The 56,230-nt window shown below is 58.4% G+C and carries 57 protein-coding genes and 1 riboswitch (2 of these 58 only partly in view); of the genes, 25 read left to right on the top strand and 32 right to left on the bottom strand.

What is annotated here, in order from left to right; translation table 11 throughout:
• The 6 genes from ACR0NF_RS09715 to dnaK form a co-directional block, all read right to left on the bottom strand.
• A protein-coding gene (locus ACR0NF_RS09715) for a thiazole synthase (protein ID WP_480471372.1) crosses the window boundary here: on the bottom strand, positions 1–215 show its 5' end (the start). Its footprint begins 550 nt before the window's first position; 215 of the gene's 765 nt are visible here — the first part of the coding sequence; its start codon is at positions 213–215; its stop codon lies beyond the left edge, outside the window.
• Positions 216–217: 2 nt separating this feature from the next.
• Entirely contained in the window at positions 218–412 is a 195-nt protein-coding gene (gene thiS / locus ACR0NF_RS09710) for a sulfur carrier protein ThiS (protein ID WP_480471371.1), read from the bottom strand.
• Entirely contained in the window at positions 396–1,373 is a 978-nt protein-coding gene (locus ACR0NF_RS09705; RefSeq protein ID WP_480471370.1) for an FAD-dependent oxidoreductase, read from the bottom strand. Before ACR0NF_RS09705 ends, thiS begins: the two co-directional genes overlap by 17 nt.
• The gene (gene thiD, locus ACR0NF_RS09700; protein WP_480471938.1) at positions 1,370–2,173 is read right to left on the bottom strand and encodes a bifunctional hydroxymethylpyrimidine kinase/phosphomethylpyrimidine kinase; all 804 of its coding nucleotides are present in this window, start codon (positions 2,171–2,173) and stop codon (positions 1,370–1,372) included. The genes ACR0NF_RS09705 and thiD overlap by 4 nt, the downstream gene beginning before the upstream one ends.
• A 47-nt stretch (positions 2,174–2,220) precedes the next feature.
• Positions 2,221–2,326, bottom strand: a riboswitch (TPP riboswitch).
• A gap of 174 nt (positions 2,327–2,500) precedes the next feature.
• The gene (gene dnaJ / locus ACR0NF_RS09695; protein ID WP_480778165.1) at positions 2,501–3,649 is read right to left on the bottom strand and encodes a molecular chaperone DnaJ; all 1,149 of its coding nucleotides are present in this window, start codon (positions 3,647–3,649) and stop codon (positions 2,501–2,503) included.
• A 74-nt stretch (positions 3,650–3,723) separates the two neighbouring features.
• On the bottom strand, positions 3,724–5,631 hold the full coding sequence (dnaK, locus tag ACR0NF_RS09690; RefSeq protein WP_480778164.1) for a molecular chaperone DnaK: 1,908 nt from the start codon (positions 5,629–5,631) through the stop codon (positions 3,724–3,726).
• A gap of 213 nt (positions 5,632–5,844) precedes the next feature.
• On the opposite strand from dnaK, the gene ACR0NF_RS09685 reads away from it, so the two are divergent.
• Positions 5,845–6,447 carry an alpha-ketoglutarate-dependent dioxygenase AlkB family protein gene (locus ACR0NF_RS09685; protein ID WP_480660157.1) on the top strand — a complete coding sequence of 201 codons (603 nt, stop codon included), beginning with the start codon at positions 5,845–5,847 and terminating at the stop codon, positions 6,445–6,447.
• 57 nt (positions 6,448–6,504) lie between these two features.
• Here the strand turns inward: ACR0NF_RS09685 and ACR0NF_RS09680 are convergent, their stop codons facing one another.
• Positions 6,505–7,326: an ABC transporter permease gene (locus ACR0NF_RS09680; RefSeq protein WP_480471366.1), complete on the bottom strand. Its 822-nt coding sequence runs from the start codon at positions 7,324–7,326 to the stop codon at positions 6,505–6,507.
• A gap of 123 nt (positions 7,327–7,449) precedes the next feature.
• Here ACR0NF_RS09680 and cysQ point away from each other — a divergent pair, with 123 nt between their 5' ends.
• From cysQ to ACR0NF_RS09645, 7 genes are all read left to right on the top strand, one after another.
• Positions 7,450–8,247, top strand: a complete 798-nt coding sequence (gene cysQ, locus ACR0NF_RS09675) for a 3'(2'),5'-bisphosphate nucleotidase CysQ (RefSeq protein ID WP_480778163.1) — start codon at positions 7,450–7,452, stop codon at positions 8,245–8,247.
• On the top strand, positions 8,247–9,047 hold the full coding sequence (locus ACR0NF_RS09670) for a 3-deoxy-manno-octulosonate cytidylyltransferase family protein (protein WP_480471364.1): 801 nt from the start codon (positions 8,247–8,249) through the stop codon (positions 9,045–9,047). Before cysQ ends, ACR0NF_RS09670 begins: the two co-directional genes overlap by 1 nt.
• Entirely contained in the window at positions 9,044–10,027 is a 984-nt protein-coding gene (gene galE, locus ACR0NF_RS09665; protein WP_480778162.1) for a UDP-glucose 4-epimerase GalE, read from the top strand. Before ACR0NF_RS09670 ends, galE begins: the two co-directional genes overlap by 4 nt.
• Positions 10,024–11,070, top strand: coding sequence for a glycosyltransferase family 2 protein (locus tag ACR0NF_RS09660; protein WP_480778161.1), 1,047 nt, complete (start codon positions 10,024–10,026; stop codon positions 11,068–11,070). The genes galE and ACR0NF_RS09660 overlap by 4 nt, the downstream gene beginning before the upstream one ends.
• A 147-nt stretch (positions 11,071–11,217) precedes the next feature.
• Positions 11,218–12,204, top strand: a complete 987-nt coding sequence (locus tag ACR0NF_RS09655) for a glycosyltransferase family 2 protein (RefSeq protein ID WP_480667805.1) — start codon at positions 11,218–11,220, stop codon at positions 12,202–12,204.
• A complete protein-coding gene (locus ACR0NF_RS09650; RefSeq protein ID WP_480778160.1) occupies positions 12,201–13,898 on the top strand; it encodes a DUF5927 domain-containing protein in 1,698 nt (565 codons plus the stop codon). Before ACR0NF_RS09655 ends, ACR0NF_RS09650 begins: the two co-directional genes overlap by 4 nt.
• 6 nt (positions 13,899–13,904) lie before the next feature.
• Positions 13,905–15,356 carry a nodulation protein NodH gene (locus ACR0NF_RS09645; protein ID WP_480778159.1) on the top strand — a complete coding sequence of 484 codons (1,452 nt, stop codon included), beginning with the start codon at positions 13,905–13,907 and terminating at the stop codon, positions 15,354–15,356.
• Here ACR0NF_RS09645 and ACR0NF_RS09640 read toward each other — a convergent pair.
• From ACR0NF_RS09640 to hslO, 8 genes are all read right to left on the bottom strand, one after another.
• Positions 15,340–15,858 (bottom strand): L,D-transpeptidase family protein, encoded by a 519-nt coding sequence (locus ACR0NF_RS09640; protein WP_480778158.1) that lies wholly within the window; start codon positions 15,856–15,858, stop codon positions 15,340–15,342. The genes ACR0NF_RS09645 and ACR0NF_RS09640 overlap by 17 nt on opposite strands.
• A 62-nt stretch (positions 15,859–15,920) precedes the next feature.
• Entirely contained in the window at positions 15,921–16,706 is a 786-nt protein-coding gene (locus ACR0NF_RS09635) for an ion transporter (RefSeq protein ID WP_480778157.1), read from the bottom strand.
• 22 nt (positions 16,707–16,728) lie between these two features.
• Positions 16,729–17,952 (bottom strand): class I SAM-dependent RNA methyltransferase, encoded by a 1,224-nt coding sequence (locus ACR0NF_RS09630; protein WP_480778156.1) that lies wholly within the window; start codon positions 17,950–17,952, stop codon positions 16,729–16,731.
• A 39-nt stretch (positions 17,953–17,991) separates the two neighbouring features.
• Positions 17,992–19,824 carry an ABC transporter ATP-binding protein gene (locus ACR0NF_RS09625; RefSeq protein WP_480667734.1) on the bottom strand — a complete coding sequence of 611 codons (1,833 nt, stop codon included), beginning with the start codon at positions 19,822–19,824 and terminating at the stop codon, positions 17,992–17,994.
• Entirely contained in the window at positions 19,821–21,659 is a 1,839-nt protein-coding gene (locus ACR0NF_RS09620) for an ABC transporter ATP-binding protein (RefSeq protein WP_480778155.1), read from the bottom strand. Before ACR0NF_RS09620 ends, ACR0NF_RS09625 begins: the two co-directional genes overlap by 4 nt.
• Positions 21,660–21,853: 194 nt before the next feature.
• A complete protein-coding gene (locus tag ACR0NF_RS09615; RefSeq protein WP_480778154.1) occupies positions 21,854–23,008 on the bottom strand; it encodes a CCA tRNA nucleotidyltransferase in 1,155 nt (384 codons plus the stop codon).
• Positions 23,005–23,604, bottom strand: coding sequence for a CoA pyrophosphatase (locus ACR0NF_RS09610; protein ID WP_480660145.1), 600 nt, complete (start codon positions 23,602–23,604; stop codon positions 23,005–23,007). Before ACR0NF_RS09610 ends, ACR0NF_RS09615 begins: the two co-directional genes overlap by 4 nt.
• Positions 23,594–24,580: an Hsp33 family molecular chaperone HslO gene (hslO, locus tag ACR0NF_RS09605; RefSeq protein ID WP_480778153.1), complete on the bottom strand. Its 987-nt coding sequence runs from the start codon at positions 24,578–24,580 to the stop codon at positions 23,594–23,596. The genes ACR0NF_RS09610 and hslO overlap by 11 nt, the downstream gene beginning before the upstream one ends.
• A 77-nt stretch (positions 24,581–24,657) precedes the next feature.
• Here hslO and ACR0NF_RS09600 point away from each other — a divergent pair, with 77 nt between their 5' ends.
• Complete coding sequence (locus ACR0NF_RS09600) at positions 24,658–25,104, top strand: NUDIX hydrolase (RefSeq protein WP_480471350.1); 447 nt, start codon at positions 24,658–24,660, stop codon at positions 25,102–25,104.
• Here the strand turns inward: ACR0NF_RS09600 and ACR0NF_RS09595 are convergent.
• Entirely contained in the window at positions 25,101–26,375 is a 1,275-nt protein-coding gene (locus ACR0NF_RS09595; RefSeq protein WP_480471349.1) for a PP2C family protein-serine/threonine phosphatase, read from the bottom strand. The two genes, ACR0NF_RS09600 and ACR0NF_RS09595, sit on opposite strands and share 4 nt — an antisense overlap.
• A gap of 143 nt (positions 26,376–26,518) precedes the next feature.
• Here ACR0NF_RS09595 and ACR0NF_RS09590 point away from each other — a divergent pair, with 143 nt between their 5' ends.
• A complete protein-coding gene (locus tag ACR0NF_RS09590) occupies positions 26,519–26,848 on the top strand; it encodes an Hpt domain-containing protein (RefSeq protein ID WP_480778152.1) in 330 nt (109 codons plus the stop codon).
• Here ACR0NF_RS09590 and ilvA read toward each other — a convergent pair.
• On the bottom strand, positions 26,845–28,071 hold the full coding sequence (gene ilvA, locus ACR0NF_RS09585; protein ID WP_480471347.1) for a threonine ammonia-lyase IlvA: 1,227 nt from the start codon (positions 28,069–28,071) through the stop codon (positions 26,845–26,847). The genes ACR0NF_RS09590 and ilvA overlap by 4 nt on opposite strands.
• Before the next feature lie 58 nt (positions 28,072–28,129).
• The gene (locus ACR0NF_RS09580; RefSeq protein ID WP_480778151.1) at positions 28,130–28,897 is read right to left on the bottom strand and encodes a hypothetical protein; all 768 of its coding nucleotides are present in this window, start codon (positions 28,895–28,897) and stop codon (positions 28,130–28,132) included.
• 139 nt (positions 28,898–29,036) lie between these two features.
• Between ACR0NF_RS09580 and ACR0NF_RS09575 the strand changes: the two genes are divergently transcribed.
• The 3 genes from ACR0NF_RS09575 (at position 29,037) to msrA (ending at position 31,460) form a co-directional block, all read left to right on the top strand.
• Positions 29,037–30,263, top strand: coding sequence for an argininosuccinate synthase (locus ACR0NF_RS09575; protein WP_171171502.1), 1,227 nt, complete (start codon positions 29,037–29,039; stop codon positions 30,261–30,263).
• Between the two features lie 138 nt (positions 30,264–30,401).
• The gene (locus tag ACR0NF_RS09570) at positions 30,402–30,683 is read left to right on the top strand and encodes an SCP2 sterol-binding domain-containing protein (RefSeq protein WP_480471345.1); all 282 of its coding nucleotides are present in this window, start codon (positions 30,402–30,404) and stop codon (positions 30,681–30,683) included.
• 105 nt (positions 30,684–30,788) lie between these two features.
• Complete coding sequence (gene msrA / locus ACR0NF_RS09565) at positions 30,789–31,460, top strand: peptide-methionine (S)-S-oxide reductase MsrA (RefSeq protein ID WP_480471344.1); 672 nt, start codon at positions 30,789–30,791, stop codon at positions 31,458–31,460.
• Here the strand turns inward: msrA and ACR0NF_RS09560 are convergent.
• Together ACR0NF_RS09560 and ACR0NF_RS09555 are read right to left on the bottom strand one after the other, a co-directional pair.
• Complete coding sequence (locus tag ACR0NF_RS09560) at positions 31,457–32,329, bottom strand: ribokinase (protein WP_480471343.1); 873 nt, start codon at positions 32,327–32,329, stop codon at positions 31,457–31,459. The genes msrA and ACR0NF_RS09560 overlap by 4 nt on opposite strands.
• Before the next feature lie 3 nt (positions 32,330–32,332).
• Positions 32,333–34,588: an NADP-dependent malic enzyme gene (locus ACR0NF_RS09555; RefSeq protein ID WP_480471937.1), complete on the bottom strand. Its 2,256-nt coding sequence runs from the start codon at positions 34,586–34,588 to the stop codon at positions 32,333–32,335.
• A 161-nt stretch (positions 34,589–34,749) separates the two neighbouring features.
• On the opposite strand from ACR0NF_RS09555, the gene mutS reads away from it, so the two are divergent.
• Entirely contained in the window at positions 34,750–37,365 is a 2,616-nt protein-coding gene (gene mutS / locus ACR0NF_RS09550) for a DNA mismatch repair protein MutS (RefSeq protein WP_480778216.1), read from the top strand.
• A 30-nt stretch (positions 37,366–37,395) separates the two neighbouring features.
• Here the strand turns inward: mutS and ACR0NF_RS09545 are convergent, their stop codons facing one another.
• Together ACR0NF_RS09545 and hrcA are read right to left on the bottom strand one after the other, a co-directional pair.
• A complete protein-coding gene (locus ACR0NF_RS09545; RefSeq protein ID WP_480660135.1) occupies positions 37,396–37,959 on the bottom strand; it encodes a nucleotide exchange factor GrpE in 564 nt (187 codons plus the stop codon).
• 10 nt (positions 37,960–37,969) lie between these two features.
• Positions 37,970–39,034 (bottom strand): heat-inducible transcriptional repressor HrcA, encoded by a 1,065-nt coding sequence (gene hrcA, locus ACR0NF_RS09540; RefSeq protein ID WP_480471341.1) that lies wholly within the window; start codon positions 39,032–39,034, stop codon positions 37,970–37,972.
• 112 nt (positions 39,035–39,146) lie between these two features.
• Here hrcA and rph point away from each other — a divergent pair, with 112 nt between their 5' ends.
• From rph to ACR0NF_RS09520, 4 genes are read left to right on the top strand one after another with little or no spacing between them, the layout of a single operon-like run.
• Positions 39,147–39,860 carry a ribonuclease PH gene (gene rph / locus ACR0NF_RS09535; protein WP_480778150.1) on the top strand — a complete coding sequence of 238 codons (714 nt, stop codon included), beginning with the start codon at positions 39,147–39,149 and terminating at the stop codon, positions 39,858–39,860.
• The gene (gene rdgB / locus ACR0NF_RS09530; protein WP_480778149.1) at positions 39,857–40,471 is read left to right on the top strand and encodes an RdgB/HAM1 family non-canonical purine NTP pyrophosphatase; all 615 of its coding nucleotides are present in this window, start codon (positions 39,857–39,859) and stop codon (positions 40,469–40,471) included. The genes rph and rdgB overlap by 4 nt, the downstream gene beginning before the upstream one ends.
• Positions 40,461–41,615, top strand: coding sequence for a radical SAM family heme chaperone HemW (gene hemW / locus ACR0NF_RS09525; protein WP_480778148.1), 1,155 nt, complete (start codon positions 40,461–40,463; stop codon positions 41,613–41,615). The genes rdgB and hemW overlap by 11 nt, the downstream gene beginning before the upstream one ends.
• 3 nt (positions 41,616–41,618) lie before the next feature.
• Positions 41,619–41,972 (top strand): YbaN family protein, encoded by a 354-nt coding sequence (locus tag ACR0NF_RS09520; RefSeq protein ID WP_480660131.1) that lies wholly within the window; start codon positions 41,619–41,621, stop codon positions 41,970–41,972.
• On the opposite strand, the gene ACR0NF_RS09515 is transcribed toward ACR0NF_RS09520, so the two are convergent.
• From ACR0NF_RS09515 to ACR0NF_RS09485, 7 genes are all read right to left on the bottom strand, one after another.
• Complete coding sequence (locus tag ACR0NF_RS09515; RefSeq protein ID WP_480778147.1) at positions 41,962–42,855, bottom strand: ParB/RepB/Spo0J family partition protein; 894 nt, start codon at positions 42,853–42,855, stop codon at positions 41,962–41,964. The two genes, ACR0NF_RS09520 and ACR0NF_RS09515, sit on opposite strands and share 11 nt — an antisense overlap.
• 20 nt (positions 42,856–42,875) lie before the next feature.
• Positions 42,876–43,679: a ParA family protein gene (locus ACR0NF_RS09510; RefSeq protein ID WP_480471335.1), complete on the bottom strand. Its 804-nt coding sequence runs from the start codon at positions 43,677–43,679 to the stop codon at positions 42,876–42,878.
• Positions 43,672–44,295: a 16S rRNA (guanine(527)-N(7))-methyltransferase RsmG gene (rsmG, locus tag ACR0NF_RS09505; RefSeq protein ID WP_480471334.1), complete on the bottom strand. Its 624-nt coding sequence runs from the start codon at positions 44,293–44,295 to the stop codon at positions 43,672–43,674. Before rsmG ends, ACR0NF_RS09510 begins: the two co-directional genes overlap by 8 nt.
• Positions 44,292–46,160: a tRNA uridine-5-carboxymethylaminomethyl(34) synthesis enzyme MnmG gene (mnmG, locus tag ACR0NF_RS09500; protein ID WP_480471333.1), complete on the bottom strand. Its 1,869-nt coding sequence runs from the start codon at positions 46,158–46,160 to the stop codon at positions 44,292–44,294. The genes rsmG and mnmG overlap by 4 nt, the downstream gene beginning before the upstream one ends.
• 12 nt (positions 46,161–46,172) lie before the next feature.
• Complete coding sequence (mnmE, locus tag ACR0NF_RS09495) at positions 46,173–47,459, bottom strand: tRNA uridine-5-carboxymethylaminomethyl(34) synthesis GTPase MnmE (protein ID WP_480778146.1); 1,287 nt, start codon at positions 47,457–47,459, stop codon at positions 46,173–46,175.
• A gap of 31 nt (positions 47,460–47,490) precedes the next feature.
• Positions 47,491–48,762 carry a transcription termination factor Rho gene (gene rho, locus ACR0NF_RS09490; RefSeq protein WP_480471331.1) on the bottom strand — a complete coding sequence of 424 codons (1,272 nt, stop codon included), beginning with the start codon at positions 48,760–48,762 and terminating at the stop codon, positions 47,491–47,493.
• A gap of 122 nt (positions 48,763–48,884) precedes the next feature.
• Positions 48,885–49,334 (bottom strand): CopD family protein, encoded by a 450-nt coding sequence (locus tag ACR0NF_RS09485; RefSeq protein ID WP_480471330.1) that lies wholly within the window; start codon positions 49,332–49,334, stop codon positions 48,885–48,887.
• Between the two features lie 404 nt (positions 49,335–49,738).
• Here ACR0NF_RS09485 and ACR0NF_RS09480 point away from each other — a divergent pair, with 404 nt between their 5' ends.
• The 4 genes from ACR0NF_RS09480 to dnaQ are packed head-to-tail and all read left to right on the top strand — an operon-like array spanning position 49,739 to position 52,473.
• Positions 49,739–50,338, top strand: coding sequence for a Maf family protein (locus tag ACR0NF_RS09480; RefSeq protein ID WP_480471329.1), 600 nt, complete (start codon positions 49,739–49,741; stop codon positions 50,336–50,338).
• Positions 50,335–51,168, top strand: coding sequence for a shikimate dehydrogenase (locus tag ACR0NF_RS09475; protein ID WP_480778145.1), 834 nt, complete (start codon positions 50,335–50,337; stop codon positions 51,166–51,168). The genes ACR0NF_RS09480 and ACR0NF_RS09475 overlap by 4 nt, the downstream gene beginning before the upstream one ends.
• The gene (gene coaE, locus ACR0NF_RS09470) at positions 51,165–51,758 is read left to right on the top strand and encodes a dephospho-CoA kinase (protein ID WP_480778144.1); all 594 of its coding nucleotides are present in this window, start codon (positions 51,165–51,167) and stop codon (positions 51,756–51,758) included. Before ACR0NF_RS09475 ends, coaE begins: the two co-directional genes overlap by 4 nt.
• Complete coding sequence (dnaQ, locus tag ACR0NF_RS09465; RefSeq protein WP_480471326.1) at positions 51,751–52,473, top strand: DNA polymerase III subunit epsilon; 723 nt, start codon at positions 51,751–51,753, stop codon at positions 52,471–52,473. Before coaE ends, dnaQ begins: the two co-directional genes overlap by 8 nt.
• A 25-nt stretch (positions 52,474–52,498) precedes the next feature.
• Here dnaQ and secB read toward each other — a convergent pair whose 3' ends face one another.
• On the bottom strand, positions 52,499–53,002 hold the full coding sequence (secB, locus tag ACR0NF_RS09460; protein ID WP_480471325.1) for a protein-export chaperone SecB: 504 nt from the start codon (positions 53,000–53,002) through the stop codon (positions 52,499–52,501).
• A gap of 54 nt (positions 53,003–53,056) precedes the next feature.
• Positions 53,057–53,557, bottom strand: coding sequence for an FxsA family protein (locus tag ACR0NF_RS09455; RefSeq protein ID WP_480471324.1), 501 nt, complete (start codon positions 53,555–53,557; stop codon positions 53,057–53,059).
• A gap of 108 nt (positions 53,558–53,665) precedes the next feature.
• On the opposite strand from ACR0NF_RS09455, the gene ACR0NF_RS09450 reads away from it, so the two are divergent.
• The 3 genes from ACR0NF_RS09450 to ACR0NF_RS09440 are packed head-to-tail and all read left to right on the top strand — an operon-like array spanning position 53,666 to position 55,949.
• A complete protein-coding gene (locus tag ACR0NF_RS09450) occupies positions 53,666–54,325 on the top strand; it encodes a Tim44/TimA family putative adaptor protein (RefSeq protein ID WP_480471323.1) in 660 nt (219 codons plus the stop codon).
• Complete coding sequence (mltA, locus tag ACR0NF_RS09445) at positions 54,322–55,362, top strand: murein transglycosylase A (protein WP_480471322.1); 1,041 nt, start codon at positions 54,322–54,324, stop codon at positions 55,360–55,362. Before ACR0NF_RS09450 ends, mltA begins: the two co-directional genes overlap by 4 nt.
• Positions 55,362–55,949 carry a Smr/MutS family protein gene (locus tag ACR0NF_RS09440; RefSeq protein WP_480471321.1) on the top strand — a complete coding sequence of 196 codons (588 nt, stop codon included), beginning with the start codon at positions 55,362–55,364 and terminating at the stop codon, positions 55,947–55,949. The genes mltA and ACR0NF_RS09440 overlap by 1 nt, the downstream gene beginning before the upstream one ends.
• Before the next feature lie 8 nt (positions 55,950–55,957).
• Here the strand turns inward: ACR0NF_RS09440 and ACR0NF_RS09435 are convergent, their stop codons facing one another.
• On the bottom strand, positions 55,958–56,230 hold the 3' end of the coding sequence (locus ACR0NF_RS09435) for an alpha/beta hydrolase (RefSeq protein WP_480778143.1). The gene runs 825 nt beyond the window's last position; 273 of the gene's 1,098 nt are visible here — the last part of the coding sequence; the start codon falls outside the window, past its right edge; its stop codon occupies positions 55,958–55,960.

Raw genomic sequence — 56,230 nt, 5'->3', positions numbered from 1 at the left:
GTATGGCACCCAGCCGTATTGGGCAGGATCAGCACGCCAAGGTCCTGAATCATCTGCCAAAACGTCTGCCCGGCCCCGGATTCCCGGCGCAGGGAAACCGTCGCCACCCCTGCCCCGCTGTCGCGGAAGGCTTGCTCCAGAATCGCGGGGCTGGGATATTGCGCGGTGCCCAGCATCAGCGGGTTGGGCAGTTCGGTTCCATAGAATGTCTTCATCCTCAGCCCCCCTGCATCGGCGCGACCACTTCAACCCGGTCGCCATCCGTCAGTTTGTGGGCGATGCGCAGGCTGGAGGGCACGAAATCTTCGTTCACAGCGGTGGCGACGCGGCCCGAAAAACCGCATTCCTCCAACAGCTCGGTCAGAGTTTCGGCCCGCACTTCGCGCGCCTCGCCGTTAAGCACGATCTTCATCGACCATCTCCGAATGTTTGTTCTCAAGCGCCAAATCAGCCACGCCTTTTGCCAATGCCGGGGCGAGCAGATAGCCGTGGCGGTACAGCCCGTTGGCATAGATTGTCCGACCCAAGCGCCGGATACGTGGCAGGTTATCCGGAAAAGCGGGGCGCAGATCGACGCCGATCTCCAGCACCTCCGCCTCACCAAAGGCCGGGTTCAACGCATAGGCCGCGCTGAGCAATTCGAGCATCGACCGCGCCGTGATCCGGCTGCTGTCCTCGGATTCGATCATCGTCGCGCCCAGCATATAGACACCATCACCACGCGGCACGATATAGAGCGGCATGCGCGGGTGCAGCAGACGCACAGGTCGCGTCAGCACCACATCCGAGCAGCGGATTACCAGCATCTCACCCTTCACGCCGCGCAGATCATGCAGAACCTCACGCGCGTGCAGCCCCCGGCAATCAATCGCGTTCTCAAGCCGCGCAGGGGCGAGTTTCTGATGAAAGGTGACGCCCTGATCTTTCAGGTCACGATATAAGTCCTGCAACGCCTGGCGCGGATCGACATGAGCCTCATCCGTGAAATAGAGGCCTTTACCAAATCCATGCAAATCAGGCTCTAACGTAGAGATATCGTCGTGCGCCACCTCCTCAAAGCCATGCGTTCGACGCGCAAAGCGGCGCAGATCCGGCAGGTCCCGGGCATTGGCCACAACCAGCGTCCCCCGGCGATCCATCCTAGTCCGCGTCGCCCACCAATCGATGGCTTGCTGACCCAGGCGCAAAACCGGCTCTTCGGCGTTTTCAAACTCACACCAAGGGGCCAGCATCCCCCCGGCCCACCAGGAACATCCATGCGGACCCGGAGATCCACCAGGATCAAACACCTGCACCCGCGCCCCGCGCGAAGACATCTCACTGGCCACCGCAAGACCGGCGACGCCTGCCCCTATGACGGACCAGACAGTCACGCGGACCAGACCCGATGAAAGTGATGCACCGGCCCGTGACCCCGACCGATCCTCAGATCATCCGCCGCCAAGATTGCGCCCTGCAAATACTCATGCGCCTGAGAAACCGCCCCCTCAAGCGAAAGGCCTTGTGCCAGTCCAGCCGCAATCGAAGAGGATAGGGTACATCCAGTACCATGCGTGTTCCTGGTGTGTTGCCGCGGCGCCTTAAATTCGTGCAACGGGCCCAATGCGTCAATCAGCAGATCATGACAGACATCCCCGGCGCCATGTCCACCCTTCATCAGAACAGATTTTGCACCCAGCGCACACAACGCCCGTCCCTGTGCAACCATGTCATCGGGCGATTCTGCCACAGATTGCTCAAGCAGGCGCGCGGCCTCAGGCAGATTGGGGGTCAATACGGTGGCGCGCGGGAGAAGAACCTCACGCAGCGTCTGCACCGCCTCATCTGCCAGCAGAGCATCCCCCGACTTGGCGATCATGACCGGATCGAGCACGACCGGACCATCAAACTCGGAAATTGCACTCGCCACCGTGTGGATAATGTCGGGCGTGGCCAGCATGCCGATCTTGATGGCCCGAACGTTCAAGTCACTGAGAACCGCATCGATCTGCGCTGCGATAACGTCGAGCGGTATACCGTGCACAGCCGTCACGGCCCGCGTATTCTGCGCGGTCACGGCGGTTATGACGCTGGCACCGTAAACGCCCAAGGCCGACATGGCCTTAAGGTCGGCCTGAATCCCAGCCCCGCCGCCACTGTCCGACCCCGCGATTGTCAACGCAATAGGCGCCATCCGCATGCTCCATCTGTTTAGGGGCAACGGAGGCGTGGAAAACGTCTGCTCAGTGTAAGACCGTTCCCTCCGCCGGTATTGCCCGGATCAGGTTCGATGGGTTGATGCAACAGCAGCTCTCAGCCCCTTGAAAGGGCACCCCAACGGTTGGCGCGGACCATCTCAGGTGGGGCGCAAAGAATCAAGGGAATTTTGCGAGGCTCTGCCTCGCGCTCCGGGATATTTGGGGCCAGATGAAGAGCGGATCCCCCGCTTCATTTGGCTATAAATATCCCGGGGGAGGCGCCCGAAGGGCGGCGGGGGCAGAGCCCCCTTTTTTGAAACGGTTCAGCCCTTCATGCCATCCCAGAAGGATTTGACCGATGAGAAGAAGCTTTTGGATTCCGGGTGGTTGTCTTCACCCAGATCGTCGAACTCGCGCAGCAGTTCTTTCTGGCGGCTGGTCAGGTTGACCGGCGTTTCCACAGCCAGCTCGATGAACATATCACCGACACCACCGCCGCGCAGGGCAGGCATGCCTTTGCCGCGCAGGCGCATCTGGCGGCCAGACTGGCTGCCTGCAGGGATCTGAACGCGGCCGCGACCGCCGTCGATGGTCGGCACCTCGATAGATCCGCCCAGCGCGGCCTTGGCCATGCTGACCGGCACGCGGCAATAGAGGTTTACGCTGTCGCGTTCGAACAGTTTGTGCTCGGAAACCTCAACGAAGATATAAAGATCGCCCGGAGGACCACCGCGCATTCCGGCCTCACCCTCGCCCGCCAGACGGATGCGGGTGCCGGTTTCTACACCAGCGGGGATGTTGACCGACAAGGCGCGTTCTTTTTCGACACGACCAGCGCCACCGCAGGATTTACAGGGGTTTTTGATGATCTGCCCCAGACCGGAACAGGTCGGGCAGGTGCGTTCGACTGTAAAGAAACCTTGCTGTGCGCGAACCTTGCCCATGCCGGAACAGGTCGGACAAGCCGTTGGTTCGACACCACCTTCGGCCCCCGTGCCCTCGCAAGAAGAACAGGCAACAGCCGTGGGCACGTTGATGGTTTTTTGCAGGCCTGCATAGGCCTCTTCCAGCGTCACGCGCAGGTTATAACGCAAGTCCGACCCGCGTGCGGCGCGGCGTCCGCCGCCTCCGCGCTGACCACCCATGAAGTCGCCAAACAGGTCGTCGAATACATCCGAGAATGCGCTGGAGAAATCGCCTTGCCCGCCAAAGCCGCCACCGGGGCGGCCTCCGCCCCCCATGCCGTTTTCAAACGCGGCGTGGCCAAAGCGGTCATAGGCGGCCTTTTTATCGGCATCGCGCAGTACATCATAGGCCTCATTGGCCTCTTTGAACTGCGACTCGGCATCAGGATTGTCCTTGTTGCGATCGGGATGCAATTCCTTAGCTTTCTTGCGAAAGCCTTTTTTGATTTCATCCGCAGAAGCGCCCTTGGACACGCCGAGCACTTCGTAATAGTCGCGTTTGGACATCAGTATTTCCTTCTGCCTCAACGTAATCGGGCCGGCCCGGCAACCGGACCGGCCCAAATTGGCCTGGTTACCCGTTAGTTACGCTTGTCGTCGTCCAGATCTTCGAACTCGGCGTCGACGATGTCATCTTCACCCGGCGCTTCATCGGCGGCGGCAGGCTCTTCTTCGCCCTCTTCCGCTTGCGCCTTATAGATCGCCTCGCCCAGTTTCATGGCCGCTTCGGTCACGTTCTGGATGCCCGATTTGATCTTGTCGGCATTGTCCGTTTCAAGCTCATCCTTGAGCGCGGCGACGGCCAGTTCGATCGCCTCGACGGTCGACGGGTCGACCTTGTCGCCATGTTCCTCGACTGATTTCTCGGTCGCGTGGACAAGGCTTTCGGCCTGGTTCTTGGCTTCGACCAGCTCTTTGCGAGCCTTGTCTGCCTCGGCGTTTTCCTCGGCATCCTTGACCATCTTGTCGATATCTTCGTCCGACAGACCGCCCGACGCCTGGATCGTGATCTTCTGCTCTTTGCCGGTGCCTTTGTCTTTGGCCGAAACCGAGACAATACCGTTGGCGTCGATGTCAAAAGTCACCTCGATCTGAGGCATGCCACGCGGTGCGGGCGGGATCTCTTCCAGATTGAACTGACCCAGGATCTTGTTGTCCGCAGCCATCTCGCGCTCACCCTGGAAACAGCGAATAGTCACGGCGTTCTGGTTATCCTCGGCGGTCGAGAAGACCTGAGACTTTTTCGTCGGGATCGTGGTGTTGCGGTCGATCAGACGGGTGAACACGCCACCCAGCGTCTCGATACCCAGCGACAGCGGGGTCACGTCCAGCAGAACCACGTCTTTGACGTCGCCTTGCAGAACACCGGCCTGAATGGCGGCACCCATGGCAACCACTTCGTCCGGGTTCACACCCTTGTGCGGCTCTTTCCCGAAGAACTTGGTGACCTCTTCGATCACTTTCGGCATCCGGGTCATACCACCGACCAGAACAACTTCGTCCACGTCAGCAGCCGACAGACCCGCGTCTTTCAGAGCCGCCTGGCAAGGCTTCATCGACTTTTTGATCAGGTCGCCAACCAGCGATTCCAGCTTGGCACGGGTCAGCTTCATGACCATGTGCAGCGGCTGACCGTTCGAACCCATTGAGATGAACGGCTGGTTGATTTCGGTCTGCGAGGTCGAGGACAGCTCAATCTTGGCTTTTTCAGCGGCTTCTTTCAGACGCTGCAGGGCCATCTTGTCGGCAGACAGGTCGACACCGTGTTCCTTTTTGAACTCATCAGCCAGGTAGTTGACGATGCGCATGTCAAAGTCTTCACCACCCAGGAAGGTGTCGCCGTTGGTCGATTTGACCTCGAACAGGCCATCGTCGATTTCCAGAATGGTCACGTCGAAGGTACCGCCACCAAGGTCATAGACCGCGATGGTTTGGGTTTCTTCCTTGTCCAGACCATAGGCCAGCGCAGCAGCTGTCGGTTCGTTGATGATCCGCAGCACTTCCAGACCGGCGATTTTACCGGCGTCTTTGGTGGCCTGACGCTGGGCGTCGTTGAAGTATGCCGGAACGGTGATAACCGCCTGCGTGACGTCCTCACCCAGATAGCTCTCGGCGGTTTCCTTCATCTTACCCAGAGTGAAGGCCGAGATCTGGCTTGGGGAGTATTTCTCACCGCGGGCCTCAACCCATGCGTCGCCATTGCCGCCATCGACGATGGAGTACGGCACCATTTTCTTGTCTTTTTCGACTTCTGCATCATCCACACGACGACCGATCAGACGCTTGACGCCAAAAATCGTGTTGTCGGGGTTGGTGACCGCCTGACGTTTTGCAGGCTGACCGACCAGTCGCTCATCTTCGGTGAAGGCGACGATCGAGGGCGTGGTCCGCGCCCCTTCTGCGTTTTCGATGACCTTCGGCTGCGAGCCGTCCATGATGGCCACACACGAGTTGGTGGTCCCGAGGTCAATCCCGATTACTTTTCCCATATTTTCAATCCCTTTCTCTTCAAGGCGATGTCCCGAGGGTTGGACCCGTTGCGGCATCCTGCCCCCGATTGATGTGCGCGACAGCACTACACCATCGCGCGTCGAGGCGTATATAAGGACGAGATCAGGGGCCTGCAAGCGTTCAGAAACGCTGGTTTTAGGGATTCTGCGGCCTTTTTTGGCAAGGTTTTGGCAAGGTTTGGGGAATCTTGAATGGCGCGGCTGCTTTTGCGCGGATTTGATATCCGCAAGGGCTATCTGGATGCGGTGGCGCAAGCTGGTTTGATTGACCTGCTACGACCGATTCTGAAAGCTGCGCCGCTCTATCGGCCCGTCACGCCTTCGGGCAAGGAGATGTCGGTGCGCATGACCTCGGCCGGGGCGTTGGGCTGGGTCACAGATCGGACGGGGTATCGGTATCAGGACAGCCATCCAAAGGGCATGACATGGCCCGCGATTCCGGATGAGATTTTGGCGATCTGGCAGGACTTAACTGGCGCGGACCGGAAACCCGATTGCTGTTTGATCAATTACTACGGCGAAGGCACCCGGATGGGCCTGCACCAGGACAAGGATGAGGCCGATTTCTCGTGGCCGGTTCTGTCAATCTCATTGGGCGACGACGCCCTGTTCCGCATCGGCAACACCACGCGCGGCGGCAAGACCGAGTCGATCTGGCTGAGCTCGGGCGATGTGGTGATCATGGGCGGCCCGGCACGGCTGGCCTATCACGGGGTGGATCGCATCCGGTTCGGCTCATCCCGGTTGCTGCCGAAGGGCGGGCGGATCAACCTGACGCTACGGGTTGCGACCTGAAGCGCAATCCGACAAGTGGGAGCCGGTTTTCGGAACAAATTGGGCGGCTGGCAAAGATCAGCGCCGCGCATCCCAGCTTTTCGAGACCTGCTTGCGGGTATAGAACTCGGCCAACAGCCCGATCATGGTCAAAACAATGCCGACCCAAAGCGCGTATTCCCAGCTGCTGTTGCGGGGAAAATAATTGCGGAACACAAAGCCCCGGCACTGGTCGATGATATGAAACAGTGGGTTCCAGGCGAACATGGTCAACATGAAACCACCCAGCGCATTACCCACGAACATCTTGCCGGAAAAGACCATGTTCATGCGGCGATAGACGTTGTTCAGGATCGTCGCCGTGTTTGGAAACCACGGCTTGATCGACAGAAAGACCAGCCCGACTGCGCATCCTGTAAACCACGCCAACACCAGCATCGCAAAGGCTCCGCCAGGTTCCTGAATCTCGAGCGGTGAGACTGTCACGCTGTAGACAAACAGGATTATCAGGATCGACATCAGCTGCGTATATAGCGCCCCGAAGGCCGCAGCCGAAAGCATCACCATCATGGTCATCGGTGAATGTAGTGTCATCGGATTGTTGCCAGTCCCTACACCAGAAACGGCCCCAACCGTTTTGATATGCGTGATGAACAGAAACACGCCAGACAGCAGAAACAGAATGAACTCACCCCGGATTTTTGCAATCCGTGTGCCCATGAAGGACAGGATGAAATAAAATGCGGTTGCAACCACAACCACCTGAAGAATGTTGATAATGATCGCCATCACGGCATTGGCATGCTGTGAGCGGATATTGCGCACCACCGCGTGAAAAATCAGTTCGGCCGTGGTGAAGGCCCCGCCCAGCAGTGACCGATTTCTTTGATACTTGAACACTCGACTGCTCTTTTCTGCTGCGTTGCCCGCGACTGTGGCACGAAATTCTTGCCGTTCCGTATCCGCCGCATCATAAGTCCGTCAGCAACACGGATCAACAAACCTCAGGAACGGAGCTTTTTTGTGACCTATGACGCCCTAATTCCCGTCATCCGGCGGCTGGCCCTTCAGGCCGGGGACAAGATCATGCAGATCTATGAGGCGGATGATTTCGACGTCAAAGTCAAATCCGATTCCAGCCCGGTGACCGAGGCGGACGAGGCGGCGGATGCGCTGATCTCAGAGGGCTTGCGCGAGGCCTTTCCCGATATCCTGCTGGTGACCGAGGAACAGGCGGCCTCGCATTCGGAAAAGGGTGAGACTTTCCTGATCGTTGATCCTCTGGACGGTACCAAGGAATTCATCAACCGGCGCGGTGATTTCACGGTGAATATCGCGCTGGTCGAGAGTGGCGTGCCGACGCGAGGCGTGGTGTATGCGCCGGCGCGGGGCCGGATGTTCTATACTCAGGCTGATGGGCAATCGGTCGAGGAAACCGGTGTCCTGGACAAAGATCAGCCGGGCGCTCTGTCACCGATATCAGTCTCTAAACCGGACAATTCGGCGTTGATGATCGTTGCGTCCAAGTCGCACCGGGATCAGGCAACCGAGGATTACATCAACAAATATCAGGTGCGCGACAGCAAGAGCGCCGGGTCGTCGCTGAAGTTCTGTCTGGTTGCGACCGGCGAGGCCGACCTCTACCCTCGCGTGGGTCGCACGATGGAGTGGGACACTGCCGCAGGCCATGCCGTTCTGGCCGGTGCTGGCGGCGATGTGGTGCGTTTTGACGACCATTCGCCGCTGACCTATGGCAAGGACAGCTATGCCAACCCGTTTTTCATCGCCTATGCTCCGGGCGTAGATCTGAAGGAAGCCTGATGTCTGTATTGATCGCCATTCCCGCCCGCTATGCCTCGACCCGCTATCCGGGCAAACCTCTGGTGCCGCTGACCGGCGCCAATGGGGCCAGCATGACTTTAATCGAACGGTCCTGGCGCGCGGCGATATCCGTTTCGGGCGTGGACCGTGTGGTTGTGGCCACCGATGACGACCGCATCCGCGAAGTCGCCGAGGGTTTCGGGGCCGAGGTGGTGATGACCTCGGACACCTGCCGCAATGGCACCGAACGCTGCGCTGAGGCGCATGCGGTGCTGGGCGGTGGATATGATATCGTGGTTAACCTGCAGGGCGACGCGCCGCTGACCCCGCATTGGTTCGTCGAAGACCTGATCAACGGGTTGCGCGCCGCGCCTGAGGCTGGTGTGGCCACCCCGGTTCTGCGCTGTGATGGCGATGCGCTGAACGGGTTGCTGAATGACCGCAAACATGGCCGTGTGGGTGGCACGACGGCGGTGTTCGGGAACGATCACAGCGCGCTTTATTTCTCGAAAGAGGTAATTCCCTATACCGCCGAGACCTATTCCAGCACCGACCCGACCCCGGTGTTCCACCATGTCGGTGTCTATGCCTATCGTCCCGACGCGCTGGCGGCCTATCCCGGCTGGACAAGCGGTCCGCTGGAAACTCTGGAAGGGCTAGAGCAGCTGCGGTTTATAGAAAACGGCCGCAAGGTTCTGTGCGTCGAGGTCGAGGCAAAAGGCCGTCAGTTCTGGGAGCTGAACAACCCACAAGACGTCGCCAAGATCGAGGAGATGATGGCCGCGATGGGACTGGAATGATCCATATTCTGGTCACCGGCGGCGCTGGCTATATCGGATCGCACGCCTGTAAAGCATTGGCGCAGGCGGGTTATGTTCCGGTGACCTATGACAATCTGATCACGGGTTGGCGGGACGCGGTGAAATTTGGACCCTTCGAACAAGGCGACCTGATGGATCGCGCCCGGCTGGATGAAGTGTTTACCAGATACCAACCCGCCGCCGTGATGCATTTCGCCGCCCTCAGCCAAGTGGGCGAAGCGATGAACGAGCCGGGAAAATACTGGTCGAATAACGTGACCGGGTCCTTGAACCTGATCCAGGCAGCAGTGGATGCGGGATGCCTGAACTTCGTCTTTTCCTCGACCTGCGCCACCTATGGCGACCATGACAATGTGGTTCTGGATGAGGCGACGCCTCAGCACCCCCTGAACGCTTATGGCGCGTCAAAGCGGGCCATCGAGGATATCCTGCGCGACTTTCAAGCGGCTCATGGGCTGAACCATGTGATCTTCCGCTATTTCAACGTCGCTGGCGCTGACCCCGAGGCGGAGGTTGGCGAGTTTCATCAGCCTGAAACGCATCTGGTACCGCTGATGCTGGATGCCATCGCGGGTGAGCGTGACGGGCTGACCGTGTTTGGTACGGACTATGATACGCCCGATGGCACCTGCATTCGCGACTACGTGCATGTTTGCGATCTGGTTGATGCGCATGTTCTGGGGCTGCACTGGCTGGAGCAGGGCAAGGACAGCCGCGTATTCAATCTGGGCACCGGATCGGGCTTTTCGGTGATGGAGGTGATCGAGCATTCCAAAGCCGTCACCAACCGCGAAGTGCCCTATACGATTGGGCCGCGACGTGCAGGGGATTGCACACGGCTCGTCTCGGGCTCGGTCCGGGCCGAAGAAGAGCTGGGCTGGACGCCTAAAAGATCCACGTTAGAGACGATGATCACCGATGCGTGGCGCTGGCATCAGACCGGCAGCTATTCGACGTGAGTACACAAGATCAGCCGCTGAATTGGGTGCAGCGCTATAAGCTGCGCCTGAAACGCCGGCGGTTGTTGTGGCGATCGTTTCGCAGCCGTCATCAACTGACGGTGCTTTCAGATCGGACAAACCAGATCAAACCGGGTGACATTCTGGCCTTCACCACCCTGCGCAACGAAATCACCCGTCTGCCCTGGTTCTTCCATCACTATCGCAGGCTGGGCGTTAATCACTTTCTGATGGTGGACAATGGCAGCGACGATGGTTCGGTCGCTTACCTGTCGGAACAGCCCGACGTATCGCTGTGGCAGACCAAAGCCAGCTACCGCGCGGCGCGGTTTGGGCTGGACTGGCTGACATGGTTGCAGATGCGCTATGGCCACGGCCACTGGACGCTGATGGTCGATGCCGATGAACTGCTGATCTATGCCCATCATGAAACACGCCCGTTGCAAGACCTGACCGCATGGCTGGATGCGCAGGATCAAGCCGCGTTTGGCGCGTTGATGCTGGACCTGTACCCCAAAGGGCATTTGGGGACACAAACCCATGACCCTGAAGCCGACCCGACCCAGATTCTGAGTTGGTTTGACCCCGCGCCCTATCGCGCCCAGCGCCAGCAGCCTTTGGGCAACCTGTGGGTTCAGGGCGGGGTGCGTGAGCGGGCGTTTTTTGCTGATCAGCCGAAGAAATCCCCAACGCTGAACAAAATCCCGCTGGTGCGCTGGTCGCGGCGCATGGCTTATGTGAACTCCTGCCATTCCGCTCTGCCGCGCGGGTTGAACTTTACCTATGACGGGCCAGAAGGGCAGGCCCCGTCGGGCGTGCTGCTGCACACCAAATTCCTGCCCGAAGTCATCGAAAAGTCCCGGTCAGAGAAGACGCGGCATCAGCATTTTCACGACCCGGACCGGTTCGGTGCCTATTACGACGGGATCATCAGCAGACCTGATCTTTGGACCCCACAATCCGAGCGGCTGCGCGATTGGCAACAATTGCAGGCCCTCGGTCTGATGAACGCAGGGGGATTTCCGGCCACAGCGGGGAAGTAAACCGTATTTAAACCCGTTGCCTCACAAGGTGCGAAAGTGTCATAAAACGTTAATTGTCCGGCACCACTCAGGCCCCAGGCGGCCCCGGGCAGGCACACGTATCAAAACGGGTTGGGCAGCCGCGTGAGCCTTTTGGATTCCTATCGCATGAGATTGCGGCGCAAGCGCCGTCTGCTGCGTTGCCTACGCAAGCGGCGCGAATTGAAGGCGGTCCGCAACCAGACCGCGCAGATCCGGCCCGAAGACGTTCTGTTGATGAGCGTCGTACGCAACGAAAAGATCCGCCTGCCCTATTTCCTTGACTATTACCGCAAACTGGGCGTCAGCCATTTCCTGTTTGTCGACAACAACAGCGACGATGGCACGCGCGAATACCTCTCGGATCAATCCGACGTGTCCGTGTGGTGGGCCGATGCCAGTTACAAGCGGTCGACCTATGGCGTGGACTGGTCGAACTATCTGCTGCGCACATACGCCCATGGCCATTGGGTGCTGACGGTCGATCCTGATGAGTTTCTGGTCTACCCGTTCTGTGACACCCGCCCGATCGATGCGCTGACCGATTGGCTGGACGATACCGGCGTGCGCAGCTTCGGCACCATGCTGATCGACATGTACCCCGAGGGCACGATTGAGGATGCGCCCTATGACGAGGGGCAAAATCCGTTCGAGCTGGCACCCTGGTTTGACGCTGGAAACTACATGATCACCCGCAACCCGGCCTATGGAAACCTGTGGATACAGGGCGGTGCACGGGCGCGGGTGTTCTTTCAGGACGCACCAAAGAAAGCCCCCGCACTGAACAAGATCCCGCTGGTGAAATGGCATCGCCGCTATGCCTATGTCAGCTCGACCCACGCGCTGCTGCCGCGCGGCCTCAATCAGGTCTATGAGGAAAAGGGCGGCGAGAAAACCAGTGGCGCGCTACTGCATGCCAAGCTGATCGACACGTTGGGCGACAAGGCGCGGGAAGAGATGCAGCGCGGTGAACATTATCGCGCCTCAGGTGAATACAAGGCCTATGCCACGCAGTTGGACTATAATCCGGTGTTCTGGAACAAATGGTCCGAGAAATATATCAACTGGCGCCAGCTTGAGATCCTTGGCCTGATGTCGAAAGGAAACTGGGCATGAGCCTCGGCATCGTCATGCTGGTCCACACCGCGCTCGACCGGGTCGAGCAGGTGGCACGGCATTGGACGGCCTCGGGCTGCCCGGTGGTGATCCATGTGGATCGCAAAGTGCCCGGGAAAACCTACTCCGACTTTGCGGCAGCCTGTGCTGACGATCCGCTGATCCAGTTCTCGGACCGGCATGTCTGTGAGTGGGGCGGTTGGGGAATTGTCGCAGCCTCGCAATCCGCTGCTGCGCTGATGCTGGAACGGTTTCCGGATGTCCGGCACGTCTATCTGTCCTCGGGCGCCTGTCTGCCCCTGCGCCCGGTGCGCGAATTGATCGACTATCTGGCCGACCGTCCCCGCGTCGACTTCATCGAAAGCGCCACGACACGGGATGTGAGCTGGACCATGGGCGGTCTGGATCTGGAGCGTTTCACCCTGCGCTTCCCGTTCTCATGGCGCAAACAGCGTCGATTGTTTGACGCTTACGTGCGCCTGCAGCGCGCATTGGGGATGCGCCGCACCATACCCGAAGGGCTGGTGCCCCATATGGGCAGTCAGTGGTGGTGCCTGACTCGACAAACCCTGTCCGCGATCCTGCAGGACCCGAAGCGCGAGGAATATGATCAGTATTTCCAGCGCGTCTGGATCCCGGACGAAAGTTATTTCCAGACGCTCGCGCGGCTCTATTCCACCCATATCGAAAGCCGATCGCTGACCCTGTCGAAATTCGATTATCAGGGTCGACCGCATATGTTCTATGACGACCACCTGCAGCTGCTGCGCCGGTCCGACTGCTTTGTGGCACGCAAAGTCTGGTACAAGGCGGACCGGTTGTATCAGACCTTTCTGACCGACCAGAGCAGCGCCATGACCCCGGCGGAACCCAATCCCGGCAAGATCGACCGGCTGTTCTCAAAAGCGGTCGAACGCAGAGTGCGCGGGCGCGATGGGCTGTACATGCAAAGCCGCTTCCCACGTCACAAAGCTGAGCTGAATTTAACAGCTTATCCCTATTCGGTTTTTCAGGGCTTTACCGAGCTGTTCGAAGATTTCGAACCCTGGCTGGCCAACACCACCGGTGCGCGGGTGCATGGTCGCCTGTTCCACCCCGGCCACGCGCAGTTTGCAGGCGGTGAGCCCCTGATCAACGGCAGCCTCTGCGATTGTGCCGCCTTGCGCGACTATAACCCTGATGCGTTCCTGTCGAACCTGATCTGGAATACCCGCGGTGAGAGGCAGTGCTTTCAACTCTGCCCGGCGGATACGCAGAAGATAAATGAGTTCCTTGTGCGCGATAAAAACGCCCAGATCGCAATCGTCACCGGTGCCTGGGCCGTGTCGCTGTTCCGGTCCAACATGAACTTTGCCGATATCCGGTGCGAGGCGGCGCGCTTGCAACAGCTGGAGAGCAAACAGTTGGAGCTTCTGGATACGGCCAGGGCCAGGGCGCGTATCCGAACCTGGACGATGGCGGAATTCGTGGAATCTCCGATGGATCCGCTGCAGACCATTCTTGAGGATATGGGCGTACCGCAGCCCAACCACCTGACAGAAGCACCGACGATGGTGGATCTGACCGGGTTTGGAAAGTTCCTGCAAAACCTCAAGAACCAGGGGATGCACCCCTATCTGATGGGGGATTTTCCGGTCGACGATGTGTTCGGCACGCAAGCCAAGACCTTCAAGAAACCCTATCTGGTGCAGTAATCCTGAATGACCCGCGCCTTTGACACTTTCATCGTGCTGGCCGATATGCGCACAGGATCGAACCTGTTGGAACAGCATCTGAACACGTTCGAGGGCATCACCTGCCATGGGGAGGCGTTCAACCCGTATTTCATCGGTTTGCCGAAACTGGATCAGCTTCTGGGTTTCACCCTGAAAGAGCGCGATGAAAACCCGAATGCCCTGATCAAGGCAATCCGGAACGCGCCCGGCGCAATCAACGGGTTTCGCTTTTTCAGCGATCATGACACGCGCGGCCTTTCGCCAATGCTGGACGATCCACGCTGTGCCAAGATCATCCTTACCCGTAATCCACTGGACAGCTATCTGTCGTGGAAGATCGCGATGGAGACCAAGCAGTGGAAACTGGTCAACATCAAACAACGGCGCGAGGCACAGGTTGCGTTCGATACCAATGAGTTCGCCGAACAACTGCAGCAGCGGCAGAGTTTTCAACAGACGGTACTAAGCCACCTGCAACGAACGGGGCAGGTGCCTTTCCGTATCGACTATGAAGATCTGAACGATCTTGAGGTCCTGAACGGCCTTGCTGCTTGGTTGGGGGTCGATGAGCAGCTCGAAGCGCTGGATCAGCATCTGAAACGACAAAACCCAGCGCCCGCGCTTTCGAAAGTGACCAATCCCCAAGAGATGGCAGAGGCGTTGTCGCATCAGGATCGGTTTGGCCTGCACCACCTCCCCAATCACGAACCGCGTCGCGGCCCGGCTGTATCGCGTTATGTGGCCACTCCACGAACACCGCTGTTGTATCTGCCCGTGCGTGGCGGCCCCGAGGCCGAGGTAGCGCAATGGATGGCTGATCTGGACGGTGTCGAACCGGACGGTTTGCTGACCGGGCACAATCAGAAACAGATGCGCAGCTGGATGCAGGGGCATCCCGGGCATCGCAAATTCACCGTTCTGCGCCATCCGCTGGCGCGCGCGCATTCGGTGTTCTGTTCCCGCATCCTTAGTACCGGGCCGGGTGCCTACAAAAAGATCCGCAATATGTTGCGCAGACGGTACGAGCTGCCGATTCCCGAGGCCCTTGATCAAGACGACTACACGCCTGATCAACATCGGGAGGCGTTTGCGGCATTCCTCGAAATGCTTCAACGCATTCTGGCCGGTCAGACACCGATCCGGGTCGACGGGGAATGGTGCGGTCAGGCGCAAACGCTTGAGGGGATGGCCAGTTTCGCCATGCCCGACCTGATCCTGCGCGAGGATGAGATGGCGACCGCTCTGCCCGCGCTCGCCGCCAAGCTAGGCCATCAAGATCCCGTAACCCCGATCGGTGTGCAGGCAGATATGCCATTCTCGCTGGAACATATTTACGATGCGCCGTTAGAAACGCTGGCAGTGCAAGCCTACCAGCGCGATTATCTGCTGTTTGGGTTCGAAAGCTGGAAACCGCTTAACATCAGGCGCGCAGGGTGATGACCGTGCCCTCGTTCACCATCGCGTAAATCTCTTCGATCTCTTCGTTTGTTACGGCGATGCAACCAGCCGTCCAATCCGGGGTTTTCTTCGCGCGCTTGAACTCGGATCGCAGGTTGGGCTGGCCATGGATAAAGATATCACCACCCGGATCGACACCCGCGGCCTTGGCTTGCGCGATATCGGCCGAGTTCGGATAGGAAATGCCCAGCGACAAGTGATAGCGACTGCGCGGATTGCGGCGGTCGATCAGATAGGTGCCCTCGGGCGTGCGCCCGTCGCCCTTCTTGGTCTTGGTGCCGATCGGCGCAAACCCAAGATCGACCTTATATTCCTTCAGAATCTGCTCATTATGCAGAAGATAGAGTTTCCGCGCGCCCTTGTTGATAACCAGAGAGGTCACCTCGGGCCCGTTATATGACAAAAATTTAGGGCTGGCTGATGCACAAGCCGAAAGGCTTAGCGTTGCCATCGCCCCCAATCCAAATGCTCGACGATCCATGAGTTTCACTGCCCGCTGCTCTTTTTTGCCAATTATTATGCCAGATTTGTGCGAAACTGAAATCACTTTTTGCTGTTCGACTGCTCGGCCAGGCGGCGTTCGATCGATTCCAAACGTTCGAGCACCTCGTCACGGTAAGCATCAGTTTTTACCTCATCCTCGGCATGATGGGCATCCTGCATCGAGTTCACGATCAGACCGACGAGCAGGTTCACCACCGCGAATGTGGTCACCATGATGAAGGGCACAAAGAACAACCAGGCATATGGGTAGATATCCATCACCGGGCGGACGATGCCCATGGACCAGCTTTCCAGCGTCATGATCTGGAATAGCGTATAGGCCGACAGGCCCAGATCGCCGAACCAGTCCGGAAAGCTGTTCGAGAACAGTTTGGTCGAGATCACAGCCCCGATGTAGAACAGGATCGCCATCAGCAGGAACACGCTGGCCATGCCCGGCAAGGCCGAGATGAACCCTTCGACCACCCGGCGCAGCCGAGGCGCGACCGAGATGACGCGCAGAACCCGGAGGATACGCAGCGCCCGCAGAACCGAAAGCGCCCCGGCGCTGGGTACAAGGGCGACACCGACGATCACGAAGTCAAAGACATTCCAGCCGCTGGTGAAGAACCGGCGCCCGGTGGCGATCAGCTTCATCACGATTTCGACAACGAAGATGGTGAGGCACAGTTTGTCGAGCGTCACGATTAGCGGACCCGCCACCTCCATCAGCGTGGGTGAGGTTTCCATCCCCAGCAGAATCGCGTTGAACAGAATCACACCGGTGATGAATTTCCCGAAAGCCGGGGCTTCGACGACGGGCAGCAGACGTTGGGCGATCCCCATGCGGGTGGTCCTTATCTCAGGGCTATTTGTTTAAGACGAACCGAGCGGCAAGTTCGGTGTGTGACGACCATCGAAATTGGTCAACCACCTGTACCCATTCAAGGGTATATCCGGCGTTAACCAACATTTTTGCGTCGCGGGCAAAGGTCACCGGATTGCATGAGACATACGCAATCACTGGGCGTTTGGCTTCGGCGAGCTCAGCCACCTGCGCCTCGGCCCCCGCACGCGGCGGGTCGAGGACAACGGCATCGAACTTCCGCAGTTCATCGGGCATGAGAGGGCGGCGAAACAGGTCGCGCGCCTCGGTTGTGACCTGTTTCAGGCCTTGCGCCTTGCGCCAGCCCTGATCCAGGGCTCTGGTCATCTCGGCTTCACCCTCAACCGCGTGCACCTCGGCCGATTGGGCCAGCAGTAAAGAGAAGGTACCGCAGCCCGCGAACAGATCGACTATCCGCTTTGCGTCCTGGGTTGCCTCGGAAACAGCCTGTAATAGAGCTTGTTCCCCGTCCTTCGTCGCCTGCAGGAAAGCGCCGGGCGGTGGAGTGACATGGGTGGTGCCAAAGCGCTGGATCGGAGGAGTGCGCATAGCGATGACCTCATCGTCCCAGCTGAGCCTTGCCAGCCCGTGATGTTCGGTCGCCTGCGCCAGCGCCAGTTCCAGCTGGCCATCCAGAAGTTTGCCGCCTTTGACCGCCACATCCAGTCCGCTTTCGGACTGAGTCAGCGTTACGGCCAACACGCCTTTGCGGCTACCACCCAAAAGCGCAAGCGCCTCGGCCACCGGAATGGCGTCAATCAGCGCAGGATGCAGCAGGTGGCAATCGGGGATTTCGGTGATCGTATCCGAGGCGCGACTATGGAACCCGGCCAGAGTGCCCTTTTTGGTTCGGCGCACGGCAATGGTGGCGCGGCGGCGCGAATGTTCGGGCGAGGTATGAATGGGCCGCATCGGGGCATCGAGCCCCTGCGCGGCCAGCGCGGTGCGCACCACCTCGACCTTCCAATCGGCGACAAAATCATCGGCGGCGTGCTGCAGCTGGCAGCCGCCGCAAGCCTTGTAATGGCGGCACGGTGCCTTCACCCGCTGCTCCGATGGCGTTTCGACACGGATATCCGTCAGCACCTGCCCGCTGAGCGTACCGCTGACCACCTCTCCCGGCAGCGTGCGGGGGGCATAGATCGGGCCATCAGCGATCCCGTCGCCCTGATGGCCAAGGCGGGTTATGGTGTAGTGCTGCGTCATGGGGGCCTGATAGCCGGGGTTTGGGCGCAACAAAACCCCTTATTCCGCGGCCTCCGCCTGAATGAACCCGCCGGATTGGCGATGCCAGAACCGGGCGTACAGCCCGCCGCGCTCTAATAATGCCTCATGCGTGCCGCTTTCGACGATGTGACCGTGATCCAGAACAATAATCCGGTCCATTTCGCTGAGTGTAGAGAGGCGGTGCGCGATTGCCAGAACGGTCTTGCCCTGCATCACGCGATGCAGCGCAGCCTGAATCGAGGCTTCAACCTCGGAATCCAGCGCCGAAGTGGCTTCGTCCAGCACCAAAATCGGTGCGTCTTTCAAGATGGCGCGGGCCAGAGCGATCCGCTGCCGTTGCCCACCGCTGAGCTTCACGCCCCGTTCCCCCAGATGCGCATCATAGCCCTTACGGCCCTGCGCATCCTCAAGCCCGAGGATAAATTCATGCGCCTCGGCCTTGGTTGCGGCTTCGATCAACTCGACCTCGGATGCGTCGGGGCGGCCATAGAGGATATTCTCACGCGCCGAGCGATTGAACATTGCGGTTTCCTGCGTGACCATGCCGATCTGGCGGCGCAAGCTGTCCTGAGTGACCTGGTTGACATCCTGCCCATCGATGCGAATAACGCCTTTTTCGCCGTCGTAGAGCCTGAGCAGCAGCGAAACCAAGGTCGATTTTCCTGCACCTGACGCCCCCACAATGCCCAGCTTTTCGCCTGGTGCGGCGGTGAAATGCAGATCGGAGACACCGCCAATATCGCGGCCATAAGCAAAACTGACATGATCAAACGCAATCTCACCTTCTGAGACAATCAGCTCAGAGGCGGTCATCGCATCCTCGACCCGGTCGCGCTTGGTCAAGGTATGCATCCCGTTCTCGATCTCGCCGACGTTGGCATAAAGGCCCATCAGCGTGAAACTGACCCAGCCGGTCATTTGTGAGATCCGCACGGATACCGCCCCTGCGGCGACGATATCACCCGTGGTCGCATTACCTGCCTGCCACAGCCACAGCGTTGCCCCTATCAGCATCACCGGCAAAACACCCGCCAATGTCATCAGGATCAGCCGGAAGCTGGCCGAGAGCAGCCCGAACTCCAGCGACCGTTCGCGCAGATCGACCATCGAGCTGCGCGCCGCTTCATCCTCGTGCCTTGCATGGGCGAACAGCTTGACGGTTTTGATATTGGTGATCGTATCCACGATCTGCCCCGACACCATCGCCCGTGCCCCCGCCCGCGCGCCCGAGCGTTTGCGGATGCGCGGCAGATACCAGCGCACCAGCAGGAAATAGACCACAAGCCATGCCACAAAGGGCAGCATGACAAACGGATGAATAGATCCTAACAAAAGCAAAGAACCCACCAACGAGGCCAAGGCAAACACGATTGCACTGATCGTTTCCGACACGACAGAGGTCAGCGCCGTTGCCGTCTGAACCTGCTTTTGCGCGATCCGGCCCGCGAAATCATCGTCGAAATAGGTGACCGATTGGCCTAGCGTCCAATGGTTCAGCTTGGCCAGAACCAGCGGCGGGATATTGGGCATGACGATATAGTTGTTCGAAAAGGCCGACAGGCCGAAAAACACGGGACGCAGCAGCATGAAAAAAGCCACGGCGCCCAGGATCATCCACAGATTGCCGCCGGTCAGAAAGGCATCGGGTCCGCCTGACGTGGCTACGTCGATCACGCGCCCCAATATCCACGCGGTTCCGGCCTCCATCGCGCCCGCTGTGGCCGAGAAGGCGGCTGCGACAAACAGCATCGGCCACGCCCCGGACAAGGCCCAGCGAATGAACGCCCCCAGCGATTGCGGCGGGGGCGTTTGGGTGGCGTTGAACGGTTGGATGAGGTCGGCAATCCTCATTCAGCGGCCTCCGGGTTCAGGAAGCCCCCAGATTGCCGTGCCCAGAACTGAGCGTAAAGCCCTCCTTGCGCCAACAGGTCGGAATGACCGCCCTGTTCGACGATGCGGCCACCATCCATCACCAGAATGCGGTCCATCTGCGCAATCGTGCTGAGCCGGTGCGCGATGGCGATCACGGTCTTGCCTTGCATCATGCCGTAGAGCGTTTCCTGAATCGAAGCTTCGACCTCGGAATCTAGGGCGGATGTCGCCTCGTCCAACAGCAAAATCGGCGCGTCTTTCAGGATCACCCGCGCAAGGGTCACGCGCTGCCGCTGACCACCGGACAGTTTCACGCCCCGCTCGCCCACATGCGCATCATAGCCAATGCGGCCCTGCGGATCCTGCAGATCGAGGATAAACTCATGCGCTTCGGCCTGTTTCGCAGCATCTCTCATCTGCGCCTCGGTCGCGCCGGGGCGGCCATAGAGGATATTGGCCCGCACCGAACGATGCAGCAGAGCGCTGTCCTGCTGGACCATCCCGATATGGCTGCGCAAACTGTCCTGCGTCACCTTCGAGATGTCCTGACCATCGATCAGGATCGCCCCCTGCTCCACGTCGTAAAACCGCAAAAGCAGCTTGACCAGGGTCGATTTCCCGGCGCCCGAACGTCCGATCAGGCCGATCTTTTCACCCGGTTTGATGGTCAGGTTGACGTGATCCAGCCCACCGGCCTTGCGGCCATAATGATGCGACAGATCGCGGATTTCGATCTGTCCCTGCTCCAGCCGCAGGGGCTCGGCCTCGATCTCATCCAGCAGTTCGATGGGCTGCGCGATGGTCTCCATCCCTTCGGCGACAACGCCGAGCTGGCGAAAGAAACTGGTCAGGGCCCACATGATCCAGCCGGTCATGGAATTGAGCCGCAGCGTCAGCGCTGTCGCCGCTGCAACCACCCCAACCGAGGCGCTGCCCTGCATCCACAGAACAAGCGCCCAGCCGACAACCCCAACGATCAGCATGCCATTCAGCGTGACAAGCACCGCATCCATGATGGTGAAGATCCGCATCTCGACCTGAAAGGTGTGCCGGGTTTCCTCGATGGCTTCGCGGGCATAGTCCAGTTCCTGCGAGTCATGGGCAAACATCTTGACCGAATGGATGTTGGTATAGCTGTCCACCACGCGCCCCGTCACCGCCGAACGCGCATCGGATGCGGCCTTGGAAGCCGGCCCGACCCGCAGAACCGCCCAGCGCACCAGCAACGCATAAAGCGCAAACCAGATGACCAGCGGCAGCAGCAGACGGGGATCGGCTGCCATCAACAGAATCCCCGCGCCGACCAGATAGGCCAGCGAAAACGAAATCGCGTCGAAGACCTGAAAAACGGCCTCGCCCGCTGCCGGAGGGGTCTGCATGATCCGGTTGGCAATGCGTCCGGCAAAATCATTCTCGAACCAGCCAACCGACTGACGCAAAACATGTTTATGCGCACGCCACCGGAAGATGGTGCCGATATTCGGCAGGATTGCGTTGTTCAACAACAGCACGTCGACGACATGGAGCAAGGGCCGCAGCAGCAGGACAAACGCCGCCATCAGCATCAGCTCGGTACCGTGTGCTTGCCAGACTTCTGATGGCGCGTCGGACAGCAGATCGACGACACGGCCCATGTAGTAGATCAATCCGACCTCGACCGCGGCCACGACAACCGAGATCAGGCCTGCCCACAGGAACACGCGATAAAACGGACGGGTATAGTCCAGCATGAAGGGCCAAAGCCGCGTGGGCGGCGTATCGACTTCTTCATAGGCGACAAAAGGGTCAACAAGGTTTTCGAAATAGCGAAACATGGAGGGTGCTCCGATTGAGCAGAAAATAGGTCATGCGAAGAAAGATGGCGCCAGAACACCACCCCTACGGGTCACGTGTTCCGGGCTTTAGCCGAACCAGATCCCGTAATACATTCGCATTCCTCCCTCCATTATGAGATAGGCGCACCCTGCCAAATCAAATCGGGTTTGTCATCCCCTTTTGAGACTTCCCGCTAGTCCGCCAGCAAATCTTCGCGACTGAGCGCGAAATCCGACGCGATCCAGCGCGCCTCAAGCTCGGCCAGTTTTGCGCCCAGCGCCGGGCCCGAGAAGGCGGGGATCAAATCCGCCGCCTTGATCGGAAAACTGGCTGCGGCCCCTTGCTCCAAGGCGCGGCGCAGGTCGTCGGACCAGGGCTGTTCCAGAAATGCGCAGCGCAATAGCGTCTCGTGCAATCCACCTTCCGCGCCATAACGATAGCCAAGTTCCGCGACGCTGGTCGTTGCTGCCGCCTCATCCCGCATCCGGGTCAGGCGCTGCAGCTGTGCCTTGCTGAGACGTAGGGTTTTGGCCACCTCAGGCGGAGCAATCGCCGCCAAACGACGAATCGCTTCGGGCGTGGCGTGGGCGTCTTGCTCCAGCTGGATCAGGATCGCCAAAGCCCGGTCATCAGCGCCGGGCAAAAGCCGTGCCAAAACACCCGTGCTGCGCATGGCGGCGACCGACGGCGCGGGGTCGGGCGCGGCCAGAAGTTTCAACATCTCGGCCCCGACGCGTTCGCGGGAAAGTGTCTCTAATTCGTCCAAATTCGCGGCAATCGCATCAAGCGCATCGGGGTCAAACCCCTCATCCGCATCGCCATACCAGGCGTGAAACCGGAAATATCTAAGCGACCGCAGATAATCCTCGCGGATGCGATCGCTGGCCTCGCCGATAAACCGCACGCGACGCGTCTGCAGGTCCGGTAATCCGTGCAAGGGATCGAGGATCGTGCCGTCGGGCCGGGCATACAACGCGTTCATGGTGAAATCGCGCCGCGCCGCGTCTTCTTCGACCTTATCGGAGAAAGCGACGACAGCACGACGGCCATCCGTTTCGACATCGCGGCGAAAAGTGGTGACCTCATGTGGGATGCCGCCGCTGACAATCGTCACCGTACCATGATCAATCCCCGTCGGGATCGGTTTCAACCCGGCCTTTTGCGCCAGTTCCATCACCCGTTCAGGCCTTGCATCCGTGGCAATATCGATGTCAGAAACCGGAGCCTGCAGCAACGCGTTGCGCACGCAGCCGCCCACAAACAAGGCCTGCGCCCCGCCTTTGGTCAGTGCGGCACACACATCCTGGGTGGCCTTTTTTGCGATCCAGTCTTCCGTGATCCGCTTCATTCGCTCATCCGCGCCGCCAACCCTCGCAACATCCGCGCCGTCGCGCCCCAGATGTAATAGGGGCCATAGGGCACAGCGTAGTAATACCGCCTTTGTCCACGCCAGCGGCGCGACTCGACGACATAATTCTCCGGGTTCAACACATGCGCAAGCGGGACCGAGAAAACCTCATCCACCTCGCCGGGTTCGACTATCGTGTCGAAAGTCGTTTCGAGCACTGCAACGACCGGCGTCACCGCAAAAGACGTCACCGTTTCATGTGTCGGCAGATGACCCAGAATACGCGGCAAGTCGGTCGGCAAACCGATCTCCTCCTGCGCTTCGCGCAAGGCCGTAGCGGTGACATCCGCATCACCTTCATCCTGTTTGCCGCCCGGAAAAGCGATCTGCCCCGGGTGGTGCTTCAGCGCTGACGAACGCTTGGTCAGGATCACCCGAGGTGCGTCATAGGCCAGTGAAACAGGCACTAACACGCCAGCAGGGCGCAGTTTGCGCCCTGCTGGCAGCGCCGTCTCGGGGTTCAGGTCAAAGTCACTGGACCCGGAGCCGTCACGGCCCAGCGCCGCTGTTAGCTCTGAGATCAGATCACGCGCCATCCGGGCCTTCGGCTTCGAACCCGACGGTCGCTGGGTCCAGCACATAATGCGCACCGCAGAATTGACAGTCGGCTGTGACGGTGCCTTCGTCCGTGGTCATTGTCGCAATATCCTGCGCCGAATAGATCGACAGGCTTTGGCGCACGCGATCTTCGGAACAAGTGCAACCGAATTTTACCTGCTGCGCATCATAGACACGAGGCTGTTCCTCGTGGAACAGGCGCACCAGCAAGTCTGTCGGCGCAACCGACGGCCCGATCATCTCCAGATCATCCACGGTGTCGAGCAGGATATTGACGCGGCCCCAGTTCTCACTTTCTTCACCGTCCACCAGATCTGAGGCGGTCAGTATCTCTCCGGTCCCCTCGCCCGATGCGGCAAAGGGTGAGGCCTTGGGCATGTGCTGCAGCATGATCCCACCCGCGCGCCAGTGTTCACCAACACCGGGTTCGGTCGATTTGCCGAAGCTGAGCGAGAACCGGGTCGGCAGCTGTTCGGACTGCGCAAAATAGGCCTCGGCACAGGCGCTCAGCGATCCTCCGGCCAGCGGGGTGATGCCCTGATAGGGATGCGTGCCCTCGCCTTGGTCGATCATGATCGCGAAGTACCCGTCACCCACCTGATCAAACGGGGCAGCGTCGGTCAGACGATCCCTGTCAAAGCTGGCATAGGCGCGGATCTGCGCGGGTTCACCTTCCTGCTGAGGTGCATAATAATCGGTCGCGATCATACGCACCGCGCCTTTGGATTGCACCTGCAGAGACAGCTTCCAGCGCAGCGACACCGTTTGCCCGATCAACGCGGTCAGCAGGGCCATCTCAGCCACCAGTGCCTCGACCACTTCGGGGTAGTCATGCTGCTTCAGGATGCCGCCCAGCACCCCATCCAGCCGGGCCACGCGACCACGCATGTCCGGTACATCGAGTTGAAATGGCAGGACGGTATCGTCCCACGCGATTTTGGTTCCAAGAGACATGAGGGTTTCCTTACACGCCACAGGTTGGCATACCGCCACCATATAGGTCGAACAGATTGGGTTGAAAGGGGCCATACATGATCAGACGGTTCGGTGAAAGCCCCGAAGCCGGGCGGACATATACGCGACGCGTCGGTGTCTATTCCTTGTTGCCGCAAGGCAACCGCCTGTTGCTGACCTGTCAACTGGAACCCGGCCCCGATCTGCAACTGCCCGGCGGCGGCATCGATCCGGGCGAATCCCCGATCACTGCCTTGCACCGAGAAGTGTTCGAAGAAACCGGTTGGCTGATCGCCGCCCCGCGCCGCGTGGGCGCGTTCCGCCGGTTTACCTATATGCCCGAATACGATCTGTGGGCCGAGAAGATCTGCCTGATCTATCGCGCCCGCCCCGTCCGCCGTATCGGTCCCCCGACCGAGCCGTTTCATGAAGCCTTGTGGATGGAGACCACGGACGCCGTGCATCTGCTGGGCAATGAGGGGGATGCCTATTTCGCCCAGCGGCATCTGCAGGGGCTGCTTTAGGTCCCGTTATATTCGAAGAACACGGCCGAGACGTCATCCTCCAGCCCGTGATCCGGCGACATGACCTGAGTCAGGTGCCAGAACATATCGTCCAGGAATTCTGAGCCAACATTCTCGGTCAGGCACTCGGTGGCCATCTGCTGCAGACCGCCCTCATCCAGCAAGCTGCCATCCCTGAGGCGGCATTCAGTGAACCCATCAGAATGAAGCAGCAGCTTGTCGCCAGGCTGCATATAAGTTTCGGTCTGCTGAAAGCAGACATCCGGTAACAGGCCGATGGGCAAGCCGCCCTCGCCCAGAAACTCAGCCCCGCCATCGGCGCGCAACAGCAAAGGATGTGGGTGCCCGGCCTGCACCATCTTCACGTGCCCGTTGCGCAGATCGACGATGGCGTAGACCATTGTAAAATATTCCTCGACCCCGGCATCGGCGATCAGGCGCGAGTTCAGCTGCTCCGCGACCTCCTCAGGCGGCAGCAAGGCGTAGAACTTGTTGAAGCGCCGCTCCATCGCGACGTTCTGGTCGAAATACGTGCTGGACAGATACCCACCCAGCCGCGCCGTCATCATCGCCGATGTGATCCCGTGGCCAGAGACATCGATGCTGTAGAAGCCCAGCCGATTGACGCCGGGCGAGAACATGCCCACCAGATCGCCGCCGATATGACCACAAGGTTTCAGCAACAGGCTGACGCGGGACTTACCAAATTGCCCGGTCAGTTCAGGCACCAGAGATTCCTGAATTTTGCGAGCCTGCATCAGGTCCTTGTCAATGGCATCATGCGCCAGTTTCAGTTCATCCAATGCAGTCTCGATCAGGCGGTTTTTCTTGGACAGTTCACGCTGCATGTCCAGAATCCGGGCACCGGCCGAAATGCGGGCGCGCAGCTCATCAGCCTCCAGCGGTTTGATCAGGAAATCATCCGCCCCTGCATCCAGTCCCTTCGCGACCTCCTGCTTTTCGCTTTTTGAGGTCAGCAGGATGAAATAGCTATATTGCTCGGTTTCGAGCCCACGAAAGGCGCGGCAGAATTCCAGCCCGCTCATCCCCGGCATGACCCAATCGCTGAGCACCAGGTCAGGTCTGTTGTCTTTACACAGGTCAATCGCGGCCTCACCCGTATCGGCCTCAAGCACCTCAAACCCCCACTTTTTAAGTGAGGCAACCAGAATCCGCCGTTGCAGCCTGCTGTCATCCACCACCAGAACCCGACGGATCGCGCCGAAGTCCAGCTCAACCCGGCTGTCTGATTGACCGACTTCCGGCACCATTAAATCCCTGCGCTCATCCAATATCTAAGTTGAGCCAACGCTAAGACCGCTGGTTTAACATCTGGTGAAAAACCGCACGCCTAGAGCTTAACCACTTCTTTACCGCCGTGACGGTATGCACAGACCAACCGCAAGAGGGTGGCATGATACAGTGGTCCAGAGTCAGGCAATTGCGCGACGAGGTCGGCGCGGATGAGTTCGACGAGGTGGTCGAGATTTTCCTGGACGAAGTGCAAGAGGTAATTGCCAAGCTGCGCCAGGATGCAAGGCGTTCCGAGATGGAACAGAACCTGCATTTCCTGAAAGGCAGCGCGTTGAGCCTTGGATTTGATAGCTTCTCGAAGCTTTGCCAGGACGGAGAGCGCCGTGCTGCCGCGGGTGAAAGTGCCGCCGTTGATCTACCTGAGATTTTCGCGGCCTATGACGAGTCGAAAACATTGTTTCAGGCCGGTCTTGCCGAAAACCTGCGCTAGATCACAAACTGCGCCAATGTCTCGTCTTCGGTGATGTCCGTATAGGTGAACCCGGCCTCATCCAGATGCGCGAACAGACGCATGAAATTCTCGGGCTTACGGGTTTCGATCCCGATCAGGACCGATCCAAAATTGCGCGCCGATTTCTTCATGTATTCGAAACGTGCGATGTCATCTTCGGGGCCGAGGATGTTCAGAAACTCCTTCAACGCTCCGGGGCGCTGCGGCAGGCGCAGGATGAAGTATTTCTTCACTCCGGAATATCGCTGGGCGCGCTCTTTGACTTCGGGCAGGCGTTCGAAATCGAAATTACCGCCTGAGGTCACACACACCACGGTCTTGCCCCGGATAAAGCTTTGAATATCGCCCAGCGCCTCGATCGCCAGCGCGCCGGCGGGCTCCAGCACGATGCCCTCGACATTCAGCATCTCAATCATGGTGGTGCAGATGCGGTCTTCGGACAATGTCAGCACATCCGACAGGTGACGCGATTTCAGCAGCTCAAAGGGTTTTTCACCGATCCGGCCCACCGCCGCGCCATCGACAAAATTGTCCACATGGTCCAGCGACACCGGATGCCCCGCTGCCAGCGCGGCGCGCAAACAGGCCCCACCCGCTGGCTCGACAAACAAACAATGCGTGCGGTCGCCAAACCAGGTTGCTACTCCTGCGGACATGCCGCCACCGCCCACAGGCAACAGCACATGATCGGGAATGCTGCCCAGTTGTTCCTCAATCTCAGCCGCAAGCGAGGCCTGACCCTCGATCACATCCTCATCGTCGAAAGGAGACAGAAAATGGCCACCCTGTTCCGCGCACCATTTCTGCGCGGCAGCCAGTGTGTCATCGAAATAGTCGCCGATCAGGTGAACCTCGATATTGTCGCCGCCAAAGATGCGGGTCTTCTGGATCTTCTGCTGCGGCGTGGTCACCGGCATGAAGATCACACCCCGCACGCCCAGATGCTTGCACATATAGGCCACACCCTGCGCGTGATTGCCCGCGCTGGCGCAGACAAACAGATCCTGCCCCTGCTGCTTGCGCATAGCGTTGAACGCACCACGAATCTTGTAGGACCGCACCGGGCTGAGGTCTTCACGCTTGAGCCAGATTTCGGCCCCGTAACGGTCAGACAAATGGGCATTCCGCTGCAACGGCGTTGCGGGAAACACAGAGCGCATTGCCTGTTCGGCGGCGCGGGCGCGGGTCATGAAATCGGTCATGTCGATTTCCCTGCCCGATCGCCGCTGAAAGGGCAAGGAATACATATGTGTACGCGGGTCAGGAGAGTTCGCGCTTTTCGATGAAGACGCCATAGATCGTCGTCAGGATGCTGACATTGATCAATGGAACCACCAGCATCATGGCAAAGACCACAACCAACGGCCCAATGATCGGAACAAACAGCAATATAGATGCCAGAAACTGAAGCAGCATCTGAAACAGCGCCGACAGGATCACCAACAGGACAATTGCACCCTCGGCACCAGCTGTTGCCTGCCAGGCTTCCGACAGCTTCAGGTTTCGTCCGATTGCCGCACCGGGCAGGATCGGAGAAACCCGATAGAATGCCACCGTCAGCAATACGACAACCAAAAACCAGACCAGGATTCCCACCACCGCCGGAGCTTGCCCCAACATCCCTATGACAAACATGGCCGGGATCATAGCGACTGCTGCCAGCAGCAGCAGCATCAGGAGTCTCCCAAAATAGGCCAATACGCGATCCGATCTGAATGCGGGAAGAAAACCGACCGGATATTCTTCGAGCAGCACGAAACGATGCCAGGACACGACGATCCAAAGCATGATCGTAAAAATCGAAAGCAGCACACTCAGAAGAAAGCCTGCAATCGCACCTGACGAAGCGGCGTCAGGCAAGCCGTTCGGCTCCGTCGAGATATCCTCGAATGAAATGCCAAACAGAACACTGAGAGCTATGACGATCAGGCCTCCAATCAGCGCAGGCACCAACGAAATCTGGAGAGCCTGCTTCAGGTTCCTCAAAACCATCTTCACCGAATGCACGAATATTTCTAATCCCTGCATAAATACTGCCCCCTCAACCAATCCTTGTTCTCTGTCCGCCCGTTTCACTTGAATTCCCGCCCTGCGTCAATCCACGCTGCTTGCCCCCGCGTCCAAAACCCGTTAGGGGCCAGTCGTTCTACGCATAAAGGGAAGTCAGATGTCCGCGCCCAAGAAAGTTGTTCTGGCCTATTCCGGTGGCCTTGATACCTCGATCATTCTGAAATGGCTGCAGACCGAGTATGGTTGTGAGGTCGTGACCTTCACCGCCGATCTGGGTCAGGGTGAGGAGCTTGAGCCCGCGCGCAAGAAAGCCGAGCTGCTGGGGATCAAACCCGAGAACATCTATATCGAAGACATCCGCGAGGAATTCGTCCGCGATTTCGTCTTCCCGATGTTCCGCGCCAACGCGCAATATGAGGGGCTGTACCTGCTGGGCACCTCGATCGCACGACCGCTGATCTCGAAACGCCTGGTCGAGATTGCTGAGGCAACCGGCGCTGACGCTGTCGCCCATGGTGCGACCGGCAAGGGCAACGATCAGGTTCGCTTTGAACTGGCCGCTTACGCGCTGAACCCCGATATCAAGGTGATCGCGCCGTGGCGCGAGTGGGACCTGACCAGCCGCACCAAGCTGCTGGAATTTGCGGAACAGAACCAGATCCCGATTGCCAAGGACAAACGCGGCGAGGCGCCCTTCTCGGTCGACGCGAACCTGCTGCACACCTCGTCCGAGGGCAAGGTTCTGGAAGACCCCGCCGATATGGCGCCCGACTATGTCTATCAGCGCACCGTCCATCCCGAGGACGCGCCGAATGAGCCCGAATTCATCGAAATCGGCTTTGAAAAAGGTGACGCGGTCAGCATCAATGGCGAGGCGATGAGCCCGGCCACCATCCTGACCAAGCTGAACGAATATGGCGGCAAGCACGGCATTGGCCGTCTCGATCTGGTCGAGGGTCGTTTCGTGGGCATGAAATCGCGAGGCATCTATGAAACGCCGGGCGGCACCATCCTGTTGGAAGCGCATCGCGGGATCGAGTCCATCACCATGGACCGTGGCGCGATGCATCTGAAAGACCAGCTGATGCCGCAATACGCCGAGCTGATCTATAACGGCTTCTGGTACTCGCCCGAGCGTGAGATGCTGCAGGCCGCCATCGACAAGTCGCAAGAGCACGTCACCGGCACCGTGCGGGTGAAACTGTACAAAGGTCTGGCCTCGACCGTTGGCCGTTGGTCTGATCATTCGCTCTATTCCGAGGCGCATGTGACCTTTGAGGAAGACGCTGGTGCCTATGACCAGAAAGATGCAGCTGGTTTCATTCAGCTGAACGCGCTGCGCCTGAAACTGCTGGCCGCACGCGACAAGCGGCTGAGCAAGTAAGCGAACTCACATATCGACACCAAAGCCTGGCAATCCTTTGGATGCCGGGCTTTTTTGTGGGCGTCTTCCCGCTGCGTCAGGCTTGATCGACGCATGGGAGTGTCTTTACGCATACGTCAATCAGGAAAAGGACGGATCATGCTGCAGGACATCGCCGACGGGATTCAAAAAGGTCTGGATGGCAAGAACTTTGACGGATCGCTCAAATTCGATTGCGGCGATGACGGCGTGATCGTTTTGGCCGACAACACAGCTTCGACCGAAGATCGTGAGACAGACTGCACCATCCGCATCTCGCAGGACAACCTGACCAAGCTGCTGACCGGAAAGCTGAACCCGATGACGGGGGTTGCACTGGGTAAGCTGAAGATTTCGGGCAATATAGGTGTCGCGATGAAGTTGGGGCAGTTGCTGGGGTAACGGGCGATCACGGATAAACTCGTCTCACCAGCACGTGACAAACGATGTCAGCGCATTGCAAGCGGGTGAAACTGAGGGCAGCTTGGTCTCGGAAGGAGACCTGCCATGACCCGGACTGCTTATCTGAACTGCATCAAACCCTCTCTGCTGTTTGCGCTGATCCTGCTGACGGCCATGTTGCGTGCTCTGCCCGCCCCGGCAGCGGGGTCCGAGACGCTGACGGTCGCCGGAGGCTGTTTCTGGTGCGTGGAATCCGATTTCGAATCCGTCCCCGGCGTGCTTGGGGCGGTGTCAGGCTATACCGGTGGCAAGACGGCGAACCCCACCTATGATCAGGTGTCCAAAGGTGGCACCGGTCATTATGAGGCGGTTCAGATCACTTTCGACCCCGCCAAAGTATCGCGTGAAACACTGTTGAACATGTTCTTCCGCTCGGTTGATCCCACCGATGCAGGCGGCCAGTTCTGTGATCGGGGCGACAGCTATCGCACCGCCATTTTCGTCTCTAACACAGGGGAAAAGGCGCTAGCGCAGAAAGCCAAAGGTAATGCTCAGCAGGCATTGGGGCAGACCGTCGTCACACCGATCCTGCAGGAAGGCACATTCTATCCGGCCGAAGAATACCATCAGGATTACTACAAGGGTGACAAGCTGGTCTTTACCCGCTTTGGCCCCAAGCGCCAGAAGAACGCTTATAAGGCCTATCGAAATGCGTGTGGCCGCGATGACCGTGTCCGGCAATTGTGGGGTAGCGCTGCGCCCTTCGCTGGGTCTTAATCGAGCTGCGCCTCGCGCACCTCTTTCAAATCCGGAATAACATCCGCTGTGCCGTGCCGCGTGACCATCAGGGCCGCGGCACGCATCGCTTGGGCGATCGCCTGCGCCATCGGCATCCCTCGATCCATCCCCGCCAGCACATATCCGGTGAAGGTATCCCCCGCGCCGGTCGTATCGACAGCGCTGACCTTATGGGCCTCGAACTGCTGAGGGTCATGGCCTTGATGGTAATACCGCGCGCCTTTTGCACCCAGCGTCACGATCACATGCTCTACAGGCAGGTCCGAGGGCGCAAGGCCTGACGCGGCCTGCAACTGCTCGGCCTCGACCTCGTTCAGGATCAGGAAATCCAGAAATGGCAGGACAGCCTGAACCGCGTCGGCCTGAAATGGGGCGGCGGCGTAGCAAACGGTCAGGCCAAGGTCGCGGCCCAGCCGTGCTGCCTCGATCTGTGCGTTGGTTTCGTTCTGCATCACCAAAACGTCCCCGGTGACGGCCTCACCCAAGGCCCGTTGCAGCTGCTGCGCCTCCAACGCGTGATTGGCACCGGGGTAGAGGATGATCAGGTTTTCACCCTCGGCATCCACGGCGATGATTGCATGACCGGTTGGGGTGTCGGTCTCAGAGATAAACCGGGTATCAACCCCATATTCGGTCAATCGGTCGCGCGCCCAGCGCCCATCTGACCCGACGGCGCCGATATGCGCCACCCGCGCCCCAGCCCGGGCTGCCGCCACCGACATATTGGCCCCCTTGCCACCCAGAAACCGATCAAGCCCGCCCGCCGCTAAGGTTTCGCCCGCTTCCGGCAAATGCGGCAGGGCATATACCATATCCGCGTTGATCGAGCCCAGGTTCCAGATCGTCATGGTCTATCCAATATCGCAGGAGGCCAGAATAGCCATGTTCAGAATGTCATTCGCGGTCGAGACGGTCGAGCAGATCTGAATCGGCTTGTCGACGCCGGACAGGATCGGGCCGATCACGGTCGCCCCGCCCATTTCCTGCATCAGTTTGGTCGAGATCGAAGCCGAGTGCCGCGCCGGCACGATCAGGATATTGGCCGGCCCGGTGAGGCGCTGAAACGGGTATCCAGCTTGCTGATCCACGTTCAGCGCGACGTCCACGGTCATCTCGCCCTCGTACTCGAAGTTGACGCCGCGCTGGTCCAGAACCACCGGCGCGCGGTGCATCTTCTCAGCCCGCTCGGACACCGGATAGCCAAAGGTCGAGAAGCTGACAAAGGCCACCCGAGGCTCCAACCCCATGTGACGCGCCACCGCGGCCGAACGTTCGGCGATCGTGGCCAGATCATTTTCATCGGGCCATTCGTGCACCAATGTGTCACCGATCAGAACGATACGACCTTTGTGCAGCAGTGCAGTCACACCGGCTGCACCATGGGCGGCATCGGCATCAAATACGTGATTGATACGATCCAGCACATGCGCCGATTTGCGCGTAGCACCGGTCACCAGACCGTCGCCATGACCATGCGCCAGCATCAGGGATGAGAACACATGCCGGTCGCGCGCCGCGAGGCGGTAGATGTCTTTCCGGTCAAAACCCTTACGCTGCAGGCGTTTATACAAAAAGTCTGTATAGGTCTCGAGATGTGTGGTGTTGGCCGCATTCACCACTTCCAACTCGCGTACCGCATCCCCCAATCCAGCTTCTTCCAGCTTGAGTTTGACATCGTCCGGACGGCCCACAACCAACGCCTTGCCGAAGCCCGAGCGCTGATAGGTCACTGCGGCGCGCAAGACGCGGGGATCGTCGCCCTCGGCAAAGATCATCCGGCTTTGTGCCTGACGCGCACGGGCGTTCAGGCCGCGCAGGATGCTGGCAGTTGGGTCCATGCGGGATTTGAGGCTCAGCTCATAGGCGTCCATGTCGATGATCGGACGGCGGGCTGCGCCAGTGTCCATACCCGCCTTGGCGACAGCAGGCGGAATACGGTGGATCAGGCGCGGATCAAACGGCGTCGGGATGATGTAATCACGCCCAAAGGTCAGCGACTTGCCATAAGCCATGGCAACCTCATCCGGCACGTCCTCACGCGCCAGATTGGCCAGCGCATGGGCGCAAGCGATTTTCATCTCATCATTGATGGCGCGGGCATGAATGTCCAAAGCGCCGCGGAACAGATAGGGAAAACCCAAAACGTTGTTGACCTGGTTCGGGTAATCGCTGCGTCCGGTGGCGACGATGGCATCGACGCGCACTTCATGGGCTTCTTCCGGCGTGATCTCGGGATCCGGGTTGGCCATGGCGAAGATCACAGGATTGTCGGCCATACTGGCAACCATATCTTGTGTCACGGCGCCTTTGACCGATACGCCCAAGAATACATCGGCCCCCTTCATCGCTTCTTCGAGAGTCCGAAGATCGGTGGAGATCGCGTGCGCCGATTTCCACTGGTTCATGCCCTCGGTCCGACCCTGATAGATCACGCCCTTGGTGTCACAGACGATGCAGTTCTCATGCCGCGCGCCCATCGACTTGAGCAGTTCGATACAGGCGATGCCCGCAGCCCCGGCCCCGTTCAGAACGATCTTCACATCCTCGATCTTCTTGCCCGAGATATGCAGCGCGTTGATCAGACCCGCCGCACAGATCACCGCTGTGCCGTGCTGATCATCGTGGAAGACGGGGATGTCCATCTCCTCCTTCAGGCGCTGTTCGATGATGAAACATTCAGGTGCCTTGATGTCCTCAAGGTTGATACCGCCAAAGGTCGGCCCCATCAGGCGAACCGCGCGGCAGAACTCATCCGGGTCCTCAGTGTCCAATTCGATATCGATCGAGTTCACATCGGCGAACCGTTTGAACAGGACAGATTTCCCCTCCATCACCGGTTTCGAGCCCAGCGCACCGAGATTGCCAAGGCCCAGAACGGCTGTGCCATTCGAGATCACGGCAACCAGATTGCCCTTGTTGGTATAGTCATAGGCCGTTTCGGGTGCCTCGGCGATGGCTTCACATGGAACAGCAACACCGGGGCTGTAGGCCAGCGACAGATCGCGCTGCGTGGTCATGGGAACGGTGGCCTGCACCTCCCACTTGCCGGGGGTCGGGTCCAGGTGAAAGGCCAGTGCCTCTTCTTTGGTGATCTTCGCTTTGGGCATCTTTTGGGTCGTTTCCATGACTTCAGGGCTGATGCGTCATAGCGCAGGCGCGCGCGCGCCTCAACGACAATGCGTTTTCACCTTTCGTCGCACGAAGGGGATTTGTAAGGTCGCGTCCGGAAGACGCCAATAGGGGGCCGCTTTTGTCCACAGTCACGCCAATGATGGCGCAATATCTTGAGATCAAAGAGGCCCATGCCGACGCCCTGCTGTTCTACCGCATGGGCGATTTCTACGAGATGTTTTTCGAGGACGCCGTCAACGCTGCTGAAGCGTTGGACATCGCCTTGACCAAACGTGGCAAACACAACGGGACCGATATTCCGATGTGCGGCGTGCCGGTCCATTCGGCCGAGGGCTATCTACTGACCCTGATCCGCAAAGGCTTTCGCGTCGCCGTCTGCGAGCAGATGGAAAGCCCGGCTGAAGCGAAGAAAAGAGGCTCTAAATCAGTGGTAAAGCGCGATGTCGTGCGTTTGGTGACGCCCGGCACGCTGACGGAAGACGCCTTGCTGGAAGCCCGCCGTCACAACTTTCTAGCCGCCTATTCTGAGGTGCGGGACGAGGCTGCGCTGGCTTGGGCTGATATCTCAACCGGTGCGTTTCACGTGATGCCTTTGACATCCGTTCGTTTAAGCCCCGAGCTTGCGCGATTGGCTCCGTCCGAGCTGATCGTGGCGGATGGCGCGGATCAGCCGCTGCAAGAACCGGTTCGCGATCTGGGTATCTCACTCACCCCTATCGGGCGCGCAAGTTTCGATAGCACAGCGGCAGAGAAACGCATCTGCGGTCTGTTTCACGTGGGCGCGCTGGATGCGTTTGGTTCCTTCGGGCGCGCCGAAGTGTCCGCCTTGGGCGCGCTGATTGACTATCTGGAGATCACGCAGAAGGGCAAATTGCCCCTGCTGCAAACACCTTTAAAGGAATCCGAGGATCGCGTCGTTCAGATCGACGCCGCCACACGCCGCAATCTGGAACTGACCCGATCTCTGTCCGGTGGTCGGGCCGGATCGCTGCTGTCTGTGGTCGACCGCACCGTCACACCCGGTGGTGCGCGGCTGCTGGAGCAGCGCCTGTCCAGCCCTTCGCGCAATCTGGATGTGATCCATGCCCGGCTGGATGCGGTGACTTTCGCGGCTGAGGACAGCTTGACCGCCTCAGACCTGCGCGAGGCGCTGCGCAAGACCCCGGATCTGGACCGCGCCCTTTCGCGGCTTTCCCTTGAGCGTGGAGGGCCGCGCGATCTGGCCGCCGTTCGCAACGGACTGACTCAGGCGTCAACGATTGCCGAGCTTTGCGGTACGCAGGACCTGCCAATATTGCTGTCTACAGCCGTTCAAAACCTTGTCGGCTTTGATGACCTCTTGGGTCTGCTTGACGAGGCGCTGGTTGCCGAACCGCCGCTATTGGCTCGTGACGGAGGCTTCATAGCCCCCGGCTTTGACTCGGAACTGGATGAGGCCCGAACTTTGCGCGACGAAGGTCGCTCGGTCATCGCCGGGTTTCAGCAGAAATATGCAGAGCATACCGGCATTGCTTCGTTGAAGATCAAGCATAACAACGTGCTGGGTTACTTCATCGAAACCACCGCCACACATGCCGAAAAAATGCTGAACCCGCCGTTCAGCGAGACCTATATTCACCGTCAAACCACTGCCAATCAGGTGCGCTTTACCACCGTCGAACTCTCCGAGATCGAAACCCGTATCCTGAACGCAGGAAATCTGGCTTTGGAGATCGAAAAAAGGCTCTATCAAAGGCTATCTGACGAGATTCTTACCCTCGCCGCCCGCCTGAACCAAGCCGCGCGCGGGCTGGCTGAGCTGGATTTGACCACCGCCTTGGCAGATCTGGCACGCGGAGAGAACTGGTGTCGACCGCAGGTCGATGCCTCGCGCGCGTTCGATGTGCAAGGCGGTCGCCATCCGGTCGTAGAACATGCGCTGCGCCAGCAAAGTGGCGATGCGTTCATCGCCAATGATTGTGATCTGAGCGCCGAGGACGGTGCTGCCATCTGGCTGCTGACAGGTCCCAACATGGCTGGTAAATCAACCTTCCTGCGCCAGAACGCGCTGATCGCCCTGTTGGCGCAAATGGGCAGCTATGTTCCGGCAGAACGGGCGCATGTCGGTGTCGTCAGCCAGCTGTTCAGCCGTGTCGGCGCGTCGGACGATCTGGCCCGGGGCCGCTCGACATTTATGGTCGAGATGGTGGAGACCGCTGCCATCCTCAATCAGGCTGACGACCGCGCGCTGGTCATTCTTGATGAAATTGGCCGCGGCACCGCCACCTATGACGGCCTGTCCATCGCCTGGGCGACACTGGAACACCTACATGCCGCCAACAAATGTCGTGCCTTGTTTGCGACCCACTACCATGAATTAACCGCCTTGGCAGGAAATCTGGAGGGCGTCGACAACGCCACCGTCGCGGTCAAGGAATGGGAAGGTGAGGTGATCTTCCTGCACGAGGTGCACAAAGGCGCCGCCGACCGTTCCTATGGTGTTCAGGTCGCCCAACTCGCCGGTCTGCCTGCATCCGTGGTTGAGCGCGCCCGCGTCGTGTTGGATCAGTTGGAAAAAACCGAGCGTGAGGGTGGCAAGCAAAAGGCCTTGATCGACGACCTGCCCTTGTTTTCAGCAGCGCCGCCTCCTCCGCCTTCGGCACCCAAGGCCTCACCGGTCACGGATATGCTCGACGAGATCCTGCCGGATGAGCTGACCCCGCGCGAAGCGTTGGACCTGATCTATAAATTGAAAGAGGCGGCCAGATCCTGACCGCCTCAAAATTCTTGTTTTTATAACTGCTTAGCTTGCAGGCATCGACGAAACGCCGACCTGCGCCGGGCGCAGCAGGCGGTCATGCAGCATAAAACCTTCGGCCGAGACCTGAATGATGTCCCCGGCTTTGGTGCCAGGCACCGGAGCCTCAAACATTGCCTCATGTACATTCGGGTCAAACCGGTCGCCAACTTCGGGCGTGATCACTTCAATCCCGTGCTTCTGGAACACGTCCTTCAACGCCCGCATGGTCAGCTCCACACCTTCCAGCAGACCGGCGGCAACCTCTTTCTGCTCATCGGTCGCGGCCTCAAGTGCGCGCTTCATATTGTCATAGACCGGCAGCATGTCGCGCGCCAGTTTCGACCCGCCATACTGCTCAGCATCCCGGCGCGCCTTGTCGCCGCGCTTGCGGGCGTTCTCGGCGTCGGCCAGCGCACGCATGAACTTGTCTTTATAGTCGTCTCGCTCAGCACGCAGCTGATCGATCTCCAGCGCCTCTTCGCTGATCTCAGCAAATTCCTCGGCAAACTCTTCCGCTTCTGCGGACATGATATCGTCCAGAAATTCTTCGTTCTTGGGCTCTGCCATCTCTTACCCTCTAGCTCCGGTCGGATATCAGCTTGCCGACCAGTTGCGCCGTATAATCCACGATTGGCACGATCCGCCCGTAATTCAGACGTGTGGGTCCGATGACCCCGACCGCACCGATTATCTTTCGATCAGCGTTCATATATGGAGACACCACCAAAGAGGAACCCGAAAGTGAGAAAAGTTTGTTCTCGGAACCAATAAAAATGCGCACACCCTCGCCATCTTCGGTCAATTCGAGGAATTCGGCGATGTCACGTTTGCGTTCCAGATCGTCAAACAGCGTTCGGATCCGGTCCAACTCTTCAGTCTGACCCGGTTCATTCAACAGATTCGCCCGCCCGCGCACAATCAAACGGGCCGAGTCGCCGCCATCGCTGTCCCAAGCGGCCATCCCGCTCTCGACCATCTCACGCGCCAGCACGTCGATTTCTTGTCTGCGGGCGTCGATCTGGCTTTGCATCTGACGCCGCACTTCGCTGAGCGTGCGCCCCTCGATCAGCGCATTCAGAAAGTTCGCCGCCTCACGCATTGAACTGGGTGTCTGCCCTGGCGGGGGGGTGAACAGCCGGTTTTCCACGTGACCGTCCGAGAATACCAGAACCACCAAAGCCCGGTCATGGCCCAGAGAGACGAACTCGATATGCTTGATCTCGGCCTCGTGCTTGGGTGTCAGAACCAGAGAGGCACCTTGTGTCACGTGTGACAATGCCGATCCCACACGGTCCAGCATTCCGCCCACATCGCCCGCGTTAGAGCCTAAAGTCTCGTCTAGTTTCTGCCGATCATCCGCACCCAAATCGCCAACTTCGAGCAACCCATCGACAAACATACGCAGCCCCTGCTGGGTCGGAATACGCCCCGCACTGATATGAGGGCTGTCCAGCAGGCCCAGAAACTCCAGATCCTGCATGACGTTGCGCACAGTGGCGGCGCTGACTTTTTCGGACAAAGTACGCGTCAGCGTGCGGCTGCCGACAGGCTCACCGCTGTCCAGATAACTTTCGACGATCAGCCGGAATACTTCCCGTGATCGGTCGTTCATCTCATCCAGAATTTTGCTCGCTTCACTCATCGGCGGTCCCCTGCTGGATCGTCATTAAATCGCAGGTAAATGAAAGGTCAATCGGGGTTGCATCGTAACGCTGCGGGGCGGTATCCCCAACCCAGTAGATAAAGGAATTCCCATGCGACCCTCAGGACGTGATCTAAACGAAATGCGCGCCGTTTCAATCGAAACGGGCTTTACCAAACATGCCGAAGGTTCCTGCCTGATCAAGATGGGCGATACCCACGTGCTGTGCACCGCCACGATCGAGGATCGCGTACCACCCTTCATCAAAGGCTCAGGGCTGGGTTGGGTCACCGCCGAATATGGAATGCTGCCACGGGCGACGAATACGCGGATGCGGCGCGAGGCTGCCTCGGGCAAGCAGGGTGGTCGGACTGTGGAAATTCAGCGCCTGATTGGCCGTGCGTTGCGCGCCGGTGTGGACCGGGTCGCCCTGGGTGAACGACAGATCACTGTCGACTGTGATGTGATCCAGGCTGATGGCGGAACCCGCTGCGCTTCGATCACCGGTGGTTGGGTTGCGCTGCGTCTGGCCGTCAATAAGCTGATGAAGAAGGGAGAGGTGATTTCCGATCCGCTGGTCGATCCGGTTGCCGCTGTGTCCTGCGGTATCTATGCTGGTCAGCCGGTTCTGGACCTCGACTATCCCGAAGACAGTGAGGCCGGTGTGGATGGTAATTTCATCATGACCGGTTCAGGCAAACTGATCGAGGTTCAGATGAGCGCCGAAGGCTCGGTCTTCAGCCGCGCCCAGATGGACCAACTGATGGATCTGGCCGAAAAAGGCGTGGGCGAGCTGGCCGCAGCACAAAAGGCCGCCACCGCATGACCCGCAGGTTCGACGGGGACAGGCTGCTGGTTGCCACCCACAACAAGGGCAAGCTTGAGGAGATGGCGCATCTCCTCGAACCCTTTGGCGTGACGGTGGTCGGCGCGGGTGAAATGAACCTGCCCGAACCGGAAGAGACCGAAGACACATTTGTCGGCAACGCCCGGATCAAAGCTCATGCCGCTGCGAAGGCGACCGGCCTGCCTGCCCTGTCGGACGACTCCGGGATCACCATTGATGCTCTGGACGGCGCGCCCGGTGTCTATACCGCCGACTGGGCCGAAACCGGAAATGGCCGCGATTTCCTGATGGCCATGACTCGTGCCCATACTGAGCTGGAGGCTAAAGGTGCCGCACATCCCCGCACCGCGCAGTTCCGCAGCACATTGGTTCTGGCCTGGCCCGATGGTCACGATGAGGTATTCGAGGGCATCGCCCCCGGTCATCTGGTCTGGCCAATACGGGGCGAAGGCGGGTTTGGCTATGACCCGATGTTTGTCCCCGACGGATACGACATTACCTTTGCCGAGATGGATCGTTGGGAAAAGAACAAGATCAGCCATCGCGGCCGCGCGGTTGAGATGTTCGTGAAAGGCTGCTTTGGCGGATGATTGGCGCAATGGGGGCTTTGGCCTGTACGTGCATTGGCCCTTCTGCGAGGCTAAGTGCCCTTATTGCGACTTCAACAGCCATGTTTCCAAAAGTATCGTTCAAAAACAATGGCTTGATTGCTATCTTAGTGAACTGAAACGTTCTGCCGCTGAAACACCAGATCGCGTGTTGAACACGATCTACTTTGGCGGCGGCACCCCGTCTCTGATGGACCCGGACACCGTTGCCGCCGTGATCGACCAAGCCCGCGCCCTTTGGCGCCCCGCCAACAACATGGAAATAACGCTTGAGGCCAATCCCGGCTCGGTCGAGGCTGGCCGGTTCGCCGCCTATCAAGACGCCGGGGTCAATCGTATTTCGATGGGCGTGCAGGCGCTGAACGATGACGATCTGCGCCGTCTGGGCCGCATTCATACCGTCGCCGAGGCCCGAGCAGCCATCGATATCGCCCGCAATTGTTTTGACCGCGTCAGCTTTGATCTGATCTACGCCCGGCAGCATCAGACTCTGGATGCATGGCGCACAGAGTTGACCGAAGCCCTTTCGATGGCCATCGATCATCTGTCTCTCTATCAATTGACGATCGAGGACGGCACGGCCTTTGGTGACCGGTATGCTGTTGGAAAACTGCGCGGCCTGCCCGAAGATGATAGCGCCGCCGATATGTATCTGGCCACGCAAGAGATCTGCGAGGCCCACGGTTTACCCGCTTACGAGGTCTCAAACCACGCGCGGCCCGGTTCGGAATCGCAGCATAACCTGATCTATTGGCGCTATGGTGATTACGTCGGCATCGGCCCCGGCGCTCATGGTCGGATCACGCTGAATGGACGAAAGTTTGCAACCGAAACCCACCTGGCCCCGACGAAATGGCTCAAGTCTGCCGAGAATGGATCAGGAGAGAACAATCGTTTAGAACTGAGCCGTCAGGATCAGGCCACCGAATACCTTATGATGTGTCTTCGCATAGTTGAAGGACTAGATATTGAGAGATATCAAGCTCTCGCAGACCAGCCCTTAGCGCAGGAAAAACTACAGGCTTTAAGTGATATCGGCATGATCACGATTGGCGAAAACCGATTGCAGGCGACATCTGATGGGCGCGCCGTGCTGAATGCCGTAATCCGGGAATTGTTGGAGTAGCGCATGCAATATCTCTGGGCCGGTCTGGGATTGCTCTGCGTTGCGCTTGCCATGATTGGCGTTGCCCTGCCCCTGCTTCCAACTGTACCGTTTCTACTGCTGGCTGCATTTTTCTTCGCACGTTCGTCGTCACGGCTGCACAACTGGTTGCTCAGCCACCGAACTTTTGGACCGATGATTGTCGACTGGCAAAGCTCAGGTGCAATCCGACCAGCGGCAAAAAAGGCGGCCACCGTTTCGATTGCCGCCGTGTTTGGCCTGTCAGTCGTGATCTCAGTTCCGACACATGTCCTGATCATTCAGGCCATTGTGCTTGGGTGTGTCATGATCTTTATCTGGACGCGCCCTAACGGCTGAGCTTGGCGCACAGATCGTCCAACTGATCCAGATTCTCATAAGCCAGCACCACCTGCCCCGATTCCGCACCAGCCTTGTGGTTGATGGTCACCTTCATCGCGAGAATCGCTGACAAGTCTTTCTCCAGCGCGCGTGTATCGGCATCCTTTCCAGCATTCAGGTTTCTGGATCGGGGAGCGGGCTTATCAGCATCGCCCTGTTGTTTTTTGACCAAAGCCTCGGTCGCGCGTACCGACAGCCCATCGCGCACCACCTGTTTTGCCAGCTCTGACGGGTTTTCCGCGGTGATCAACGCTCGCGCGTGTCCTGCTGAAAGCTTGCCTTCAATGATCAGCGTCTGCACATCCATCGGTAATGAGAGCAGACGCAGCAGGTTCGCGATGTGGCTGCGGCTTTTGCCCAAAGCCTCGGCCAGTTTTTCCTGCGTGTGACCAAAACGATCCATCAGCTGCTTGAAACCGGCAGCTTCTTCCACTGCATTCAGATCCGCGCGCTGAATATTTTCGATGATGGCGACCTCAAGCACCTCAGTGTCATCGAACTCACGAATAATGACAGGGATTTCATGCAGTTGCGCCATCTGGGCCGCGCGCCAGCGACGCTCGCCAGCGACAATCTCATATTGTCCACCTGTGATGCTGCGTACGATCAGAGGCTGAATGATCCCCTTTTCCTTGACCGAAGCCGCAAGTTCGTCCAGTTGCTCTTGCGCGAACCGGCGGCGTGGCTGATCTGGGTTTGCTTGCAGTTTTTCAATCGGAACCTTCAGATCAGGACGGCGCGGTTCAGCTGTGATCCGACCATCCGCCTCGGGCGCTACATCAGCCATCAATGCCGACAAGCCGCGACCTAATCCCCGGGATTTGCTTTTCTTGACGCTCACTATGCCCTCCTGACGTCCGCTTAGGCGGCTACTTTGTTATTCTTATGCATGATCTCTCGAGCAAGATGCCGATAGGCCATCGCCCCAAGAGACCCGGAATCATACTGCAGAACCGGCAACGCGTAAGACGGTGCCTCGCTCACCCGTACATTCCTGGGTATCTTGGTTTTAAATACCATCTCACCCAGATTGTCACGCGCATCCTTTTCAACCTGACGGGACAAGTTGTTGCGGTTGTCATACATGGTCAACACAACACCTTCGATTCTAAGGTCTGGATTCGCGGTCTGGCGCACCTCTCGAATGGTCAGCATGAGCTGGGACAGACCTTCAAGCGCAAAAAACTCGCTCTGTAGTGGCACGAGGACAGAATGCGCCGCGACCATTGCATTTACAGTCAGCAAATTCAGCGACGGAGGGCAATCGATCAGCACAAAGTCCAACCCAAAGGTATCTATTGCAGTCTGACGCAACGCGTCATGCAACAAATAACTGCGTTTTTCGTTTGAAATCAGTTCAATATCCGCTGAGCTAAGGTCAACCGTCGCTGGAACAACATAGAGATTGCTGATCTCTGTTTCCTGAACAACGGCCTCCAACGGGGCATCATCGAGTATGAGATCATATGTCGTCCAATCCCGGTCCTCGACACCCAAACCGGTCGAGGCATTACCCTGAGGATCGAGATCCACGACCAAAACCTTGCAACCCGCTTCTGCCAATCCAGCTGCCAGATTAATCGCTGTTGTCGTCTTTCCCACCCCGCCCTTCTGGTTGGCAACCGCAATAATCCGGGGCCCGGCAGGGCGAGACAGATCAACCACGAGAGACTCCTTTGATCTTCAGGATAACGGCTTGAGGTTCCGTTAAACTTGTAATCGGCTCAACCTCGAATTTCCATTCCTTGCAGGCCTCATCCAATTCTTTTTTCCAGGTTGCGCCTTTCGGCAACAAAGCAACGCCTTCAGGGCTTAAATGCCTATCACAAAAGGACAATAGACTGGTCAGATCTGACAACGCCCGTGCGGACAGGATGTCTGCCCGAAGCGGTTCAACATCTTCGATTCGCTTGGATATGACTTTGCAATTCGCGCCAGTTTCTCGTGCAACATTGCGCAGAAACGCCGATTTGCGTTGATCGCTTTCAACTAAGGTAAACTGCGTGTCCGGAGCAGTTTCAAGCGCCATGATCGCGCAAACCATGCCCGGAAATCCCCCACCACTTCCCAGGTCCACCCAATGAGCGACGGAACCTGAGCAGTGAAACACTTGCACCGAATCCTGGATGTGACGGGTCCAGATTTCTTTAAGACTGTTACGCGAAACCAGGTTTATCTTGGGATTCCAACGCTCAACAAGTTCAACATATTTGCGCAAGCGCTCCAATGTTTCACGTGAAACATTCAGGTTATCGGGCGCCGCACCTTGGATGGCACTCATGCTTTACGCACCTTCATATCGCGACGAAGCTTTGCCAGCACCAGAGTCAATGCCGCCGGCGTCACGCCTTCAACCCGACCCGCCTGAGCGATATTAGCTGGTTTGGCCTGGGACAGTTTTTGCTTCATTTCCGTCGAGAGACCATCGAGCGAGAAATAGTCAAAATCCCTTGGAATCACATGTGATTCATCTCGCTTCATAGCCTCGACATCCCGCTGTTGTCGCGCAATGTAATTGGCATAAAGCGCATCTCGCTCAATCTGACGGCGTGTCCCGTCATCGGTTTGGGAGAGTTCTGGTTCAAGCGCTATCAAATCTTCGAATACAACATTCGGAAAGGCCAGGACAGCCATACCATCCCGGCGATTACCGTCCTGATTGACCTCGATTCCAGCTGCGCGAATTTCTTTCGGCGTAAAAGTCCGTTCTGTGAGTTTTGATTTTGCCGCCAAAAGCTTATTCAGTTTTTCGGTAAAGGCTGATCGCCGCTTCTCTCCCACGCAGCCAAGCTCAATTCCCAATGGCGTCAAACGTTGATCTGCATTGTCAGCGCGAAGCGAAAGACGGAATTCTGCTCGTGAGGTAAACATTCTATACGGTTCCGCAACACCACGAGTGGTCAGGTCGTCGATCATTACGCCGATATAGCTGTCAGAACGTGTAAAAAACACCGATTCCAGCCCCTGAACTTCTCTGGCAGCGTTCAGACCGGCTACTATACCTTGGGCGGCCGCCTCCTCATATCCTGTGGTTCCATTGATTTGGCCCGCAAGATATAGCCCCGGTACATCAGGCAGCGACAGGGAAGCATCTAAGACTCGAGGATCAACATAGTCATATTCGATCGCATAGCCCGGTTGCTGGATTTCGGCCTGCTCAAGCCCTTTGATCGAGCGCACATATTCAACCTGAACATCCTGAGGTAATGATGTGGAAATACCATTGGGGTACACCGTGTGATCGTTTACGCCCTCGGGCTCTAGAAAAATCTGATGCGAGTCCTTATCCGCAAATCTCACGATCTTGTCTTCGATCGAGGGGCAATACCTAGGCCCCACGCCATCAATATGCCCGCCGTACATCGCGGACCGCGACAGATTACGCTCGATAATCTCATGCGTTTTGGCGTTGGTATGTGTGATACCACAGGCAATTTGCGGCGCCGTCACCGATTCCGACAGGAACGAAAACAAGGTAGGTTCGGTATCGCCATCCTGCCGCTCCAGCACATCCCAGTCGATTGTCCGGCCATCGAGGCGTGGAGGTGTCCCGGTTTTCAGACGCGCCATCGGCAGTGCGAAGCCGTCCAATCTTTCTGCCAGCTTCACTGAGGGTCGGTCGCCCATGCGACCTCCGGGCTTCGAAACGTCGCCAATATGAATGACGCCCCGTAGAAATGTGCCGGATGTCAGGATAACAGTCTGCGATGGGATCACCGAACCATCCGCCAAAACAACCCCGGTTACGCGTTTTCCATCCATTCGAAAATCGACCACTTCACCAGTGATGATGGTTAAATTCGGCTGATTCTGAGTGGCTTGAACCATGGCCGCGCGATACAGTGCGCGATCAGCCTGCGCGCGCGGGCCCTGCACTGCCGGCCCTTTTCGGCGGTTCAAAAGGCGGAACTGAATGCCTGCCTGATCTGCCACACGGCCCATGACACCGTCCAACGCATCGATTTCGCGAACCAGATGGCCTTTCCCAAGACCTCCGATGGCGGGGTTACAGGACATCACCCCAATATCCCGTTCGGACAAAGTGACCAGAGCAGTCGACACACCCATACGGGCGGCTGCATGGGCGGCCTCAGCCCCTGCATGGCCGGCACCAATCACGACAACATCAAACTCCGAATGTTTCACGTGAAACACTCCTCACTTACCCAGACAGAAACTGGCGAATATCTCATCCAGAAGAGTTTCGACATCGATTCTTCCCACCAGCGATTCAAGTGCACGAATGGCAGTTCGCAGCTCTTCTGCTGCTATATCATACATATCGGGACCTGATTCCAGAACCGCCTGCGCGGCGTTCAATGCCTCACTTGCCCTTATCATCGCAATTCGATGCCTTTCGCGTGTCGCAATACCATGACTGGTAGTTCGGTCACTCAAGACACGCGAAATGTTGTCTATGAGCCTATCGATCCCCTGCCCGGTTTTACCCGAGATTCCGTCTTCGGAATCGTCGCGCAGATCAGATTTTGGCAGAACATGGATATCACCCTTCTGCATATCAACACCCAAGGAGTCTGGATTGTCAGTCAGAAACACACGTAAATCGGCAGCATCCGCACGGCTGCGCGCCAGTTCAATCCCGAGGTTTTCGACATGATCCTCAGTCTCTCTCAAACCGGCCGTGTCCAACAATGTGACGGGCAAGCCTGCGAGATCCATTCGTACCTCGATCACATCTCGCGTTGTGCCTGCGTATTCCGAGGTGATTGCTGCCTCTCGACCCGCCAAAGCATTCAGCAACGTTGACTTCCCGGCATTCGGAAGACCAACAATCGCAACCTCAAATCCAGTACGGATCCGCTCAGCAATCTGTACGCCATTGGCCTCACGAGTCAGATCAGCCTTTACACCAGAAATCAGGCTCCGGACTTCGGGCGTTACATCTGTCGGTACTTCTTCATCTGCGAAATCAATCACAGCTTCCAGCAATGACGCCGCCCGGATCAGATCCCGCCGCCAAACCTCAGCCAGGGAACCAAGCGCGCCGGCCAGAATGGTTTGAGCCTGTTTACGCTGCGCTTCGGTTTCAGCGTCGATCAAATCGGCAAGCCCTTCGACCTGAGCCAAATCCATCTTGCCATTTTCCAAGGCTCGACGCGTGAACTCACCCGGCTCCGCTAGACGCAATCCATCCAAGTCAGACAGGCAACGCAGAACTGCATTGACCGAGGCGGTACTGCCGTGAATCTGCAACTCAACCACGTCTTCACCTGTGAAACTAGCCGGGGCCTGAAAGGTCAGCACCAACCCGCCATCCAGGCGCGCGCCATCTGGCGTGCACAATGTGCGCAGATGCATCCCGCGTTGGGGTAGCCCGCCCCCGGCCAACGTGTTCGCGGCCTCATGGGCATCAGGCCCCGAAAGGCGAATGACCGCTACACCTGCTTTGCCCTGGGCGCTGGCCAGGGCGAATATCGTATCCATGGATAGCCCCCGCGACAGTGCCGGTTCGGCGTCAGGTGTTCATTGAATCGAAGAATTCCGAATTCGTCTTGGTCTGTTTCAACTTGGACAGAAGGAACTCGATCGCGTCGGTCGTGCCCATCGGATTGAGGATGCGGCGCAGAACGAAGGTCTTGGCCAGATCCCCCTTGTCGACCAGCAGGTCCTCTTTCCGGGTACCGGATTTGAGGATGTCGATTGCCGGGAACACGCGCTTGTCTGCAATCTTGCGATCCAGAACGATTTCCGAGTTACCCGTGCCTTTGAATTCTTCGAAGATCACCTCGTCCATCCGGCTGCCGGTATCGATCAGCGCAGTGGCGATGATGGTCAGCGAGCCACCCTCTTCAATGTTCCGGGCAGCACCGAAGAAACGCTTGGGCCGTTGCAACGCGTTTGCGTCCACACCACCGGTCAGAACTTTACCCGAGGACGGAACCACTGTGTTAAACGCCCTACCAAGTCTTGTGATCGAGTCGAGAAGAATAACAACATCTCGTTTATGCTCGACCAGACGCTTGGCTTTTTCGATCACCATCTCAGACACAGCCACGTGGCGAGTCGCCGGTTCATCGAAGGTCGAAGATACAACCTCACCCTTCACCGAGCGCTGCATGTCCGTCACCTCTTCAGGGCGTTCGTCGATCAGCAACACGATCAGGTAACACTCTGGATGGTTCTGTTCGATCGAATGCGCGATGTTCTGCAGGATCACGGTTTTACCGGTCCGCGGCGGGGCCACGATCAGCGAACGCTGACCTTTACCGATGGGCGAGACTAGGTCGATCACACGGGCCGACTTGTCCTTGATGGTCGGATCTTCGATCTCCATCTTCAAACGCTCTTCGGGATACAGCGGCGTCAGGTTGTCGAACAGGATCTTATGCTTGGCCTTGTCCGGATCTTCGAAGTTGATCTTGGTGACCTTTGTCAGAGCAAAGTACCGCTCGTTCTCATCCGGTGCCTTGATCTCGCCCTCAACCGTATCCCCGGTGCGCAACGAGTGCTGGCGGATCATCTCCGGAGAGACATAGATGTCATCAGGACCCGGCAGATAGTTCGCCTCGGGCGAGCGCAGGAAGCCAAAGCCATCCTGCAGGACTTCCAGCACACCATCGCCACCAACGGTCCAACCCTCATCCGCGCGCTCGCGCAGAATCTGGAACATCATCTCGCCTTTACGCATGGTCGAGGCGTTTTCGATCTCCAGCTCTTCGGCCATCGCCAGAAGGTCTTTGGGACTTTTGGCTTTCAGGTCAGCCAGATTCAGGGCGTCAGTTGTCATGATATATACCTTCACCGCTGATCATGCGGCACGAAGTGGAATTTCAGTACGGAAGATACGCCGCCCGGACGGGCGTGTTGTGATCTACATATGCGTCCGGACGAGCGGAGTCAAATAGGCGCTCAGAACTTCACTACGACCGCCAGAACGATGGCAACCATCAGAACAGTCGGAACCTCATTCATCATGCGATACTGCCGCCCTGTGAGCTTATTTCGGCCCTCTGCGAAGTCTTTGCGCCGTGCCATCAGCCAATGATGGAACCAGGTCATCCCGATCACCGCCGCGCCCTTGATCCAGGGCCAGCTCCAATCCCAGCCAACGATGCCCGGGGTGAACACCATGATCAAGCCACAGACCCAGGCCACGATCATTGCAGGGCGCATGATCACCCGCAGCAGTTTCTCTTCCATTTCAAAGAAAATCTGTTCTGCCCCGTCGACCGCTTGCGCCTTTTCAACGTGATAGACGAACAACCTGGGCAGATAAAACAAACCGGCCATCCATGAAATCACGGCCATGATATGCAGTGACTTCACCCACGGATATATCGTGAAAAGAAGATCGGTCATTTTGGCTCCGAACGTTGCTCGGAACTCTCCCTAATAAAAAAATAAGAAAAGAAAAAGGATGATGGTTTTGTAGGGTGCGTAAAATCCGTGGATTACTTTTTTACCCATGGGTTTTCCCCAGGTGGATGAATTCTTCCGGTACGCAAGCGATTCTGTTGGCGAAATAGAAAAACTTTATATTTCATATAGTTAATAGGTATCTTTGTTCGTACTTCTGGGGATAACTCTCAGAGTAAGTTGGGACATAACGGTTATCCTGCCAATCTGAGTTATCCTTACCCAGATTGGATGGTGTTCGAACGACTCGGGGAAGTTTTGCACCAAAATCCCGGGCTTGCGTGTCAACCGGAAAACCATACAAACCATTCAGGAACGCTCAACGATTTACACAGGTGGTTTTCCACATGTCTGTCCCCATTCTGCTGGCCTCAGGTTCGGCCATCCGGGCGCAGTTGCTGCGCAACGCGGGTGTGCCCTTTGACGTGCAGACCGCACGCGTGGATGAGGATACCGCCAAGCAAGCGCTGTTGGCGGAGGGTGCATCGCCGCGCGATATCGCCGATACGCTGGCTGAGATGAAAGCACGCAAGGTCAGTGACAAGAACCCCGGTGCGATGGTGCTGGGTTGCGATCAGGTGCTGGATTTCGACGGGCAGTTGCTGTCGAAACCTCAAAGCCTCGAAGAGGCGCTGGCGCAGTTGAAGGCGATGCGGGGTAAACGGCATATACTGCTTTCTGCCGCTGTGATCTATCAGGACGGTGAACCGATCTGGCGGCATGTCGGGCAGGTGCGGTTACGGATGCGGATGAGCTCGGATGCTTATCTGCGCGACTATATCGACCGGAACTGGGACAGCATTCGCCACGCGGTTGGGGCTTATAAGCTGGAGGAAGAAGGCGTGCGATTGTTTGCGACCATTGACGGAGACTATTTTAACGTCTTGGGTATGCCCCTGCTTGAGCTGTTGAATTTCCTGGCAATCAAAGGTGTGATTGAACAATGACCAAGACCCGCATTCCTTTGGCCGGGGTGATCGGACACCCGATTGCGCATTCGAAATCTCCTGTTTTGCATGGGCATTGGCTGAAATCCTACGGGCTGGCCGGGCATTATATTCCAATGGATGTCGCCCCGGCGGATTTGGAGCAAGTTCTGCGCACTTTGCCAAAGGCAGGCTTTGTTGGTGCCAACGTCACCGTCCCGCATAAAGAGGCTGCGCTGAGGGTGGCCGATCACGTTTCGGACCGCGCCTCGGTAATCGGGGCGGCCAATACGCTGGTGTTCCGCGAGGATGGCTCGATCCATGCAGATAACACCGATGGTTATGGGTTCATGCAAAATCTGCGCAGCGGCGCGCCGGATTGGGTGCCGGGTGATGGACCGGCTGTGGTTTTTGGAGCCGGAGGGGCCGCGCGCGCGGTCCTGCAGGCGTTGGCCGAGGCCGGTGTCCCTGAAATCTTGCTGACCAATCGCACGCGCACGCGCGCGGATCACCTGAAAGAAGAGTTCGGCCAGCGCATTACAGTGATCGACTGGGTGCAGGCTGGCAATGTGATCGAAACCGCTGAACTGGTGGTCAACACGACCTCGCTGGGGATGCAGGGCCAGCCGGAACTGCGTGTGCCGCTGGATGGGCTGCAACCCGGTGCCGTGGTCACCGATCTGGTTTATGCACCGCTGAAAACCCGGCTGCTACAGACCGCGGAAGAGGCCGGATGCACCACTGTCGATGGCCTTGGAATGCTGTTGCATCAGGCGGTTCCCGGTTTTGAGTGCTGGTTCGGTATCCGCCCCGAGGTGGACGAGGATCTGCGCGCGGCAGTGCTGGCATGAGTTTCGCGCTGGGCCTGACCGGTTCCATTGGGATGGGCAAAAGCACTACGGCGCAGATGTTCGTGGATGAAGGCTGTGCGCTGTGGGACGCGGATGCGGCGGTGCATCGGCTGTATTCCAAAGGGGGTATGGCGGTCGAGCTAATGCGCACGGCTTTCCCTGAGGCTGTTATTGATGACGCGGTCAGCCGTGATGCGTTGAAGCGGATCATCGCAGGGGACGCAACCGCCCTGAAACGGATCGAGGCGATTGTGCATCCGATGGTCGCTGCGGATCGGGCGGCGTTTCGGGACTCGGCGACAGCTGATATTTTGGTCTTCGACATTCCATTGCTGTTTGAAACCAGGGGTGACGCTGCAATGGACGCTGTTGCCTGCGTCTCAATCCCGGCAGAGGAACAAAAGCGTCGGGTGATGGAACGCGGTACGATGACCGAGGCGCAGTTTGAGCAGATCCGCTCCAAGCAAATGCCGAATGAAGAGAAATGCGCGCGGTCGGATTATGTGATTGTGACGGATACGCTGGACCATGCCCGCGCGCAGGTGCAGGATGTGGTCAGGCGGATACGGGCGGGGATGGCAGATGCGTGAGATTGTACTCGATACTGAAACCACAGGGTTCGATCCCGAAAGCGGTGACCGGATCGTCGAGATTGGTGCGGTTGAGCTGTGGAACCACGTCGCCACGGGCGAGACCTATCACGTCTATATCAACCCCGAACGGTCGATGCCCGACGAGGCATTCGGCGTACACGGTATCGGCCCCGACCTGCTGGAAAACCCACGCCCGCCTGAAAAGGGTGAGGTAACGCTGAAGGACAAGCCAGTCTTCGCAAAAGTAGGCCAGAGTTTCCGCGATTTTGTGGGCGACGCCAAGCTGGTAATTCACAACGCTTCGTTCGACATGAAGTTCCTGAATGCGGAACTCAAGTGGATGGGCGTGCCGCTGATCCCGATGGATCAGGCAATCGATACGCTTGCTATTGCACGCAAGCGGTTTCCGGGATCGCCAGCTTCGCTGGATGCATTGTGCCGCCGGTTTGGCATCGATAACTCGAACCGGGTTTTGCACGGCGCGCTGCTCGACTCGGAAATTCTGGCCGAGGTTTATCTGGAGCTGATCGGTGGAAGACAGCCCGATTTCGGCTTGGCCTCGGCGGCCTCAAACGCAGCTGGTGGGGCGGATGAATGGCGCCCGACCGCGCGCCCGACGGCATTGCCGTCCCGCATCACAGAAGACGAGCGCGCGGCGCATCAACAATTTATAGAGAAACTGGGCGAGAACGCCCTGTGGACCCGCGCCTGACCCAAGCCACGCGCGGGTCAGATACTTATGCGTCAGCTTGTTGTGCCTGAGCAGCAGCCTGACGGCGTGCCAGCTCATTGCGGTACAGCGCGACGAAATCGATATTGTCCAGATTGACCGGTGGATAGCCACCGTCGCGGGTGATGTCGCTGACGATGCGGCGCAGGAACGGGAACAGCATGCGCGGGCACTCGATCATCAGGAACGGGTGCAGCTGGTCCTCGGGCACGCCTTCCACATGGAACAGACCGCAATAGTCGAGCTCACACAGGAACAGAACGTCTTCCATGCCTTTGGCTTTTGATGTCAGTTTCAGCTTGATCGAAACTTCAAACTGGTGATCTGCCGGGCGTTTCTTGGCGTCCAGGTTCACCTGAACCGAAATCTCGGGCTGTACATCGCCCGAAACGCCCTTCTGCGCCATCACGTTTTCAAAGGACAGATCGCGAATGAACTGTCCCAGAACGCGCATCTGGATTTGCGGGGCGGCCTGGGCCGCTGTGTTTTCTGTGGCGTCTTCGTCGGCCATGGATCTACTCCGAAAATGAAATTCGCCACTGCTTAGCAAGTTGGGCGGGGTAGCTCAATGCTGGTGCGGCCCTTCCACCCATTTCGAGGGCTTTGAGGGCTCCTGACGTGGTCGAACCTCGGTAAACTCTCCGTCAATCACATCGTCCTGATCAAACGGGTTTGGCCCAGACCGGAATTGCGTGCCGGTACCCATCTGGAAATGTGTGATGGTGGCCTTGGACTTGAGATAGCGAAACACCGCCACCCGGATGCCGGGAACAAGCAAAGCAAAGCCAATGGCATCAGTGAAAAACCCCGGCGTCAGCAACAACACGCCGGACAACAGGATCATCGCCCCGTGGGCCAACGGCTCAGTCGGGTCGTCCAGTTCAGCGAAGGACCGCTGCAGATTGGCCAGCGCCATGCGACCTTGTGTCCGCACCAATATAGTGCCCAAAACGGCGGTCAGGACCACGATTGCAAGCGTCGGCCACAGTCCGATCAGGCCGCCAACCTGTATGAACAGGGCAATCTCGATGATCGGAACCAATAAAAAAGCCAAGAACAAGTACATTTGCGGTATCCTTTAGCATGTGTCGGGCTGTGGACTTGCCCCCAACTGTCACCTACATAGTGGCAGAGGGCTGCGTATACAAAGCCCGGGTTCTGAAATGAGGACGAAATGAACTCACCCCTGATCCAGCTTCTGGTGCTGGCCGGAATTGCCATTTTCCTGATCCTGCGCTTGAAAAGCGTTTTGGGAACGCGGGAAGGTTTTGAGAAACCACCCCTTCAGCAGCAGCCTGACACCAATGGCGCGCGCCGTGATTTCGAGGTGATCGAAGGCGGCCCGGATCATGACATTACCGACCATGTTGCGGAAGACAGCGAGCAGGCGCAAACCCTGGCCGCGATGAAGCGGGTCGAGCCCAGCTTTTCCGTCAGCGAATTCGTGCAGGGTGCACGTGGTGCCTATGAGATGATCGTGATGGGGTTCGAAAAGGGCAATCTGGACGAAATCCAGCCTTTCCTGTCCGAAGAGGTGTTTGACACCTTTGTTTCGGTGGTCGCTGACCGTGAAGACAAGGGTCTCACCATCGAAGCCGAGTTTATCGGCGTGCGTGAGACTACTTTGGCCGATGCGAAATTCGACAAGGATTCCAATCAGGCTGAAATTACCATGCGCTTTGTGGGTGAGCTGACCTCGGTCGTACGTGATCGCGGTGGCGACATCATCGAAGGCAATCCCAACACCGTCAAACGTCAAAAGGACAGCTGGACCTTTGCCCGCGTCATGGGCTCGGACGATCCGAACTGGCTGCTTGTCGCCACGGACGCATGATTGCAGCGCTCCGGTCGCTTTTTCTGGGGGTCGCCATGACCACTGCCAGCGCCGCCGGAGCCGAGGCGACGCGATCCATCCTGTCATTCGATGACCTCGATGGTTGGGCCGCCGACGATCACGGGGCGGCCCTTTCGGTTTTTCTGAACACTTGCGGCGATCTGGATGATCCAGATTGGCAGGCGCTGTGCGGCGTGGCGCAGACTTATGAACCAGAGGCAGCGCGCGCCTTCTTCGAGTTGTTCTTTCGCCCCGTTCTGGTGGAAGATGGCGATGATGCTCTGTTCACCGGATATTTCGAACCCGAACTGGACGGCTCGAAAACCCCGACCGACACATACCGCTATCCACTCTACCGAATGCCACCCGAGGCGCGCGGGGCAGGCCAATGGCTCAGCCGCCGTGACCTGCTGACCGGAGAGGTCATGCAAGGCCGCGGCCTTGAGATCGCGTGGGTCGATGACCCGGTTGAGCTGTTCTTTCTGCAAATTCAGGGCTCGGGCCGTATTCGCTTGCCCGATGGCGGTGCGATGCGGGTTGGGTATGGCGGCGCGAACGGGCATCCCTATCGCTCGATCGGGGCAGAACTGGTCCGGCGTGGCGCGTTGGGCGCGCATCAGGTGAGTGCGCAGATGATCCGGGCCTGGGTGCGCAAGAACCCCGAAGCCGGGGCTGAACTGCTGTTTCACAACCCCTCTTATGTGTTCTTCCGGGAGGTGACGCGGGTCGCGCCCGAGTTTGGTCCGCTGGGCGCAATGAACCGTTCGGTCACGACTATGCGCAGTATCGCAGCTGATCCGGCCTATACCCCTTTGGGCGCACCGGTCTGGGTTGAGAAGGATGGTCGGGACCCATTGCGACGGTTGATGATCGCGCAGGATACGGGATCGGCCATCAAAGGTGCCCAGCGGGCAGATATCTTCTTTGGCACCGGCGATGAGGCCGGTCAGGCTGCCGGACGTCTGAAGGATCCCGGCCGAATGGTGGTATTGCTGCCGATCCAGCGGGCCTATGCGATGTTACCGGATGAATTCTGATGACACGGCGCAAACTCACCTCGGATGAGATCGAGCTGTGGCGCAAGGTTGCCAAACAGGCCGAGCGGTTGCACCCCGAACTGCCGCAAACCGTTCACCCCGTTACCCTGCCCAAACCCAAGCCAACCAAAACACCAAAAGCACGGATCGAGACGTTTGAACTTGGTCAGACGGCTGCTGCGAAACCCGCGCGACACAACCTGAAACCTTCGGTCACCGAAGGGCTGCGCGCCAGTCCCGTGCAGATGGACACCAAGGCGTTTGGCCGGATGAAGCGGGGTAAGCTGAAACCCGAAGGCAAGCTCGACCTGCACGGAATGCGGGTGGATACGGCCCATCCGGCATTGATCAGGTTCGTCCTGACCGCACAGTCGCAGGGAAAACGTCTGGTACTGGTGGTTACGGGCAAGGGTAAGGACCGCGACGAACCCGGCCCGATCCCGACGCCGCGCGGGGTGCTGCGCAATCAGGTGCCGCAATGGTTGTCTCTGCCACCGCTATCACAGGCGGTGCTGCAGGTGACACCGGCCCATATCAGCCATGGCGGCGACGGGGCCTATTACGTGTATCTCAGGCGCGTGCGCTGAGTGACACGTCACGGCGCACTGATCTGCGCCTCACCTGACTCGCTCAATACGATTTCGGTCGCGCCGGTTGGGTTGCGGGCGCTTGCAGGCGCAATCACATCAAGCCCGCGCTGTTCGGTTCCAAACGTGTTACTGACGCGGCGGGCCGACCCTATGATGGCAAGTAACGCCGGAGAGGTCGCTGCCACGAAATGCGAGGATTCCGCATCGCTGTTGAATGCGGTCGTATCGATGATGTTGATCTTGTAGTCGGACAGCGCTTCGGTGGAGCTGATATTGCC

The organism is Ruegeria sp. CF4 (genome assembly GCF_056537345.1).
This window is presented reverse-complemented; position numbering and strand designations above follow the sequence as displayed.

Excerpts from the sequence above, each read along its gene's own strand:
- ACR0NF_RS09655 (WP_480667805.1), top strand. The coding sequence starts at position 11,218 with ATGAGATTGCGGCGCAAGCGCCGTCTGCTGCGTTGCCTACGCAAGCGG.
- hslO (WP_480778153.1), bottom strand. The coding sequence starts at position 24,580 with ATGTCTCTTGGAACCAAAATCGCGTGGGACGATACCGTCCTGCCATTT.
- rdgB (WP_480778149.1), top strand. The coding sequence starts at position 39,857 with ATGACCCGCAGGTTCGACGGGGACAGGCTGCTGGTTGCCACCCACAAC.
- ACR0NF_RS09610 (WP_480660145.1), bottom strand. The coding sequence starts at position 23,604 with ATGGCGCGTGATCTGATCTCAGAGCTAACAGCGGCGCTGGGCCGTGAC.
- ACR0NF_RS09570 (WP_480471345.1), top strand. The coding sequence starts at position 30,402 with ATGCTGCAGGACATCGCCGACGGGATTCAAAAAGGTCTGGATGGCAAG.
- ACR0NF_RS09640 (WP_480778158.1), bottom strand. The coding sequence starts at position 15,858 with ATGGATCGTCGAGCATTTGGATTGGGGGCGATGGCAACGCTAAGCCTT.
- rho (WP_480471331.1), bottom strand. The coding sequence starts at position 48,762 with ATGACAACTGACGCCCTGAATCTGGCTGACCTGAAAGCCAAAAGTCCC.
- ACR0NF_RS09590 (WP_480778152.1), top strand. The coding sequence starts at position 26,519 with ATGATACAGTGGTCCAGAGTCAGGCAATTGCGCGACGAGGTCGGCGCG.
- ACR0NF_RS09455 (WP_480471324.1), bottom strand. The coding sequence starts at position 53,557 with ATGTACTTGTTCTTGGCTTTTTTATTGGTTCCGATCATCGAGATTGCC.
- ACR0NF_RS09645 (WP_480778159.1), top strand. The coding sequence starts at position 13,905 with ATGACCCGCGCCTTTGACACTTTCATCGTGCTGGCCGATATGCGCACA.
- ACR0NF_RS09615 (WP_480778154.1), bottom strand. The coding sequence starts at position 23,008 with ATGAAGCGGATCACGGAAGACTGGATCGCAAAAAAGGCCACCCAGGAT.
- ACR0NF_RS09555 (WP_480471937.1), bottom strand. The coding sequence starts at position 34,588 with ATGCCCAAAGCGAAGATCACCAAAGAAGAGGCACTGGCCTTTCACCTG.
- ACR0NF_RS09480 (WP_480471329.1), top strand. The coding sequence starts at position 49,739 with ATGTCTGTCCCCATTCTGCTGGCCTCAGGTTCGGCCATCCGGGCGCAG.
- mutS (WP_480778216.1), top strand. The coding sequence starts at position 34,750 with ATGATGGCGCAATATCTTGAGATCAAAGAGGCCCATGCCGACGCCCTG.
- ACR0NF_RS09560 (WP_480471343.1), bottom strand. The coding sequence starts at position 32,329 with ATGACGATCTGGAACCTGGGCTCGATCAACGCGGATATGGTATATGCC.
- thiS (WP_480471371.1), bottom strand. The coding sequence starts at position 412 with ATGAAGATCGTGCTTAACGGCGAGGCGCGCGAAGTGCGGGCCGAAACT.
- ACR0NF_RS09580 (WP_480778151.1), bottom strand. The coding sequence starts at position 28,897 with ATGCAGGGATTAGAAATATTCGTGCATTCGGTGAAGATGGTTTTGAGG.
- msrA (WP_480471344.1), top strand. The coding sequence starts at position 30,789 with ATGACCCGGACTGCTTATCTGAACTGCATCAAACCCTCTCTGCTGTTT.
- mnmE (WP_480778146.1), bottom strand. The coding sequence starts at position 47,459 with ATGGATACGATATTCGCCCTGGCCAGCGCCCAGGGCAAAGCAGGTGTA.
- ACR0NF_RS09670 (WP_480471364.1), top strand. The coding sequence starts at position 8,247 with ATGTCTGTATTGATCGCCATTCCCGCCCGCTATGCCTCGACCCGCTAT.
- ACR0NF_RS09485 (WP_480471330.1), bottom strand. The coding sequence starts at position 49,334 with ATGACCGATCTTCTTTTCACGATATATCCGTGGGTGAAGTCACTGCAT.
- ACR0NF_RS09575 (WP_171171502.1), top strand. The coding sequence starts at position 29,037 with ATGTCCGCGCCCAAGAAAGTTGTTCTGGCCTATTCCGGTGGCCTTGAT.
- ACR0NF_RS09620 (WP_480778155.1), bottom strand. The coding sequence starts at position 21,659 with ATGTTTCGCTATTTCGAAAACCTTGTTGACCCTTTTGTCGCCTATGAA.
- ilvA (WP_480471347.1), bottom strand. The coding sequence starts at position 28,071 with ATGACCGATTTCATGACCCGCGCCCGCGCCGCCGAACAGGCAATGCGC.
- ACR0NF_RS09595 (WP_480471349.1), bottom strand. The coding sequence starts at position 26,375 with ATGGTGCCGGAAGTCGGTCAATCAGACAGCCGGGTTGAGCTGGACTTC.
- secB (WP_480471325.1), bottom strand. The coding sequence starts at position 53,002 with ATGGCCGACGAAGACGCCACAGAAAACACAGCGGCCCAGGCCGCCCCG.
- rsmG (WP_480471334.1), bottom strand. The coding sequence starts at position 44,295 with ATGAGTGCCATCCAAGGTGCGGCGCCCGATAACCTGAATGTTTCACGT.
- coaE (WP_480778144.1), top strand. The coding sequence starts at position 51,165 with ATGAGTTTCGCGCTGGGCCTGACCGGTTCCATTGGGATGGGCAAAAGC.
- ACR0NF_RS09440 (WP_480471321.1), top strand. The coding sequence starts at position 55,362 with ATGACACGGCGCAAACTCACCTCGGATGAGATCGAGCTGTGGCGCAAG.
- ACR0NF_RS09630 (WP_480778156.1), bottom strand. The coding sequence starts at position 17,952 with ATGACGCAGCACTACACCATAACCCGCCTTGGCCATCAGGGCGACGGG.
- hrcA (WP_480471341.1), bottom strand. The coding sequence starts at position 39,034 with ATGAGTGAAGCGAGCAAAATTCTGGATGAGATGAACGACCGATCACGG.
- dnaQ (WP_480471326.1), top strand. The coding sequence starts at position 51,751 with ATGCGTGAGATTGTACTCGATACTGAAACCACAGGGTTCGATCCCGAA.
- dnaJ (WP_480778165.1), bottom strand. The coding sequence starts at position 3,649 with ATGTCCAAACGCGACTATTACGAAGTGCTCGGCGTGTCCAAGGGCGCT.
- ACR0NF_RS09625 (WP_480667734.1), bottom strand. The coding sequence starts at position 19,824 with ATGAGGATTGCCGACCTCATCCAACCGTTCAACGCCACCCAAACGCCC.
- mltA (WP_480471322.1), top strand. The coding sequence starts at position 54,322 with ATGATTGCAGCGCTCCGGTCGCTTTTTCTGGGGGTCGCCATGACCACT.
- ACR0NF_RS09650 (WP_480778160.1), top strand. The coding sequence starts at position 12,201 with ATGAGCCTCGGCATCGTCATGCTGGTCCACACCGCGCTCGACCGGGTC.
- ACR0NF_RS09545 (WP_480660135.1), bottom strand. The coding sequence starts at position 37,959 with ATGGCAGAGCCCAAGAACGAAGAATTTCTGGACGATATCATGTCCGCA.
- ACR0NF_RS09475 (WP_480778145.1), top strand. The coding sequence starts at position 50,335 with ATGACCAAGACCCGCATTCCTTTGGCCGGGGTGATCGGACACCCGATT.
- thiD (WP_480471938.1), bottom strand. The coding sequence starts at position 2,173 with ATGGCGCCTATTGCGTTGACAATCGCGGGGTCGGACAGTGGCGGCGGG.
- ACR0NF_RS09685 (WP_480660157.1), top strand. The coding sequence starts at position 5,845 with ATGGCGCGGCTGCTTTTGCGCGGATTTGATATCCGCAAGGGCTATCTG.
- ACR0NF_RS09600 (WP_480471350.1), top strand. The coding sequence starts at position 24,658 with ATGATCAGACGGTTCGGTGAAAGCCCCGAAGCCGGGCGGACATATACG.
- ACR0NF_RS09635 (WP_480778157.1), bottom strand. The coding sequence starts at position 16,706 with ATGGGGATCGCCCAACGTCTGCTGCCCGTCGTCGAAGCCCCGGCTTTC.
- ACR0NF_RS09450 (WP_480471323.1), top strand. The coding sequence starts at position 53,666 with ATGAACTCACCCCTGATCCAGCTTCTGGTGCTGGCCGGAATTGCCATT.
- galE (WP_480778162.1), top strand. The coding sequence starts at position 9,044 with ATGATCCATATTCTGGTCACCGGCGGCGCTGGCTATATCGGATCGCAC.
- rph (WP_480778150.1), top strand. The coding sequence starts at position 39,147 with ATGCGACCCTCAGGACGTGATCTAAACGAAATGCGCGCCGTTTCAATC.
- dnaK (WP_480778164.1), bottom strand. The coding sequence starts at position 5,631 with ATGGGAAAAGTAATCGGGATTGACCTCGGGACCACCAACTCGTGTGTG.
- ACR0NF_RS09520 (WP_480660131.1), top strand. The coding sequence starts at position 41,619 with ATGCAATATCTCTGGGCCGGTCTGGGATTGCTCTGCGTTGCGCTTGCC.